A 57,671-nucleotide genomic window follows, 5' to 3' on the forward strand; every position below is an offset into this window, starting at 1 on the left:
CTGGAGCGCGGAGGTGGTGATCCGTTCGCTGCCCACGACGGCCGCGGTGCCGGGACGGGTCTCGCCCGAGCAGGCGGACAGCAGGGGCGCCGCCACGAGCAGGGCGGCGGAGACGGAGAGCGCTGTGCGACGGTGCAAAGGAGCCTCCAGGGCCGGGAGATTGTGCGTCGGTGCACAAAGGGCCGTGCGGTGATCGATGTTATGAGGTCACGGTGATCCGGACCACCGGTTCGACCAACGATTCGCGCGCGGACTGAACACGCACCGTTCATAAGCGAGTCGGCGGGCGCCCGCGTACCCGCCGCGCGGCCCGTCACCCATCCTGGGGACCCGGCCACCCGAGTGGTGACCGGATCGGCCGTTGGCCACCCTGGGGCCACCCCTCGGTCACCCGGCGCTGCCAGGGTCGGCCCACCATGTCGACTACGCACCGCTCGCCGCGCCGCTCACTGCACCCCTCACCGCATCCCTCACCGCGCCCCTCACCGCGCCGCCGGAGTCTGCTCGGCTCGGCGCTCGGCGCCCTCCTCACGGCGGTGGCCGTGTGTGCCGGGGACGCCGCCGCCCGCGTCTTCCCGTACGGATCGCGCCACCGCAGCATCAACGACCTCGGCAATCAGTTCGTCCCCTTCCACGCCCAGCTGTGGGACCTCCTGCACGGCCGTGCGGAGGGCGGGCTGCTGTTCAACTGGCGCTCCGGATACGGCATGAGCTTCCTGCCGGACCTCGGCACCTACCTGACCAGCCCCTTCGCCGTCCTCGTCGGGCTCTTCCCGCGCGCGGACATCGACCTCGCGGTGTACGTCGTCACCGTGCTCAAGATGTCGGCCGCGGCGGCGGCGATGGCCTGGCTGCTGCGCACGCAGCGCCGCGGCCCCTGGTGGGCGGCCGGGCTGCTCGGGGCCTCGTACGCGCTGTGCGGCTGGTCGGTGATCGAGGCCTCGTACAACCCGATGTGGCTGGACGGGCTGATCGCCTTCCCCCTGCTGTGCCTGACCGGTGAATGGGCCCTGCGCGGGCGGCGGGTCCTGCTCGCGCCGCTGGTCGTCGCCCTCTGCTGGACGGCGAACTTCTACACCGCCTACATGGCGACCCTGGGGGCGGCGCTGGTGCTGCTGGTACGGGTGGTGCTCACCCGGGAGGGCGCCCGGGCCCGGTCCGCGGTGATCGCGCGGGCGGCCGGCACGACCGTGCTCGGGATCGCGCTGGCGGCGCCCGTGCTCCTGCCCCTGTTCCTCAGCTCCGGGCGGGCGTACCCGGGGTGGGTCAGGGAGTTCCTGCCGGTGTCCTGGGCGGACCTGTTCGCGCGGCTGCTGCCGGGGACCTACTCCTTCTCCTCCCCGGCCGTCTTCGTGGGCACCGGGACCCTGCTGCTGGTGGCCGCGCTGCCCTTCCACCGGGCGGTCCCGCGGCGCACCCGGCTGTGGTGGGCGGGACTGACCGTGGCCGTGGCGCTCTCCCTCCAGTGGGCGCCCACGCACCTGGCCTGGCACCTCTTCGCGACCCCGAACGGAAGCCCGTACCGGCAGACCTTCGTGCTCGCCGGGATCGCCGTGATCGCCGCCTGGACCGGGCTGGCAGCGGGCCTGCCGCGGCCCCCGGCGCTGGCGGCGGGTGCGGGCGTACTGGCGGCCGCCGGGCTGTGGGCGCACGACAGCACCCTGGTGACCTCGTCGGGGTACGCGCTGTTCGGCGGCGGGCTGGTACTGGCGGGCGCGGCCTGGTGGGCGCTGCGCCACCGCCGGCTCGCATGGCCGGCGGCCGGGCTGCTGGCCCTGGTCCTGCTGGCACAGGCCGCCGCCACCACCGCCTACGGCCACAAGGGCAAGCTGGGCGGTCTGGACGACTACCCCTCCTGGGGCTCCGCGCACACCGCGCGTGCCGAGGCCCTGGCCGGCGCCGAGGGCTGGCCCGCCTACCGCACCGACCCGAGCCGGCCCGCCCTGTCGGGCAACGACCCGCTGCTGCTCGGCGGCGAGGGCGGCTCGTACTACAGCAGCCACACCCCGGAGGTGTTCACGCGCACGATGGTCGCCCTCGGCGCCGGCTGGACCTCGCGCGGACGCAACGTGCAGAGCATCGACAACCCGGTGACGGACGCCGTCTTCGCGGTGGGCGCCCGCCTCCAGCCCGACGGCACGGTCCGCCGCGCGCAGGTACCGCCGCTGGTGACGACCCGCCCGCCCGGCGCCGCCGTCTCCTACGCCGGCGACTCCCCCTTCGCCAACCAGGAAGCGCTGCTGGGCGCCCGGGTGTACGAGGACCCGCTCGCCCCCGGGGTGTGCCGCGCGGGCACCGAGGCCTACCTGTGGGCGCCGGAGTACAACGCCACGGCCCGCCTCGCGGACGGCCCCGCCTTCCGCCTGAACGGCAACGCCCCGCGCAACCGGGCCGCCCTCCAGCCGATGGGCGTCTCGCGCGGGGCCCCCTCGGCGCTGGTCTTCGACGCGGCCCCGCCCCCGCGGTGGACCCTGTCCTGCCTGGACCGGGCACGGCTGGACACGGCGGTGGCCGCCCTGCGGGCCACCGCGGCGACCTCGGTCCGGGTCGGCTCCTCGGGGATCCGGGCCGAGCTGCCCGAGGGGGCCACGGGCACGGCGGTCCTCTCGGTGCCCGCGATCTCCGGCTGGACCTGCAACGGCCGCCCGGCCGCCGCCCACTTGGGGCTGGTGGCGATCCCGCTCGCCCCCGGCACCACCCGGGTGAGCTGCGCGTTCCGGCCGCCGGGCCTGGCCCCGGGGGCTGCCGTGGCCGGGGCGGCGTGCCTGGTCCTGGTCCTCCTGCTGTTCGTGACGGGGCGGCGCCGGCCGGGTCTCAGCGGACCTGGCTGAGCCAGTGCAGGGTGCGGCGGATCTCGGCCGGGAAGGGGTGGGCGGGGCCGTGCAGCCGTTCCGCGTCGAACAGCAGCCGGGCCAGGGTGTCGTGGGCCGCCTGGCGGTCGCCGAGGGAGAGCAGCAGGTGGGCTATCCGGCGCCGGACCTCCAGTGGCAGGCCCGGATCCGGGTTGGCGTAGTGGTTCTCGAAGAGCGGCAGCAGCGAGCGGTACTCCGCGAGGGCCGCGGCCGGCTCGCCGAGTTGCTCCAGGCACTGGGCCGAGTCGTAGCGGAAGCGCAGGGACTGGGGGTCCCCGGCCGGGAACTCGTCGGCGAGGCGGCGCAGTTCCGGCAGGGCGCGGCGGTACTGGCCGTCGTCCATGAGCGTGGCGGCGTACTGCTTGCGCAGGGAGCGGACCACCGGGGAGTGCTCCCCGTGTTCGGCGGCCGCCGCCGGCAGGATCCCGCCGAGGATGTCCACGGCCTGGGTGAGCCGCCCCTCGTCCAGGAGCTTGCGGGCCTCGTCCACGGCTCCGGGTACGTCGGCCTTCGGCGGCGCGGGCGGGGTGCTGGGCCGCGGGGGCACGACCGCGGCCCGGTCCGGCCAGGGGGCCTGCGGGCGCAGGAAGGGCCGGGTCGGGTCGAGCGGGCCGGACGGGGTGCGGCTGCCGCGGGCGGGCAGCAGCGGGGCCAGGGCCTCGTAGACCTCCTGGGCGGAGGAGGGCCGGTCCTGCGGGTCCTTGGCGAGGAGGTGGAGCAGGAGCTTCTCCAGCTCCGGCGGGACCTCCGGGCGCAGTTGGCGGACCGGGACCGGGGCCTCGTACAGGTGGCGGTGCAGGACTCCGAGGGCGGTGGAACCGGCGAAGGGGACGTTGCCGCTGAGGAGCTCGTAGAGCAGCACGCCGAGGGCGTAGAGGTCGGTGTACGGGCCCACGGCGCCGCTTATGGCCTGCTCGGGCGCCATGTACGCGGGGCTGCCGATGGGCGAGCCGGTGCTGGTGAGACGGGTGGTGTCGGTGTCCATCACCGAGGCCACACCGAGGTCCAGGACGAGCACGGTGCCGTCCGGGCGGACCATCACATTGCGCGGCTTCAGGTCCCGGTGCACGATCGGCACCGCGTGCACGGCCGACAGGACCGAGCACAGCTGCGCGACGACGGCGACCGCCCACTGCCAGGGGTAGGGGTCGTGCGCGGCGAGGTGGTCGGCGAGGTCGGATCCCTCCACGTAGCCCATGACGAGGAAGAGTTCGTCGCCGTCGCTGCCGGCGTCGTGCACGGTGACCAGGCCGGGGTGGTCGACCTGTGCGGTGACCCGGCACTCGCGCACGAAGCGGCGGCGCAGCTCCTCGGCGACCGTGCCGGGGCCGGCGACCTTGTCGGGGCGCAGCAGTTTGACGGCGACCCGTCGGTCGAGGCGCTGGTCGTACGCGGTCCAGACCTGGCCCATGCCGCCCTGGCCGAGGATGCTCGCGAGCTGGTAGCGCTCGCCGATGAGCCGATCGGTCACTGGTGGGGGTCCTGGAACGGGGTCTGATGGGGATCGTGGCGCGGGCCGCCGGTCGGCGGGGTCTGCTTGCGCAGCAGCTCGCTGAGCTCGTCGAGCTCGGCACGGACCTGCCCGATGCGCGGGGGCGGGGTCGCCTGCGGGGGCACCTGCGGCGGTGCGGGGGTGGGTGTCGGGGTGGACGAGGGGGTGGAGGGCCGGGTGGTGGCCGTGGCGGCGGGCGGGTAGCCGTAGGCCGGTCCGGACGCCTGCGGATGCACGTACGGAGCGGACTGCGGGTACCACTGGGCGGTCGGCGCCGACCGGAGGGCCTCGTGGTGCTTGATGTCGGCGACGAGGAAGTACACACAGATCGCGAAGCCGGTGAAGATCGAGCCACCGGCACCCAGGTTGCCCTGCCAGCCGTTGACGTCGGGCGTGGGGTCGATCTGGATGAGCGTCATCCACACGACGGCGAGCACGCCGCTGACCACCATCAGCATCCAGTCACGGGACTTGCGGGTGACCAGGGCGAGCCGCAGCAACGACCCCCAGGCGAGGAAGCCGCAGCTGAGGATGGGCAGCAGCACGAACACCACGCGCAGTGCCGTCACACCCGAATCGGACTGGGGGCCGTGCTGCGGCGGAAGGCCGGGGCCGTGCATCGCTGCTCCTGACGGGCCGTGCGGAAGAAGTTTCGGGTCTGAGGGTATACAGCGTTCCCGGCCATGAGTGAGGGGATGGACGCAACCGTTGCACGCTCGCAGCACGGCACTCCTCGCCGGCCGGCTCCGCCGCCCGGATCCCCCGTACGCTCCTTCCGGCCTGCTCCCCGCCGAAGGCCGACGGCCAGGAGGCGCTCACGGTCACCGCGGGCTCCGGCGTCTTCCCATCGGCCGGCGCGTCCCCCCGACGGGCCCGGGAACCGCAGGGCCCGGGCCCGTCGGGAACGGCGTCGCTACGAACCGAGGATCGTGGTGAGGAACTCGCCGGTCCAGGCGAGGAGTTCCCGCCCGACCACCGGCTTGCCGCCGATCCTGCCCGCCTTCGGGCGCGGGACCAGGATCTGCGAGGTGGCGGGCTTGAGCACCGTCCCCGGGTAGAGCCGCTTGAGGCGCAGTTCCTGCGACTCGCGCAGTTCCACCGGCCCGAAGCGGATGTTGTTGCCCTGGAGGGTGATGTCCCCGACCCCGCAGGCCCGGGCGAGCATCCGCAGGCCGGCCACCAGCAGCAGGTTCTCCACCGGCTCCGGCAGCTTGCCGTAGCGGTCGGTGAGTTCCTCCCGGACGGCCTTGATGTCGGCCTCGGAGTTGGCCGAGGCGATGGACCGGTACGCCTGCAGGCGCAGTCGCTCGCCCGGCGCGTAGTCGTGCGGGACGTGCGCGTCGACCGGCAGCTCGATCTTGACCTCGAGCGGCGGCTCCTCCTCCACCCCGCCCTCGACCGCGGCCCGGTAGTCCGCCACGGCCTCGCCCACCATGCGGATGTAGAGGTCGAAGCCGACGCCCGCGATGTGGCCGGACTGCTCGCCGCCGAGCAGGTTGCCCGCGCCGCGGATCTCCAGGTCCTTCATCGCCACGTACATGCCGGCGCCCATCTCGGTGTGCTGGGCGATGGTGGCCAGGCGCTCGTGCGCGGTCTCGGTGAGCGGCTTCTCCGGCGGGTACAGGAAGTACGCGTACCCGCGCTCGCGGCCACGGCCGACCCGTCCGCGAAGCTGGTGCAGCTGGCTCAGGCCGAAGTTGTCGCCGCGCTCCACGATCAGGGTGTTGGCGTTGGAGATGTCGATGCCGGACTCGACGATCGTGGTCGAGACGAGCACGTCGAACTTCTTCTCCCAGAAGTCGACGACGACCTGCTCCAGGGCCTGCTCCGACATCTGGCCGTGGGCCGTCGCGATCCGCGCCTCGGGCACGATCTCGCGCAGCCTGGCGGCCGCCCGGTCGATGGACTCGACCCGGTTGTGGATGTAGAAGCACTGGCCTTCGCGCAGCAGCTCGCGGCGGACGGCCGCGCCGATCTGCTTCTCCTCGTACGGGCCGACGAAGGTGAGGACCGGGTGCCGCTCCTCCGGCGGGGTGGTGATCGTCGACATCTCGCGGATGCCGGTCACCGCCATCTCCAGGGTGCGCGGGATCGGGGTCGCGGACATCGTGAGCACGTCGACGTTGGCGCGGAGCTTCTTCAGCTGCTCCTTGTGCTCCACGCCGAACCGCTGTTCCTCGTCGACGATGACCAGGCCCAGGTCCTTGAACCGGGTCTCCTGCGAGAACAGCCGGTGCGTACCGATGACGATGTCGACCGAGCCCTCCTTGAGGCCCTCCAGCGTGGCCTTGGACTCGGTTTCGCTCTGGAAGCGCGACAGCGCCTTCACCTTGACGGGGAACTGGCTGTAGCGCTCGGAGAAGGTGCCGAAGTGCTGCTGCACGAGGAGGGTCGTCGGGACGAGGACGGCGACCTGCTTGCCGTCCTGGACCGCCTTGAAGGCGGCGCGCACCGCGATCTCGGTCTTGCCGTAGCCGACGTCGCCACAGATGAGCCGGTCCATCGGAACCGACTTCTCCATGTCCTCCTTGACCTCGGCGATGGTGGTGAGCTGGTCGGGCGTCTCCGCGTACGGGAAGGCGTCCTCCAGCTCGCGCTGCCAGGGGGTGTCCGGCCCGAAGGTGTGGCCGGGGGCCGCCATGCGCGCGCTGTAGAGCTTGATGAGGTCGGCGGCGATCTCCTTGACGGCCTTCTTCGCGCGCGCCTTGGTCTTGGTCCAGTCGGCGCCGCCGAGCCGGTGCAGGGTCGGGGCCTCGCCGCCCACGTACTTGGTGACCTGCTCCAGCTGGTCGGTGGGGATGTAGAGCCGGTCGCCGGGCTGTCCGCGCTTGGCCGGCGCGTACTCCACCAGCAGGTACTCGCGGGTGGCGCCCTGGACCGTGCGCTGGACCATCTCGACGTAGCGGCCCACGCCGTGCTGCTCGTGGACGATGTAGTCGCCGGCCTCCAGGGTCAGCGGGTCGATCGTCTTGCGGCGCCGGGTCGGCATCCGGCCGAGGTCCTTGGTGGCGGTGCGCTGGCCGGTCAGGTCGGTCTCGGTGAGGACGGCCAGGCGCAGCACCGGGTCGACGAAGCCGTTGTCGATCGAGCCGCAGGCCACGTGGACCAGGCTCGGCTCCAGGGCGCGCAGTTCCGGCTCCAGCCGGGCCGCGATGCCCTCGCCGCCGAGGACCTCGACCGTACGGGCGGCCGGGCCGTGTCCCTCGGTGAGGTAGACGATGTGCCAGCCGTCGGAGATCCAGCCCTTGGTGTCGGCCAGCGCCCGGGCGGTGTCGCCGCGGTAGGCCTCCGGGGCGTGCATGCCGAGCTTGAGGGTGTCGCCGCCCACGGTCTCGTCGGCGGCGAAGGGGGACACCGACCACCACATCATGTCCAGCTCGCGGGCCCGGTCGCGGACGTCGGCGATCCCTCGGAGCGAGGCCGCGCCCACGTCGATGGGGGCCTCGCCGCCGCCGGCGGTGGCCGCCCAGGAGGCCATCAGGAACTCCTGGCTGGTGGCCACGAGGTCGGCGGCGCGGGTCCGGACCCGCTCGGGGTCGCAGACCACGGCCATCGACCCGGCGGGCAGCACGTCGATCAGCAGTTCCATCTCGTCGACGAGGACCGGGGCGAGGGACTCCATGCCCTCGACGGCGATCCCCTCGGCGATCTTGTGCAGCAGCTCGCCGAGCTCGGGGTGGGCCTCGGCGAGGGCCGCGGCCCGCTCCCGTACCTCGTCGGTCAGCAGCAGCTCGCGGCAGGGCGGGGCCCACAGCCCGTGCTCGGCGACCTCCAGGGAGCGCTGGTCGGCGACCTTGAAATAACGGATCTCCTCGACCTCGTCGCCCCAGAACTCGATGCGCAGCGGGTGTTCCTCGGTGGGCGGGAACACGTCGAGGATGCCGCCGCGCACGGCGAACTCGCCGCGCTTCTCGACGAGCTCCACCCGCGCGTACGCCGCGGCGGCCAGCGCCTCGGTGATCTCCCCGAGATCGGCTGCGCCCCCCTGCCGCAGGCTGACCGGGACCAGTTCCCCGAGCCCCTTGACCTGCGGCTGGAGCACGGACCGGATGGGCGCGACGAGCACGCTCACCGGCCCCGCGGCCGGGTCGTCCTGGCTCGGGTGCACCAGCCGGCGCAGGACGGCGAGCCGACGGCCCATGGTGTCGCTGCGCGGGCTGAGCCGCTCGTGCGGGAGCGTCTCCCAGGACGGGTACTCCACCACCGTGTCCTGGCGGCCCGGCGGCATCATGGAGCGCAGCGCCGCCGCCAGGTCCTCGGCCTCGCGCCCGGTGGCGGTGACCGCCAGCACGGTCCGCCCGGTCTGGTGGGCCAGCGCGGCGATCGCGAAGGGCCGCGCGGCGGCGGGGCCGACCAGGTCCACGTGCATGCGCTTGCCGTCCCCGGCCGCGGTGACCGCCTCGGCGAGGGCGGCATCACGGGTGACGGCGTCGAGCAGTCCGTGCAGGCTCATGAAGAGGCTTTCCGTCCGGTGAAGGTCTGGGGTGTGAAGGTGCGGGGGCTGCGGTACGAGGGGTGGAGCGGGCAACGCGAAGGGCCCGACACGTCGCACGGGCCGGGGGTTCCCACCCTACGACGACGCCCGGCGGACCGCTTTACGATGTTCTTGTTCTGACTGCCCGAGCTCGCCGCGTCGCCTTCCGCCGGGGAGACGTCCACCGAGGAGCACGAGTCCGTGACGAGCGATGCGATAGCCCGCCCGGCGCCGGTGGCACCGGTACCGGCGAAGCACGGCCCGAGCTCGTGGGCGCCGCCCTGGCTGGTGGCCGCCGGGCTGTTCGTCGTCTACCTCGCCCTGTCCGTCGGACGCTTCCGGCGGATGGACTGGGCCTCCTGGGACCTGGGGATCTTCGAGCAGGCGATCCGCGCGTACGCGCACCTGCAGGCGCCCGTCGTCGATCTGAAGGGGCCGGGGGCCAACATCCTCGGGGACCACTTCAGCCCGATCATCGCGCTCGTCGCCCCCGTCTACCGCGTCTTCCCGGGGCCCATCACGCTGCTGGTGGTGCAGGCCGCGCTGTTCGCGGTGTCCGCCGTCCCCGTCACCCGGGCGGGCGTACGGCTCCTCGGGCGGCCCCGCGGGCTCGCCGTCGGCATCGCGTACGGGCTGTCCTGGGGCATCCAGCGGGCCGTGGAGTTCGACTTCCACGAGATCGCCTTCGCCGTGCCCCTGCTGGCCTTCTCGCTGGAGGCGGTGCTCGCCCGGCGCTGGCGGGCCGCCCTACTGTGGGGGCTGCCGCTGGTCCTCGTCAAGGAGGACCTCGGCTTCACGCTCGCCGCGCTGGCCGTGGTGGTGGCCTGGCGGGCCCGGACCACCGACCGGCGGACCGCCGTGACCGCGCTCGGCGTGGCCGCCGCGGCCTGCGCCTTCGCCGTCCTGGTGTTCACCGTCCTGGTACCGGCCTTCGCCACCGCGGGCTACGGCTACTGGGACAAGATCGACGGCGCCGGTCCGTTCGCCGGCATCGGCACCAAGCTCACCACCCTGGCGTGGGTACTGATCCCCACCTCCGGGCTGCTCGCCCTGCGCTCGCCGCTGCTCCTGGTGGCCGCGCCCACCCTCGGCTGGCGGTTCCTGTCCGGGGACGACCACTACTGGTCCACCGACTGGCACTACAGCGCCGTCCTGATGCCGGTGGTGGCCCTCGCCCTCGTCGACGCCGTCGACTCCGTCCGGCGCAGCGGACGGCCCCGGCTGCGCGCGTACGCCCTCCAGCTGCCGACCGCCGTCCTTGCGGCCGCCCTCGCCCTGAGCGCGACGGCCATGCCGACCGCCAAGCTCGCGGAGGCCCGTACGTACGAGAAGCCCGAGCGCGTCACCGCCATCGAGCGGCTCCTGGACCGGATCCCCGACGGGGCGACCGTGGAGGCCGACACCACCCCGCTGACCCGGCTGACGTCCCGCTGCCGGGTGCTGTGGATCGGCGGCAGCAAGGGCGTCGTGCCCGACTGGATCACCATCGACAACTCCTCCAAGTGGGCCGGCGAGGACCCGACCGGCTACGCCCGCCAGCTCCACCCCGGCGAGCAGTTCACCCTGGTGGGTGAGGCGGCCGGCATCGTCCTGATGCAGCGGGGATGAACCGCCCCCGGAAACGACGCCGGTCCGGAACCCGAAGGTCCGGACCGGCGTTCCCCCGAACGAACGTGAGCCGGTTACTCGCTCGCGATCGCGTTCAGAACGTTCATCCGCCCTGCCCGGAAGGCCGGGACCAGTGCGGCGAACAGCCCCACGAAGGCCGAGGCGGCGAACACCCCGAGGATCGTCGGCCACGGGATCTCCAGCACCTTCAGGCCCTGGAGCGCCAGCAGCTGCTGCGCGCCGATCCCCCAGCCCATGCCCAGGCCGAGGCCGAGGAGGGCGCCGAAGAGGGCGATGACGACCGACTCCAGGCGGATCATGCGGCGCAGCTGGCGGCGGGAGAGGCCGATGGCGCGCATCAGGCCGATCTCACGGGTCCGCTCGACCACCGACAGGGCCAGGGTGTTCACGACGCCCAGGACCGCGACGATGATCGCGAGGCCGAGGAGTCCGTAGACCATGTTCAGCAGCTGGCCGACCTGGTCCTTGAGCGCCTGCTTGTAGTCGGCCTGGTTGAGCACCTTGTACTGGGGGTACTCCGCGAGCGCCGCCTTGACCGCCTTGTACGCGGCGGCGTCGGACTGGCCGTCCTTCGCGGTGGCCAGCAGCATGAAGGGGCGCGGCATCCGGTCGGCCGGGACGTTGGCCTCGGCGACGGCGGTGCTGATGTACTTCATGGTCTTGTCGAGGTTGCCCTCGTCGCTGGTGATGGCCGCGACCTTCAGCTTGACGGTCTTGCCGCCGGTGAAGGCGACCGTCAGCTCGTCGCCGAGCTTGATCCCGTGCGCGGTGGCGTATTCGGAGCCGACCGACATGGAGTCCTTGCCGTACGCCGCCGCGTGCTCGCCGGCGACCATCTTGCGCCGGATGTCCTGGGCGTACGTCGGGTCGGTGGCGCCGAGGCCCACTTCCTTGTCGGTGGTGCCGTCGGGGGCGGTGACCTTGGCCTCCACCTCCCGGTAGGCGGTGACGTGGTCGAGGCCCGGGGTGGCGCGCAGCGCCTGCTCCGCCTGCGGCAGGACCGGCTGGCCCGTCGTGGAGTTGACGATGTAGTCCGCGCCGACCGACTTGTCGAGCTCTTCGGTGGCGGAGGCCACCATGGAGGAGCCGACCACCGAGAGGCAGGCGACCAGGGCGAGGCCGATCATCAGCGCGGCGGCGGTGGCGCCGGTACGGCGCGGGTTGCGCAGGGCGTTGCGCTCGGCGAGGCGGCCGACGGACCCGAAGGGCCGCAGGACCACGCCGGACAGGATCCGTACGACGCCCGCGGCGAGCAGCGGGCCGATCACGATGAAGCCGATGAGGGTGAGGACGACGCCCAGGGCCAGCCAGAGCGATCCGGGTCCGGCCTCCTCGGCGGCCGTGGCGAGGAAGAGCCCCGCGCCGCCGATGCCCGTGAGGACCAGGCCGAGGACGGCGCGGACGGCGCCGGCCTTCTTGTCGCCCGGGGTGCCGGACTCGCGCAGGGCGGCCATCGGGGAGACCTTGCCGGCCCGGCGGGCCGGGACGAAGGCGGAGACGACGGTCACGACGACGCCGAGGAAGATGCCGATGACCGGGGTGGTCCAGGCGATGGTCAGGTCGTCCGTGGACAGGTGCATGCCCATGGAGCCCATGAGCTCCATCAGGCCGATGGCGAGGCCCACGCCCGCGCCGACACCCAGGACCGAGCCGACGATCCCGAGGAGGAAGGCCTCCAGGACCACGGACTTCAGGACCTGCCCGCTGTCGGCGCCGATGGCGCGCATCAGGCCGATCTCGCGGGTGCGCTGGGCCACCAGCATCGAGAAGGTGTTGAAGATCAGGAAGATGCCGACGAGGAAGGCGATCCCGGCGAAGCCGAGCATCACGTACTTCATGACGTTGAGGAAGGAGCCGACGTCCTTGCGGTTGGCGTCCGCGGCTTCCTTGGCGGTCTGCAGCTTGTAGGTGTCCGCGCCGACGGCCGTGGCGATGTTCTGCTTGAGCTGCTCGTCGGTCACCCCGTCCTTGGCGGTGACGTTGACGTGCGTGAAGGAACCGGGGGAGCCGAGCAGCGCCTGCTGCGAGGTGGCCGTGTCGAAGTAGACGACGGCCGCACCCGGGTTGGTCACGGTGAAGGTGGCGATACCGCTGATCCTGGCGCGGATGTCGCCGGTGATGGCGATGGTGCGCAGCTCGTCCCCGAGCTTCAGGTGGTGCTTCTCGGCGGTGTCGGCGTCGACCATCACCTCGGTCGGGCCGCGCGGTGCGTTGCCCGAGGTGATCTTCATGGACTTGAGCTCGTTGTCGCTCCAGTTGCCCGCGATGGTCGGGGCGCCGGTGGTCGAGCCCATGTTCTCGTTCTTGGAGTTGACGACCGTGACGGACATCGACACGACGCCGCCTTCGGCGGTCTTGACGCCCTCGGCCTTGCGGACCTGTTCGAGGGCCGAGCCGGACAGCATCTCGGGCCTGCCGCGGTCCGGGGATTCCTCCCCGTCCTTGGCCTCCTTCGGGCCGACGGTCACGTCGGAGCTGGTGACGGCGAACAGCTTGTCGAAGGTGGTGTTCATGGTGTCGGTGAACACCAGGGTGCCGCAGACGAAGGCGACGGAGAGCAGGACCGCCACGGCGGAGAGCATCATCCGGCCCTTGTGGGCGACGAAGTTGCGCCGCGAGGTCTTCAGGACGGTGTTGCTCATGAGGTCCGCCCGCGCGCGTCGAAGTCCTTCATGCGGTCCAGGACCTGGTCGGCGGTGGGCCCGTACATCTCGTCGACGATCCGGCCGTCGGCCAGGAAGATGACGCGGTCCGCGTAGGAGGCCGCCACCGGGTCGTGCGTGACCATGACAATCGTCTGGCCGAGTTCGTCCACCGAACGGCGCAGGAAGCCGAGGACCTCGGCGCCCGCCCTGGAGTCCAGGTTTCCGGTCGGCTCGTCACCGAAGATGATCTGCGGGCGGGCGGCGAGGGCGCGGGCGACCGCCACGCGCTGCTGCTGGCCGCCGGAGAGCTCCGTCGGGCGGTGCTTGAGCCGGCCGGCGAGGCCCACGGTCTCCACCACCCGGTTCAGCCACTCCGCGTCCGGCTTGCGGCCCGCGATGTCCATGGGGAGCGTGATGTTCTCCAGGGCGTTGAGCGTGGGCAGCAGGTTGAAGGCCTGGAAGATGAAGCCGATCCGGTCGCGGCGCAGCTGCGTGAGCTTCTTGTCCTTCAGCCCGGTGATCTCGGTGTCGTCCAGGTGGATCTGTCCGCTGGTCACCGTGTCGAGACCGGCGAGGCAGTGCATCAGGGTGGACTTGCCGGAGCCGGAGGGGCCCATGATCGCGGTGAACTGGCCGCTCATGATGTCCACGTCGACGTCGTCGAGGGCGACGACGCGCGTCTCCCCGGAGCCGTAGGCCTTGACGACCTTGCGTGCCCGGGCCGCGACGGCTGCATGCCCTCCAGTACCCCCGTGCCTGGTTTCGGTCATAGCCGTTGTCACGGTCTTTCTCCTTCTTCGAATGCGTGCGTCTGTGTGCGTCCGCGTCTGCTTCTGCTTCTGCGTCGGCGTGTGCCTGCGTGCGTTGGGGCTGTGCGTCGCCGTCATGAAGTCTCCGCCGGGCGGAGGCACGGCGCGCTGGTGCCCATCGCCGTATCCGCCCGGGGGTTAACCCCACCCCCCGGCCCTTCGGTTCGTAGGTTCCAGTTAAGGAGACATCGGGCCACCACACCTCCTCCGCCGGGAGGAAGGGCCCCTGGCCCCATGTACGGAGAGACCCCTAGGGGATCTGCACCCTTCGGCGTACGGACCCTGAGGGATACCGCCCGGTGCGTGGCGGTGAGATGGTGTTCCCCGCAGGTAGGTGCAGGGGGAAGGAATCTCGGGTGGCATCGGCGGAGAGCACGGGCGCGAGCCCCGACGGCATACCCGCGAGGCGTCCGGGCCCCCCGCCCGGGTCCGGGGTTTCGGCCAAAGGCGCGACCGGCGGCGCAGGCACCCGCACCCCCGCGGACGAGCCGGCCGCGGACAGGTCCGCCGCGCGGCCGCCGGCCCCGGTGGTCGCCTCGCTGATGCTCGGCATGGCCCTCGTCGCCCTCGACAGCACCATCGTGGCCACCGCCGTCCCGCAGATCGTGGGCGACCTCGGCGGCTTCTCCGTCTTCGCCTGGCTCTTCTCCGGCTACCTGCTCGCGGTGACCGTCACCCTGCCCGTCTACGGCAAGCTCTCCGACACCTTCGGCCGCAAGCCCGTCCTGCTCTTCGGCATCGCCCTCTTCCTCGTCGGCTCACTGCTGTGCGCCTCCGCCTGGAACATGGCCGCCCTCATCGCCTTCCGCCTCGTCCAGGGCCTGGGCGGCGGCGCCCTCCAGGGCACGATCCAGACCCTGGCCGCCGACCTGTACCCGCTCAGGGACCGGCCGCGGATCCAGGCCCGGATGTCCAGCGTCTGGGCCATCTCGGCCGTGGCCGGCCCGGCGCTCGGCGGGCTGCTCGCCTCGTACGCGCACTGGCGCTGGATCTTCCTGATCAACCTGCCGCTGGCCGGCCTCGCCCTGTGGATGATCACCCGGCACCTGACGGAGCCCGTACGGTCGCCCGGGCGCCGCGGTCCGGTCGACTGGGCGGGCGCGCTGGGCGTCTTCGCCTGCGGCGGACTGCTGCTCTTCGCGCTCGTCCAGGGCGGGGTCGCCTGGCCCTGGCTGTCCGCCCCCTCGCTGGGGCTGCTGGGCGCGAGCGCGGTGCTGGCCGCGGTCGTGGTCCGGGTGGAGCGCCGGGCCGAGGAACCGATCCTGCCCGGCTGGGTGTGGCGCCGGCGCACCATCGCCGCCGTCAACCTGGCCCTGGGGGCGCTCGGCCTGCTGATGGTCGCCCCCATGGTGTTCATGCCGACCTACGCACAGTCCGTGCTCGGCCTCGGCCCCGTCGGCGCCGGCCTCGTCATGTCGGTGATGACCCTGAGCTGGCCCGTCAGCGCCGCCCTCAGCCAGCACGTCTACCGCCGCATCGGCTTCCGCAACACCGCGGCCGTCGGGATCGCACTGGCCGCGGTGATCCTGTACTCCTTCACACTGCTGCCCTACCCGGCCCGCCCCTGGCAACCCGCGCTGATCATGCTGCTGCTGGGCGCCGCCCTCGGCCTCTTCCAGCTCCCGCTGATCATCGGGGTCCAGTCCACCGTGGGCTGGGCCGAGCGCGGGACCACGACGGCCTCGGTGCTGTTCTGCCGGCAGGTCGGCCAGAGCGTGGGCGCCGCCCTGCTCGCCGCCGTCGCCAACGCCACCATCGCCTCCCGGCTGGCGGACGCCCCCGTACCCGGCCTCCCGGAGCACCTGGACGACGTGGCGAAGGCGCTGGAGCACCCGGGCCTGCTCCCCGGCGCCGCCGCCGACTACCTGCGCGAGGCGGTGGCGGCCGCCGTGGAGCACATCTTCCTGGGCGCGAGCGCGGTCGCCGTGGCCGCACTGCTGATCCTGCTGCTGGTGGCACCGCGCCGGTTCCCCGTCCTGCCGGAACCGGGCGAGGACTAGCTAGGGGGAGTCTTGCCGATCGGGCCGGATCAGGGAGCGGCGGCGGGCGCCGAGGATCGAAAGGCGGAGGAGGGAGACGACGCGGAACGTCGCCGACCGAGGAGAACGCGCCGAGGCGCGGCGCCCGGTGCCGCGAGCCCGGCCTGATCTGCGAGACACTCCCTGACCAAGGGGCCTTGCCGCGACGCGAACGTGACACGGAGAGTCGCCTTGTCATGGCCAGGCCATTAGGTGACCCTCGTGCCAGGACCGTTTCCGGGGGGACGACGACATGGCATCCGCACTCTGCGCACTCGTATTACTGGCCGCGCTGGCCGGCCCGATCTGCCTGCGGCTCCGCCGCAGCCCGGCCTTCATCACCGGCCGCGACGGCCGCCTCTCCACCTCGACGGCCCTCGCCCTGGCCTGGACGGTGGTCCTGCTCTGGCTGCTGCTGGCGATCCTCGGCTACGGGCTCACCGCGGGCGGCGGGGTCGCCTACTTCCGGGGCGGCCACGGCCCGCTGGCCCCCCTGACGACGGTGTACCTGCCGCTGCTCGGCGGCCCGTACCTGGCACTGATCGCGGCCAAGACGGTCGTCGGCCTGCGGGTGGAGCACGGCAGCCTGGCCAAGCCCGCCGCGAAGCCGACGCGGTCGGGCCGTCGGCCGCTGCGGGAGCTGATCGCCAACGACAGCGGGCGCACCGACCTGATGGACCTCCAGTACGTCGCGCTCAGCGCGGTCACCATGCTCTACGTGGTGCTGTTCTTCCTCGCCGACGTGGGCGGCGGACTCCCGCGCCTGCCCGACGAGATGTGGGCCCTGACGGGCGCCCCGGCAGGCGCGTACCTGGTCAACAAGATCGCCATGCGGGCCAACCCGGTGATCACGCACGTCTCGCTGACGGACGGCCGGCTGACGGTCGAGGGCGGCGGCTTCACCCCGGACCCGGCGGGCCCCCCGACCCTCCTCACCGTCGACGACACCCCCGTCCCGGCCCAGGCCGACCCCCTGACGGGCGCGCTGACCGCCACGCTCACGGACCCGGGGACACCCCCGTTCACGGTGGTCGTCACGGCCCGGGGCCTGCGCAGCGACCCGTACCGCTACGCGTCCCCGTCGAAACCGGCCGTCCCGACCCAGCAGCAGCCGACGGGCTGACCCGTGCCCGCGTCCCGAGTCGAACCGCCGTGGCGCACACCCGCCCGGCCCGATCGACAAGACGCTGCCTGAGCCCTGTCCGGGCGATCTCCGCGGGCCCGCGCTGATCGCCCGGACAGGGCCTAAAGGGCGTCGCCCTTGTGACGGGCGTAGTAGCGGGCCACCCGGGCCCTGTTGCCGCAGACCGAGGCCACGCACCAGCGGCGCCGGGGGTGCGCCGGCAGGAAGAGCAGGACGCAGTCGTGGGCCTCGCACTCACGCACCTGCGCCACCCGCGGGTCCGTCAGGAGTTCCGCGGCCGCCTCGGCCAGCTCCGCCGCGAGCCGCCGGGCCGGATCGGCCGGCCGGTGCGCGGCCGCGCTCAGCCCCGCCCCCTCGGTCCAGGCCAGCACGCGGTGCGAGGGCGCCGCGGACAGGGCCTCGTTCAGCACGCGCAGCGACCCCGCCGGGGGCCGCTCACCGCGCCGCCCGGCTTCGAGCGCCGCGCGCGCGGCCTCCCGTACGGCCCGTACGGAGGCCACCTCGGCCGCGCCCACCGCGCCGACCGGGGTCAGCCGCCCGGCCTGCGCGGCCAGCCAGGCCGCGAGCCCCGCCGGGCCGGCGACGAGGTCGCCCTCGGCGGTCTCGGTGTTGAGGAGGTCCAGCGCGAGGGGCTCACCGGTGAGCGGAAAGGTCACTGTCACCCGACTAATGCTACTCCAATCCCTTGACCCATTAGTGATCATCGGCAAGACTAATGGGAACGAGGCCCCAGGAGGCATGTGATGACCGCTCGCCGTACCCTTCCCACCGTCCGGCACCGCACCGTCGACGTGGACGGAGTCCGCGTCGCCTACCGCGAGAGCGGCCCCGCCGACGGACCCGTCCTGCTGCTCCTGCACGGCTTCCCCACCGCCTCGCACCAGTTCGCCCGCCTGATGGACGCCCTCGGCGACACCCCGTACCGCCTGATCGCCCCCGACTACCCCGGCTTCGGCCGCACCGAGGCCCCGGCCGGCTTCACGTACACCTTCGACCGGCTCGCCGACACCGTGGAGGGCTTCACCGACGCCCTCGGACTGGACCGCTTCGCCCTGTACGTCTTCGACTTCGGCGCCCCGGTCGGACTGCGGCTCGCCACGCGCCGCCCGGAGCGGGTGACCGGCCTGATCGTCCAGAACGGCAACGCCTACGAGGAGGGCCTCTCCGACGCGGCCCGCGAGTTCGCCGGGCTCCGGCGCGAGGTCCCCGGCCACGAGGACCGCGTCCGCGGCCTCTTCACCCTGGAGGGCACCCGCTTCCAGTACGAGACCGGCGTCGCCGACACCGACCTCCTCTCCCCCGACAGCTGGACCCTCGACGTGCACCACCTCGGCCTGCCCGGCCGCGCCGACGCGCAGGCCGACCTCGCCTTCGACTACGCCTCGAACTTCGCCCACTACCCCACCTGGCAGGCCTGGCTGCGCTCCGCCCGGATCCCGGTGCTCGTGGTGTGGGGCGCGGGTGACCCCTTCTTCACCCCGGCGGGCGCGAAGGCCTACCTCCGAGACGCCCCGCACGCCGACGTCCACATCTTCGAGGGCGCGGGCCACTTCGCCCTGGAGACCCACCTCCCGCAGATCGCCCCGCTGATCGAGGACTTCCTCGATGCGGTGGCGGGGGGCGGAACGGTCACCTTCACGGACTAGGGGTTCTCTTGTCGGTCGGGCCGGATCAGGGAGCGGTGCCCGGTGCGTGCGGTCGCAAGGCCGAGGAGGGAGCCGACGCGGAGCGTCGGCGCCCGGCGAGAACGCAGCGAGCGTGCGTGCCGGGTGACCCGAGCCCGGCCTGATCGGCAAGACACCCGCTAACCCTCGGCCGGAGCCCGGCCCGTCAGGGCCGCCAGGCTCGAGCGGACGTGGTTCATGTGCGCCCTCATCTCCCCCGCCGCCTCCGTGTGCTCGCGCAGGATCCGCCGCGTCTCGCGCTCGATCCGCTCCTCCGCCACCCGCGCGCCCGCGACCAGCTCCGCGGCCCGCGCCTCCGCGTCCTCCTGCCCGTGCCGCGCCGACTCCTCCGCCTCGGCGAAGTCCCTTCGGGCCTCCGTCAGGCGGGACTCGACGTACCGCTCCAGCTCCGCATGGCGCGCCTCCAGCTCGGCCTCGCGCACCGCCAGCTCCCGCTCCGCCGTCTCCCAGCGCTCCGCCTCGTCCTGCTCGCGCTCCGCCAGCTCCGCGTCCGCCCGCCGCCGCGTCTCCACCAGCGCGGCCGCCGCCTGGGCGCGCCACGCCGCCGCGTCCTCCCGCGCCTGCGCCCGCAGGTCGTCCGCCTCGCGCTGCGCCCGCAGCAGCCCCTGCCGGGCCCGGACCTCGGTCTGCTCGCGCACCGCCTCCGCGTCGCCCCGCGCCAGCTCGGCCGCCCGGTCGGCGCGCGCCTCGGCCGCACCCAGCGTCGCGGAGGCGTCCACCCGCGCGTCCGCCCGTACGGCGTCCGCCTCCTCCTCCACCAGCAGCAGGATCCGGCGGGCGCGCTCGCTCAGCTCGTCGTACGTCTGCGGAGCGAGCGCCGAGACCGTCTCCCGCAGCCGCGCCGCCTCCCCCTCCATCTGCTTGGCCAGGACCGTCAGCCGTGCCACCCGCTCCCAGGCCTCGTCCCGGCTCCCGGAGAGCCGGGTGAGGTACCGGTCGACCTCTTCCATGCGGTAGCCGCGACCGCGCACGGTCGCAATGGGTGCACTCATCCTGGATGCGCCTCTCTCGCGGGGATTCCCGTCAAGGATGCGTCATTTGATCCCAGAAGCCCGAATGGCCGGGCCGAGACCCTGTTCGAGGGTTCCGGCCCGGCCATTCAGTCGATCAACCGGTCAGCCGATCAGAGCAGTCCGTCCCACATCTGCTCCAGCAGGACCGACCACCAGTTCTCCGGCGAGGACAGCGCCGCGCTGTCCAGCCCCGCCAGGTTGGCCTGGAAGTCGACCGTCCAGCGGCCCGCCTGCTCCGGCGTCAGATGCTGGCGCAGCCGCCACATGTGACCCATCATCGCGAGGGACCGGGCGAACTGCGGCAGGCTCGAGTTCACGAACTGCGGCGGCACCGGCGCACCACCGGGACCGGCCTCCACCGGGACCGCCACGATGTGCGCCGTGCCGTACTGCACGCACAACGCCTTGCCGAAGTCGCTGCCGACGACCAGGTACGAGCCCGCGTCCGAGGCCGGCTGCACCTGTCGCTGCTGCGCCAGTTCGGCCAGCGTCGGCACCGGCTGGCCCGGCACCGCCTGCGCCCAGAAGAACGGCCCGAAATCGACGGGCAGGCCCGACCACATCAGCGTCTGCGCCACGATCTCCGGCACACCCTGACGGGACACGGCCCGCTGGTCGAAGCGGAACACGCCCTGCGGACCGAACGCCGCCGCCAGCTCCTGCCCGATCGCCTCCAGCGGGATCGCCGGCTGCAGCGGGACCTGCGGCAACGGCGCCCGTACCGGCGCGGGGCGCGCCGGGCCGTCCGCCACCTGGTGCAGCTCGCCCTGGTGGGTGAGCAGGTGCCGCATGCCCTGCTGACGGCCCGCGTGGTCCTTGCCGTACGGGGCCACGCTGGTGATCCGCACCTGCGGCCAGGTCTCCCGGATCATCCGGGCGCAGTAACCGCCGGGCAGCTCACAGGACTCCAGCTCGGTGTGCAGCTCCAGCACCTGCTGCGGCGGCACGTTCATGGCGCGCAGCTCGTAGAGGATCTGCCACTCCGGGTGCGGGGTACCGGGCGCCGAGCGGCGGATGAGCTGCTGCTCGGAGCCGTCGGGCGCGCGGTAGCGCAGCACGGCCTGGTAGCCGGGGCCGACGGTGGGCGCGCCGGTCGGGACCGGGGGCTGCTGCGCGCCGGGGCCGGGCGCGCCCGGCGGCGGGCCGGGGGGCGCGGGTGCCTGACCCATGGCGGGGCCGGCCAGCATCGTCGCGGCGTGGTCGATCCCGCCACCGGGAGTACCAGGGGCACCGGGCGCACCAGGAGCACCGGGGGCACCAGGAGCACCCGGCGGACCGGGCGGCTGCGGTACGCCGGGACCCGCGAGCATGGTCGCGGCGTGATGGGCCCCGCCACCGGGAGCACCGGGCGGGCCGGGAGGCCCCGGCGGCTGACCGGTCACGGCCGGACCGGCGAGCATCGTCGCGGCATGGTCCAGCCCACGGCCCAGCGACCCGGGAGCGCCCGGCGGACCGGGAGGCGCCGGCGGCTGACCCGCACCCGGAGCACCCGGAGCACCCGGAGCACCCGGAGCACCGGGCGGACCCGGAGGCGCCGGCGGCCGGCCGGTCACGGCCGGACCGGCCAGCATCGTCGCGGCATGGTCCAGCCCACGGCCCAGCGACCCGGGAGCCCCCGGCGGACCGGGAGGCGCCGGCGGCTGACCCGCACCCGGAGCACCCGGAGCACCCGGAGCACCCGGAGCACCGGGCGGGCCGGGCGGGCCGGGCGGCTGCGGAACACCGGGACCGGCCAGCATGGTGGCGGCATGGTGCGCTCCACCGCCGGGAGCCCCGGGAGCCCCGGGCGGACCCGGCGGCGGCGACGACTGACCCGCGCCCGGGCCGGAGCCGCCCGGCCGGGAGACCTGGGCCTTGCTGGTCGGCGCGTCCGCGATGTCACTCGCCGAGGACCCGCCTCCCGGCACGTCCAGCGCGGGCACGATCGCGGTCCTCGGCAGCTGGCTGCCGCCCGCCATCAGCGTGGTCTTCGCCTCCGGAGCCACCCCGGAGGACGGCGCGTCCTCCAGGTCCGACCCGGACAGCGGCGGCGCGAACACGGTCGCGGGCAGCGGTACGGACGCGTCGTCCGCACCGGAGTTCACGTCGGTGCCCGCCCAGGGCGTGGCACCGATCGGCACCGCGGCCGCGGCCGCGGCCGGGGCCGGTCCCGTCGCCGGAACCCCGTCGTTGGCCGTGGGCTCGTAGGGGATCTCGCCCCCGCGCCGCAGCGGCACTGCGTCCACGGCCGCCGGAGCGGCGGGAGGAGCCGATACGGGCGCGGGCGCGGCGTCGACGGGCGCCGCCGGAGCGGGAGCGGGAGCCGGCGTCGGCGCCGACCTCGGTGCGATCCCCGCCCGGTCCGCGGCCTCCTGCAGCCACTCCGGCGGACTGAGCATGAACGACGTCTGCTCCGAGTCGATCCGCGGCGGCGGAACCGACGCCTCCGAGACCGCTGCGGCCACGGCCCCGTACTCCTCCTCGTACCGGCGGATCACCTCACCCACCGGCAGTCCCGGCCACAGCGTCACCTCCCCGCTGTCCCGCGCGATGACCAGCCGCTGCCGCCCACCACCGGACACGGGACCGGCCGCGCGGTCCTCCGCCCACACCACGAACCCGAGCCCGAACTCCCGTACGCGCACCTCGCGGTGCTGGTACGCGGGCACGTCTCCGTTGATCCACTCCTCGGCGCGCTCCTGCGCCTGCGCAAAGGTCACCATCGCGCGCTCACCCCTCCACCGGTGCGGAACCCGCCACCGGAACCGAACGTGCGAATCCGCCGTCCACCATCAGACCGGCCACCGTCTCCAGCTCCGGCGGGTTACCGGCCAGCCGCTCCAGAAAGGCGTCGAAATCAGCACCGCACGGCAGCAGCAGCCGCTCCACCCGCTCCTGGACGGACCAGCCGTCCCGGTCGCGGGCGTCGTCGTACGGGGAGAACCACACCGAGCCGATGGCCTCGCCCTTCACCTTCAGCGCGATCAGCCCGCCCTGGGCGAAGGCCACGCACAGGTAGTCCTTCGTCAGGTGGTCGCGCAGACACTTGTTGACGTACACCAGGTCATTGATCGCCGCCTCCTCACGCACCGTGAAGAACGGCTGGTCCACCAGCAGACCCAGGTCCACGTCCAGGCCCGCGCCCACCGGCGCGCAGCCGCCCGCGGCCTTCAGGAAGGAGCGGTACGCCTCCGGCAGCCGGTAGCCGAGGTCCTCCTCGACACCCTGGACCTGCTCCTCGGCGACCGAGACCACCGACTTCGGCAGCCCCAGGTGCGCCGGACGCACTTCCTGCAACGGCCGCGTCCCGCGCTTCTCGTGGTCCACCGGAGCCGTCGTCAGGCCCGCGTGGTGCCGCAGCAGCGCCTTCACCTCGACCGGGACCAGCTCCATGCGCCGCGAACCCGACACGTGGTGCCAGGTCCAGCCGTGCGGGGTCGCCACCGGCCCGACCGTGTCCCACAGCTCGTGCCCGGCGGCCTTCATCGCGGCGTTCGCGGACACGTAGTCCGTCAGCCGCAGCTCGTCCACGCCGAAGCCCTCCGGCGGCTCGGCGATCTCCACCGCCGCGCGCGCGTACGCGGAGAAGTCCGGATGCCCATTGCCGTCCATCCGCACCCCGTGAGGATGCCGAGCGGCCCGGACCGGGTCCGGGAAATGCACGACCTGCCCCGAGTAAGCGGCGTTGGGTGGCGCGGCCTGCTGCCCGAGCCGACCTGTCGTCATGGCGGTAGCCCCCTGCTGGATCTGGCTGGTTCACCACAGCCTATGCGCTGGGGCAAGAGCCTCACCCGCACCCGACCGGCGCACCCGCCCGAGGGCCAGGAACATCCGAATTGATACGAATATTCGACCCCGCTTCCGCATGACAGGTGACGTTTGGCAGGCTGTCCCCGCAGCACGGGGGCGTGCGCGACAGCGGTCACCACCGCCGCCACGGGAGGGAAAAGCACGACCATGCACAACACCGCAACACGCACGGAGTCCGGCGACACCACGCCGGGTGCACCAGGCACACCGGGCACACCGGCCGCCACAGGCCCGGCCGGCGAAGCCGCCGGCCCCGCCGGCGACCCCCGCCTGCGCTGGAGCAGCTCCGACGGCCGCCCCGCCGTGCCCGTCCTGCGGTTCCGCCGGGACGGCATCCTCCCCACCGTCGCCGCCGCCCTCTCCGTACGCGGCGAAACCCTCACCGGCACCGCCGGCAAGGCCGACCAGCCCCCCGTGCTCCACCCGCTCGTCCAGGACTTCCTCGACACCCTCACCAGCGGCCAGCGCGAACGTTTCACCGGCCGATGTCCGGAGGCGATCCTGCTCTCCCGCCACCTGGCCGCCGTCGAGGGCGCCCGCTCCCGGCGCGCCTCCCGCAAGCCCCTCTCGCCGAGCGAGGCCCGCCGCTCCCTCAAGCACGCGAAGATCACCGCCCGCCGCATCCGCGAGGACGGCGACCCGCTCCACGGCAGCTACGCGCCGCCCTGCCGCTCCTGCGACGCACTCCTCGCCCACTTCGGCGTACGCTCCGTCGACCTCACCCCCTCCGAGTAGCCATGACCTCCGCCTCCGCCTCCTACGACCGCTCCTCGGCCACCCGTTTCCCGGTCGCCGTGGACTCCGCCCTGCGCACCGCCGGATGGGAACCCGGCCGCTGGGACATCAAGCAGGCCGAGTACTGGGCCGACGCGCTCCGAGACCACACCACGCCCGCCGGACACCGGCACACCGTCTTCCCCGCCGCCGTCGAGGCGTGGGCCGAGTTCGGCGGCCTGACCGTCACCGCGCCCGGTCCCGGCCGCCAGATCGCCCCGACGCCCGTGCGGATCGACCCGCTCACCGGACTCCACCTCGCGCGCACCTTCGCCGACCTGGGCCGGGCCCTGTCCACGCAGCTGTGCCCACTGGGCATCGAGGCCGACGGGGGCTCCCACCTGGCGCTCGACCGCGAGGGCCGCGTCTACGGCATCGACCACACCGGCGACTGGTTCCTCGGCCCCACCCTCGACGAGGCCCTCACCCTCCTCCTGACGGGTCTTCAACCCACCCGCCTGACCACCGGCTGACGCCCCGGCCGCCCCGGGCCACCGCCCGCCGGTCGCGACGGGGCCGGGTGTGTGCCGGGGCGCTCCCCGCAGGGCGCCGAACGCACCGCCGCTGCACGCTCCGGCCCCTCGTCACGTTCGGCGCCCGAGGAGACGCTCCGGCGCGCGCCCGGTCCCGGCGCGGCCGGCCACCGGCAACGGCGCGCGCACCGCCGGGGCCCGCGCTGGCGAACCGCCGAGGCCCGCGCCTAGCGGACCGGCAGGACCGCCGACACCCGGAAGCCCCCGGCGTCCGTGGGCCCGGACACGAACACCCCGCCGAGCCCGAGCACCCGCTCCCGCATCCCGACCAGCCCGTTCCCCCCACTGGGAAGTCCCGGCTCGGGGGCCCGGCCGTCGCAGGGGTCGTTCTCCACCTGCATCGCCACCTCCCCCTCCCGGTGCGCGAGCCGCACCACCACCCGCGCGCCCGGGGCGTGCTTGTGGCAGTTGGTGAGCGCCTCCTGCACCACGCGGTACGCCGTCTGCTCGACCTCCGCCGCGTACGCCGCGCACTCGCCGTGCACCAGCATCTCCACGGCCATCCCGGCCGCCCGCGACTGCCCGACCAGCGTCTCCAGCTCACGGAGCGAGGGCCCGTCCTCCATGACCCCCGCGAACGCGACCGCGGCCACGGGCACGGCGGGCACGGGAGCCGTGTCCGCCGCCGCTTTGGGCGCGGCCCGGAGCACACCGAGCATCTCCCGCAGCTCCGTCAGGGCCTGCCGCCCCATGTCCCCCACCAGAGCCGCGTTCTTCGCCGCCCGCGCCGGGTCCTTGACCGCCACCGCCTCCAGCGCGGCCGCGTGCACCACCATCAGCGAGACCCGGTGGGCGACCACGTCGTGCATCTCCCGCGCGATCCGGGTCCGCTCCTCCGTACGGGCCCACTCGGCCCGTTCCTCGGCCCGGTCCGCCAGCAGCGACAACTCCCGCTCCAGCGAGTCCGCCCGCTCCTGCAAGCTCTCCATCAGCCGCCGCCGGGCCCCGATGTAGAGCCCGAACAGCACCGGTGGCACGGTCAGCGCCACCGCGACGAACCCGGACAGCACGACCACGAGCGTCGTGTCGGCCTCCACGTCCCCGCGGGTGCGCAGGTACATCACGACGAACGTCGCGGCCAGCGACATCGAGGCCAGCGTGGCGATGATCCGCCGGGGCACCTCGGAGGAGGCGAGCGAGTACATCCCCACCACCGAGAGCAGGAACCCCATCGCGGCGGGCGCCACGGCGATCCCCACGAGCACCACGGCGATCGGCCACCGCCGCCGCAGCACGAGCGTGCTCCCCACCACCAGCCCGAACGCCACCCCGACCGCGGTCGGCACCCCCGCCTCACGGGCGAAGCTCACGCCCTCCCACGCACACTCCACGGCGGACACGCCGCCGAGCACCACGTCCCCCACCGCGTCCCGCCGCCGCGCCCACCACAACGGCGGCCCAGCGCGGCCTTCCACTTCCCCCGTACTGGTCATGCCGTCCAGCGTACGGGCGGCTTCCACGACGCCCCGGGCACATACCCGCCACCGAAACGGCGGGGACGGGTACCGTCGCGGTGAGGGCAGGTGGTACGGCATAGTAGGGACGGCCAGCTTGATCGGTACGCCGAAATGTCCGATTGGGCCGCCTTCACTATCCCCTGTGGTGTAATTGGCAGCACTGAGGCTTTTGGTGCCTTATGTCCGGGTTCGAGTCCTGGCGGGGGAGCTGCTCAAGTCCGGGTCCAGACCGTCACGGTCGGGACCCGCGTTCGTTTGCGGGCACCGGCACCCCGGTATCCTTCACGGGTCCACCCCCGAAGCCGAAGGGCACACCCGTGAGCGCCAACCGCCCGGCAGCCGTCGTCGTACTCGCAGCGGGTGAAGGCACCCGCATGAAGTCGGCGACTCCCAAGGTTCTGCACGAGATCTGCGGGCGCTCGCTCGTCGGTCACGTCGTCGCCGCCTCCCGTGAGCTGGACCCCGAACACCTCGTCGTCGTCGTCGGGCACGCCCGCGAACAGGTCACCGCGCACCTCGCCGGCATCGACGCCGACGTCCGCACCGCCGTCCAGTACGAGCAGAACGGCACCGGGCACGCCGTCCGCATGGCCCTCGAAGCGCTCGGCGGCGGCCTCACCGGCACCGTGATCGTCGTCTGCGGCGACACCCCGCTGCTGACCGGGGAGACCCTGAGCCGGCTCGCGCAGACGCACGACGCCGACGGCAACGCCGTCACCGTGCTGACCGCCGAGGTGCCGGACTCCACCGGCTACGGACGGATCGTCCGCGACGCCGGCGGCGCCGTGACGGCCATCGTCGAGCACAAGGACGCCTCCGACGCCCAGCGCGCGATCCGCGAGATCAACTCGGGCGTCTTCGCCTTCGACGGCGCCCTGCTCGCCGACGCGCTCGGCAAGGTCCGTACCGACAACAGCCAGGGCGAGGAGTACCTCACCGACGTCCTCGGCATCCTGCGCGAGGCCGGGCACCGCGTCGGCGCCGCCGTGGGCAGCGACCACCGGCAGATCCTCGGGATCAACAACCGCGTCCAGCTCGCCGAGGCCCGCGCCCTGCTGAACGCGCGTCTGCTGGAGCAGGCCATGCTCGCGGGCGTCACGGTCGTCGACCCCGCCGGCACCTTCGTCGACGTGACCGTCACCTTCGGCCAGGACGCGATCGTGCACCCCGGAACCCAGCTGCTGGGCTCCACGCACATCGGTGAGGGCGCCGAAGTCGGCCCCAACACCCGGCTGAAGGACACCCGGGTCGGCGCGGGCGCCCGGGTGGACAACACCGTCGCCGAGAGCGCCGTCGTGGGTCCGCAGGCGAGCGTGGGGCCGTTCGCGTACCTGCGCCCCGGCACGAACCTCGGCGCGAAGGCCAAGGCCGGTACGTACGTCGAGATGAAGAACGCGACGATCGGCGAGGGCACCAAGGTCCCCCACCTGTCCTACGTCGGCGACGCGACGATCGGCGAGTACACCAACATCGGCGCCGCGAGCGTCTTCGTGAACTACGACGGCGAGCACAAGCACCACACCACCGTCGGCTCACACTGCAAGACGGGCTCCGACAACATGTTTGTGGCGCCCGTCACCATCGGGGACGGCGCCTACACGGCCGCCGGATCCGTGATCACGAAGGACGTGCCGCCCGGCGCCCTGGCCGTGGCCCGTGGCCAGCAGCGGAATATCGAGGGCTGGGTGGCCCGCAAGCGTCCGGGCAGTGCCGCTGCCACGGCGGCGCAGTCGGCGGTCCAGGAGGACTCCGAGCGCCCCTGAGGTGAACTGACCGGAAACAGGTACGCCCGTGACGGCGTACCGTGATAGTGCACGCAATTCGGCTGGCTCACCGTGTGCGGGACGGACGCACATGGGGGCGAGCAGCTTCAACACGTCTGAGGAGACAGTGCTGTGACCGGGATCAAGACGACCGGCGAGAAGAAGCTGATGCTCTTCTCCGGCCGCGCCCACCCCGAGCTGGCCGAGGAGGTCGCACACCAGCTGGGAGTCGGCCTCGTGCCGACCAAGGCTTTCGACTTCGCGAACGGTGAGATCTACGTCCGCTTCCAGGAGTCGGCTCGCGGCGCGGACTGCTTCCTGATCCAGAGCCACACGGCTCCGATCAACAAGTGGATCATGGAGCAGCTGATCATGATCGACGCGCTGAAGCGCGCGTCGGCACGCTCCATCACCGTGATCGTCCCGTCCTACGGGTACGCCCGCCAGGACAAGAAGCACAAGGGCCGCGAGCCGATCTCGGCCCGCCTGGTCGCCGATCTGCTGAAGACCGCGGGTGCGGACCGCATCCTCACGGTCGACCTGCACACGGACCAGATCCAGGGCTTCTTCGACGGCCCGGTGGACCACCTCTCGGCCCTCAACGTCCTCGCGGACTACGTCGGCGCCAAGGTGGACCGTACGAAGCTCACGATCGTGTCCCCGGACGCCGGCCGCGTGCGCGTGGCCGACCGCTGGTGCGACCGTCTGGACGCGCCGCTGGCGATCGTGCACAAGCGCCGCGACAAGGACGTCGCCAACCAGGTGACCGTCCACGAGGTCGTCGGTGAGGTCAAGGGCCGCGTCTGCGTCCTGGTCGACGACATGATCGACACCGGTGGCACCATCTGCGCCGCGGCCGACGCGCTGTTCGCGCATGGCGCCGAGGACGTCATCGTCACGGCCACGCACGGCATCCTGTCCGGCCCGGCGGCCGACCGCCTGAAGAACTCGAAGGTCAGCGAGTTCGTCTTCACGAACACCCTGCCGGACCCGTCCGACCTGGAGCTCGACAAGATCACGGTGCTGTCGATCGCCCCGATGATCGCGCGCGCGGTGCGCGAGGTCTTCGAGGACGGTTCGGTCACCAGCCTCTTCGAGGAGCAGCAGTAACCACAGCGGTGACCGCTGCGCGGTAGATCCTTTTTGGTACGGCCTCCCCCGCCGGGTACACTCCATGAGTTGCTCGGCGAGGGAGGCCGTACCCGTTCACGGTACGGATGCTCCGTTATCGACGCGCTCTTCGTAGCAGGCCGTTCCGGCCGGGTGACTTCCGTTCAATTCCGTCACCCCACGAGGAGTGAGCATGTCCGAGGTCAAGCTTTCCGCCAAGATCCGTGACACCTTCGGCAAGGGCTCTGCCCGTCAGGCCCGTCGCGACGCCCTGACCCCCGCCGTCATCTACGGCCACGGCACCGACCCGAAGCACGTCAGCGTCGACGCCCACTCCCTCCAGCTGGCGCTGCGCACCCCGAACGTCCTGATCTCCCTGGACATCGCGGGCGGCGGCACCGAGCTGGTCATCCCGAAGGCCGTGCAGAAGCACCCGCTGAAGCGCTCGATCTCCCACGTCGACTTCCTGATCGTCAAGAAGGGCGAGAAGGTCACCGTCGACGTCGCGATCGTCACCGAGGGCGAGCTGGCCGTCGGCGGCAACATGCTGGAGACCCTCCAGAACACCATCTCCGTCGAGGCCGAGGCCACCCACATCCCGACCGAGGTCACCGTCTCGATCGCGGGCCTTGAGGCCGGCGCCACCATCCACGCGTCGGACCTGGTCCTCCCGGCCGGCACCACCCTGGCCGTCGACGGCGACATCGCCGTCCTGCAGGTCGTGGCCCCGCAGGCCGAGGAGCCGGCCGCCGCCGAGGCCGAGGGCACCGAGGCCTGAGCCTCGCCCCACCCCCTCAGCAGTTGCTGACCGACCGCCGTCCGGCTCCACTGGAGCGGGACGGCGGTCGTCTTCGCAGAGGAACCGAGGAGCTTTTGATGTCGGACGACGCGGCGCCCTGGCTGATCGTGGGCCTGGGGAACCCGGGACCGGAGTACGCGGGCAACCGCCACAACATCGGGTTCATGGTGGCCGATCTGCTGGCGGAGCGGATCCGCGGGAAGTTCAAGGCGCACAAGGCCCGGGCCCAGGTGGTCGAGGGCCGCATCGGCCCGCCGGGGCCGGCGAACCGCCGGGTGGTGCTGGCGAAGCCGATGACGTACATGAACCTGTCCGGCGGCCCCGTGACGGCCCTGCGCGACTTCTACAAGGTGCCGCTGGAGCGGATCGTCGCCGTCCACGACGAGCTGGACATCGACTACCCGACGCTGCGCCTGAAGCTGGGTGGCGGGGACAACGGGCACAACGGCCTGAAGTCGATGACCAAGTCGATGGGACCCGACTACCACCGGGTGCGGTGCGGCATCGGCCGGCCGCCGGGCCGGATGCAGGTCGCGGACTTCGTGCTGAAGGACTTCTCCTCCACGGAGCGCAAGGAGCTGGACTGGTTCGTGGACCGGGCCGCGGACGCCGTGGAGTGCCTGATCGCGGAGGGCCTGGAGCGCGCCCAGTCGGCGTACAACTCCTGACGGGTCCGCGGACACGCGGAAACGGGGAAGCCCCCGCACCGGGCCGGTGCGGGGGCTTCCTCGTGTCCGGTCAGCCGGTGTTGCGCAGGCCCGCGGCAACGCCGTTGACCGTGAGCAACAGGGCGCGGGCGAGCAGCGGGTCGGCTTCCTCGTCCCGGGCGGCGGCGGCGCGCTGGCGGGCCAGCAGGGAGACCTGGAGGTAGGAGATGGGGTCCAGGTAGGCGTCGCGTACGGCGAGGGTCTGCTGGAGCACCGGGTTCGAGCCGAGGAGCTCCTCGTCGCCGGTGATGCGCAGGACCTCGCGGACGGTGAGCTCGTGCTCGGCCTCGATGCGGGCGAAGACGTGCTTGAGGTGCTCCGGTACGAGGGTGTCGACGTAGTGCCGGGCGATCCGCAGGTCCGTCTTGGCCAGGGTCATCTCGACGTTGGACAGGAAGTTGCGGAAGAAGTGCCAGCGCCGGCCCATCTCGGCGAGGACGTCCTCCTGGCCGGCCTCGCGCAGGGCCTTGAGGCCGGAGCCGACTCCGTACCAGCCGGGGACGATCTGGCGGGACTGGGTCCAGCCGAAGACCCACGGGATGGCGCGCAGGCCGTCGAGGCCGGCGCCGGAGTCGGGGCGGCGCGAGGGCCGGGAGCCGAGGTGGAGGTCGGCGAGCTGGTCGACGGGGGTCGCGGCGAAGAAGTACGCGGGCAGGTCGGGGTCCTCGACGAGCGCACGGTAGGCGGCGTGCGCGGCGTCGGAGACGGTGTCCATGGCCGCGTCCCAGCTGGAGAGCGCCTCGTCGGACTGGCGGGGCGCGGTGTGCAGGGCGGAGGCCTGCAGGGTGGCCGCGACGGTCAGTTCGAGGTTCTCGCGGGCGAGCGAGGGGACCAGGTACTTGTCGGAGATGACCTCGCCCTGCTCGGTGACCTTGATCTCGCCTTCGAGGGTGCCCCAGGGCTGGGCCAGGATCGCGTCGTGCGAGGGGCCGCCGCCGCGGCCGACGGTGCCGCCGCGGCCGTGGAAGAGGCGCAGCCGCACGCCGTAGCGGTGGGCGACGTCGCGCAGCCGGCGCTGGGCGCGGTGGATCTCCCACTGGGAGGTGGTGATGCCGCCGAACTTGGAGGAGTCGGAGTAGCCGAGCATGACCTCCTGGACGTCGCCGCGCAGGGAGACGAGGCGCCGGTAGGAGGGGTCGGCGAGCATCTCGTCGAGGATGACGTCGGCGGCGCGCAGCTCGTCGGTGGTCTCCAGGAGCGGGACGATGCCGATCTTGGCCCAGCCGGTGTGGAGGTCGATGAGGCCGGCCTCGCGGGCGAGGACGGCGGCGGCGAAGACGTCGTCGGCGCCCTGGCACATCGAGATGATGTAGGACTCGATGACCTCGGGGCCGAACTTCTCGAAGGCGTCCTTGATGGCGGAGAAGACGCCGAGGGTCTTGGCGCCGGCGGCGTCGAGCGGGGCCGGGGTGGGGGCCAGCGGGCGGCGGGAGCGCAGTTCCTTGGCGAGGAGCTTGCCGCGGTACTCGCGCGGCATGTCGGCGTAGCGCCAGGACTCCTCGCCGAGCCGGTCGAAGAGCTGGCCGAGGGCGTGGTGGTGGGCGTCGGCGTGTTCGCGGACGTCCATGGTGGCGAGCTGGAGGCCGAAGGCGGCCAGCGTGCGGATGGTGCGGTCCATGCGGCCGTCGGCGAAGAGGGCGCCGCGGTGTTCGCGCAGGGAGGTCTGGACGAGGGTGAGGTCGGTGAGCAGCTCGGCGGTGCCGAGGTAGTCGCGGCCTTCCTCGTGCGGGATGCCCTTGGCCAGGCGCTCGCGGGTGTTGAGGAGCTTCTGCCGGATGCAGGTGGCCTTGAGGCGGTACGGCTCCTCGGCGTTCAGCCGCTTGTAGCGCGGGCTGATCTCGGGGAGGCGCTCCAGGTCGGCCTGGAGGGAGGCCAGCAGTTCCTCGGTGGCTCCGGTGTAGCGGATGGAGTTGGAGAGGAGTCCGCGCAGGTAGTCGATGAGTTCCAGGGCGTCGCTGATGCCGTGCTCGTGCTGGAGGATCAGCACGTCGCGGGTGACCTCGGGGGTGACGTTGGGGTTGCCGTCGCGGTCCCCGCCGATCCAGGTGCCGAAGGTCAGGGGGCGGGTGCCGGCGGGCAGCTCGACGCCGACGCGCTGGAGCTCGGCGGCGAGGTCCTCCAGGACGTCGCCGACGGCGCCGGCGTGCAGCTCGTCGAGGTAGTAGATGGCGTTGCGGGCCTCGTCGGCGGGCTCGGGGCGCACGACGCGCAGTTCGTCGGTCTGCCAGACGAGGTCGATGTTCTCGGCGAGGCGCAGGTCGTGGCGGCGGCGGTCGCCGGCGCCGGTGACGGGCTCCTCCAGCAGGGTGGCGATGCGGCGCAGCTTGTTCAGGACGCTGCGGCGGGCCGCCTCGGTGGGGTGCGCGGTGAAGACCGGGCGGACGTTGAGGTTCTTGACCGTCGCGCGCAGGTGTTCGGGGTCGGCGTCCTTCAGCATGTCGGCGGTGCGGGCGAGGAGCCCGCCCTCGGCGGCACGGTGGGCGCGCAGTTCCTTGCCGCGGTGCACCTGCTCGGTGACGTTGGCGAGGTGGAAGTAGGTGGAGAAGGCGCGTACGAGCTTGGCGGCGGTCTCCAGGTCGGTGTCGCCGAGCAGGGCGGCGGCGGCCTCGCCGTCGGTGCGGGTGAGGGCGCGGACGCGCTCGACGAGGTCGAGGAGGTCCTGGCCCTCCTGGCGTACGAGGGTCTCCCCGAGGAGGTCGCCGAGGCGGCGGATGTCCGCGCGCAGTTCCGCGTTGGCGGTGGCGGCCGGGGTGACGGGGGCCTGGCCCTGGGGGGCCTGGTCAGCACTGCTCACAGGTGCGGCTCCTTGCAGTGTTCGAGCGCTACTGGGCGGTGGGCTCCCGGCGACGTGCGGCGATGCCGTACCCGGACTCCGTCCGGGCGGATCTCCGCTCCTGATGCGCAGCTCGGGCTGCCCGTGCGGACCGCGCTGTCCGACGGGACCAGGATAGGTGTCCGATCCGTGTGCCTGGGCAAACGTCTCACCAGGCGGCGCGTGCACAGCTCCCGCGCGCCCCGTCTCCCGGCGCTGTTCCTGTTGCCTCCGGACCCGGCTTTGCCATACTTACGATGCCGTAGGTTACGGATCCGTAGGGTTCGTGACCCCGAGCCTGCCGTCTTCCCTCCCCCTCTCACCCCCCAGGGGCACCCATGACCACCAGTCCCGATCTGATCGAGGGTGCCTCGGCACCCTCCGGCACATCCGAGCCGTCCGCGACCCTCGGCGGCGAGAACAAGCGGTCCATCGAGCAGATCGCCCTGCTGCTGTTCATCACCGTTCCCTTCGTGGCGCTGCTGGCGGCGGTGCCGCTGGCCTGGGGCTGGGGGGTGAGCTGGCTGGACCTGGGCCTGATGGTCTTCATGTACTTCCTGGCCTGCCACGGGATCACCATCGGTTTCCACCGCTACTTCACGCACGGTTCCTTCAAGGCGAAACGGCCGCTGCGGATCGTGCTCGCCGTGATGGGGTCGATGGCGGTGGAGGGGCCGCTGGTGCGCTGGGTGGCGGACCACCGCAAGCACCACAAGTTCTCCGACCACGAGGGTGACCCGCACTCGCCGTGGCGGTTCGGCGAGACGCTGCCGGCCCTGATGAAGGGGCTGTGGTGGGCGCACATCGGCTGGCTCTTCGACGAGGAGCAGACCGATCAGCAGAAGTACGCCCCCGACCTGATCAAGGACCCGGCGATCCGCCGGATCTCGCGGGACTTCATCTTCTGGACGATGATCTCGCTGGCGATCCCGCCGCTGGTGGGCGGTCTGGTGACGATGTCCTGGTGGGGCGCGTTCACGGCGTTCTTCTGGGGCTCCCTGGTGCGGGTGGCGCTGCTGCACCACGTGACGTGGTCGATCAACTCGATCTGCCACGCGGTGGGCAAGCGGCCGTTCAAGTCCCGCGACCGCAGTGGCAACGTGTGGTGGCTGGCGGTGCTCTCCTGCGGGGAGTCCTGGCACAACCTGCACCACGCCGATCCGACCGCGGCGCGGCACGGTGTGCTGCGCGGCCAGATCGACTCCAGCGCGCGGCTGATCCGCTGGTTCGAGCAGCTGGGCTGGGCCACGGACGTGCGCTGGCCGTCGGCGGCCCGCATCGACGCCCGGCGCAGGGAAAACGAGTCGAACGCGGCATGATGGGGGGCGTGGCGATCGACGGCGGTAACTCCAGCAGCGACAAGCCCAGGCGCGGCCGCCGGGTACGGATGACGGGCGCGGAGCGGCGCCAGCAACTGCTGGACATCGGCCGGACCCTCTTCGCGGAGAAGGGCTTCGAAGGCACCTCGGTGGAGGAGATCGCGGCGAAGGCCGGGGTGTCCAAGCCGGTGGTGTACGAGCACTTCGGCGGCAAGGAGGGCCTGTACGCGGTCGTCGTGGACCGGGAGATGCGCCAGCTGCTGGACGGGGTGACGGGCGCGCTGACGGCCGGGCACCCGCGGGAGCTGCTGGAGCAGGCGGCGTTCGCGCTGCTGGACTACATCGAGTCGTACACGGACGGTTTCCGGATCCTCGTCCGGGACTCCCCGGTCGCCCAGTCGACGGGCACCTTCGCCTCGCTGATCAGCGACATCGCCACGCAGGTCGAGGACATCCTGGGTCTGGAGTTCAAGGCGCGGGGCTTTGACCCCAAGCTGGCCCCGCTGTACGCGCAGGCGCTGGTGGGGATGGTGGCGCTGACCGGGCAGTGGTGGCTGGACGTCCGCAAGCCCAAGAAGGCGGAGGTGGCCGCGCACCTGGTGAATCTGGCCTGGCACGGGCTGGACGGGCTGGAGTCGAAACCGCAGCTGGTGGGCCGGCGCAAGAACTGAGCGCCGCTCGCACGGCGGACCCGGCAGCGCCCCGTCACCGGATCTCCGGTGGCGGGGCGCCGTCGTGTGGTGCGATTTATGCGCAAGGTTCGAGAGCCGCCGGTTCCGGGCGGTGCCGTTCCAGGAATTCGAGCCGGTTGCCGACGGGGTCCTCCGAATAGAAGCGGCGGTGGCCCGGCAGGTCGTCGTCCCAGACGACCTTGGCGCCCCGCTCCCGCAGTCTGTTCGCGTACGCCTCGATGTCGGTCACCCGCAGCCCCGGGTGGGCCTTGCGGGCGGGCCGGAAGTCCTCCTCCACGCCGAGGTGCAACTGCACCGGCCCCGCCTCGAACCAGCAGCCCCCGCGTGCGGCGAGGACGGGCGGCTTGGGGATCTCGGTCATGCCGAGGACGTCCGTGTAGTACGCGCGGAGCCGGTCCTCCGAGTCCGGCGGCGCGGCGAGTTGCACATGGTCGACTGCGGTCAGCACGGTCATGCCTCCTTGCGGGCTACGGCGAAGATGCGGCGGAACGGGAAGACGGTGCCGCGCGGGCCGGTCGGGTAGACCGCGCGCAGCCGGTCGCGGTATTCGGTGAGGAAGGCGTCCACGGCGTCGCGGTCGTCGCCGAGGGCGGTCAGTACGGGCCGCAGGGCGGTGCCCTTGACCCAGTCGAGCACGGGGTCGGGCCCCTGGAGCAGTTGGTGGTAGGTGGTCTCCCAGACGTCGGCGGCGCAGCCGAGTGCGGTGAACCGGGCGAGGTATTCGGCGGGTTCGAGGAGATGGATGTAGCGGGCGCCGTGGCCGGCGAGCCGGGGCCGCCAGCGCGGGGTGTCGCACTGTTCGGCGAGCAGGGCGTGGCTGGGGGCGGTGAAGTTGCCGGGAATCTGGAAGGCGAAGGTGCCGCCGGGGCGCAGGCCGTTGATCCAGGCGCCGAAGGAGCCGGGGTGGCCGGGGACCCACTGGAGGGCGGCGTTGGAGACGATCAGGTCGTAGGGCTCCTCGGGGAGCCAGGTGGCGAGGTCGCCGTGGCGGAAGTCGAGGTCGCCGCCGCCGGGGGTGGGCCCGGCGTGCTCCTCGGTGGCCCGGTGGAGCATCTCCTTGGAGAGGTCGAAGCCGGTGATGCGGGCTTCGGGCCACCGGTCGGCGAGGAGGGTGGTGACGTTGCCGGGGCCGCAGCCGAGGTCGGCGATACGGGCGGGGCGCTGGGGGAGTTCGGGTATGCGGGTGAGGAGGTCCAGGAAGGGCCGTGTGCGGTGGCCCGAGTGACGGAGGTACTGCTGGGGATCCCAGGTGGGGGCGGAGGGCGCGGTGGACGTGGGGGTCCCGGCGCGCGCGGTATCGGAATACATGTTCGAGCCTCCCTGCTGGCGGGGCGATCGGAAGCGGAATCCGTTCCGGCCCCCTCCATGCCCCATGCTCACTCTATTTATATCTCGACGTCAAGATACTCGTAATCGAGATACTTGGTGTGAAGAGACTTCACGTCGACAGACCCCTTACACTGATCGGCATGGAGGACGAGGTCGACCGACTGGTGGCGGCATGGCGGCGGGAGCGCCCTGACCTCGACGTGGAACCGCTCGAGGTACTGAGCCGCGTCAGCAGGCTCGCGCGCCACCTCGACCGCGCCCGCAGGCTGGCCTTCTCCGAGCACGGCCTGGAGCCGTGGGAGTTCGACGTCCTGACATCATTGCGGCGCGCCGGCGCGCCCTACCAGCTCTCTCCCGGCCAGTTGCTGACCCAGACCCTGGTCACCTCCGGCACCATGACCAACCGCATCGACCGGCTCGCCAAGAAGGGCCTCGTCGAACGGCTCCCGGACCCCAGCGACCGCCGGGGGGTCCTGGTGCGGCTCACCCCCGAGGGCCGGGACCGTGCCGACCAGGCCCTCGCCGGGCTGCTGGCGCAGGAGCGGGCGATCCTGGCCCGGCTCTCACAGGGCCAGCGCGGTGATCTCGCCGGGCTGCTACGCCAGTTGACCGCTCCGTTCGACAACATCCCCGGCTAGGTCGGCCGGTCGTACGCCGGCCCGCCGGGCCAGGGCCACCGCGGCCAGCGTGGAGTGCACACCGAGCTTGCCCAGCACGTTCTGCATGTGCGTCCGGACCGTGTGCGGGGACAGGAACAGCCGCGCCGCCACGTCCTTGCGGCCCAGCCCCGCCACCATGCAGCGCAGCACCTCGTGCTCGCGCGGGGTCAGCGACTCCACCAGCCGCTCGCTGTCCGTACGGTGCTTGCGCGCTGCGGTCAGCTCCCGGAGCACCCCGGTGAGCAGCGCGGGCGGCAGGTGGGTCTCCTCGCGCAGGACCCCGCGGATGACGGCCAGCAGCCGTGAGAGCGAGCAGTCCTTCGCCACCCAGCCCGAGGCTCCCGCCTGCAGTGCGAGGGCGGCCCTGCGCGGGTCGTCGCGCTCGGCGAGCACGACGGTGCGGACCCCGGCGTGGGTCACCCGCACCCCCGCCACCAGCGCGATCCCGTCCGCGCCGGGCGGCGGTGGCCCGGAGCCCGGCTCCCGCTGGGCGGGCACGGCCCCCGGGACCGCGCCGAGATCGGCGTCGACCAGCAGGACGTCGAAGCGGCGGCCCTCGGCCGCCGCGCGTTCGAGGCAGCGCAGCGCGGCGGGGCCGCTGCCGGCCGCGGACACGTCCACGTCCGGCTCGGCCGCGAGCGCGGCTGCGAGCGATTCGGCGAAGATGCGGTGATCGTCGACGACGAGAACCCGGATACGAACCACAAAACCCCCAAGGGTAGGGGAACGGACGACGGCGGGTACGGCGCCCGGACCGGGTGATCCGCAGCTGCCCCGGCCGCCGCCGTGACATATCTGCATACCCCGGACCGGACGACGTACCCGACTTGTCTCGACCCCTGAATCAACACCGGCCCCCACCGGTGTCACGCATCAGCGTAGGGCCGGGGGCGTCCGGCGGTTGGCCGAATAGCAGAAGATTTCCCAGGGATTTTCCGGCGCGGGCGTCCCGAACCGGCTTTGTGGTGGCTTGAAATCGACTGCGCCGAAGGTCCTGATGGCGGCTTCGGTACCGGCGTGTGCCGCGGGCAGTTGCACGGGGTGCATTTCACCCGGCGTGTGCACGCCGGGCGCCCGCGCACAGCGCCCACCCGCAGCGCACGGCGAACACGCACGCGCCCCCCGCACCGATCGGGGTGCGGGGGGCGCGCAGGAGAGCGGAGGTCCGGACCGGTACGGAAGGTTCCGGCGGTTCCGGCGGCTCGGGAGGTTCCGGAGGTTCAGGAGGCGTGCGTGCGCGCGAAGTTCCAGGCGTCCGTGATGATCCCGGTGAGGTCCGAGCGGCTCGGGGTCCAGCCGAGGCGCTCGTGGGCCGTGCGTGCGGAGGCGACGAGCATCGCGGGGTCCCCGGCCCGGCGCGGGGCGACGACCTCGGGGATGTCCCGGCCGGTGACCTTGCGGACCGTCTCGACGACCTCGCGGACCGAGAACCCGCTGCCGTTGCCCAGGTTGCAGATCAGGTGCTCCCCGTCGGCGGCGACCCGCAGGGCGGCCAGGTGGGCCTCCGCCAGGTCGGCGACGTGGATGTAGTCGCGTACGCAGGTGCCGTCCGGGGTCGGGTAGTCCTCGCCGAACACCGAGATCGACTCCCGCTCGCCCAGCGCGACCTGGAGGACCAGCGGGATCAGGTGCGTCTCGGGGGTGTGCCGCTCGCCGAACTCCCCGTAGGCACCGGCCACGTTGAAGTAGCGCAGGGACACCGCGGCCAGGCCGTGCGCCACGCACTCCCCCGCGATCATGTGGTCGACGGCCAGCTTCGAGGCACCGTACGGGTTGGTCGGCGCGGTGACCGACGCCTCCGTCAGCAGACCCTCCGTCGGCTCCCCGTAGGTGGCGGCGGTGGAGGAGAACACCAGCTTGCGCACGCCCGCCCCGCGCATCGCGGCCAGCAGGGCCAGCGTCCCGCCGACGTTGTTCTCCCAGTACTTGCCCGGGTTCACCACGGACTCGCCGACCTGCGAGGAGGCCGCGAAGTGCAGCACCGCGTCGTAGGACGGGTCCAGGTGGCGGGCCGCGTCCTGGATCCGGCCCTCGACGAAGGTGGCACCGGCCGGGACCCCGACGCGAAAGCCCGTGCTCAGGTCGTCGAGGACGGTGACCTCGTGGCCGGCCTCCAGAAGGTGGGCCGCGACCACGCTGCCGACGTATCCGGCGCCACCGGTTACCAGGTACTTGCTCACTCGCCTACTGCCTCTCACGGGGGAGCACGCGCGGGTGCGTGCGCGTGCTTGGAGACTGGCTTACCCGATTCCGCGCCCGCGGGGAAATCGGCGGGGGCCGCCGTCGCCGCGTCAGCCGCGCGCGGCGGCGGACTGCGTCCCGGGCAGCGCCCGGTCCAGCAGGCCGGTGCGGGCGGCCAGCGCGGCCGCCTCCAGCCTCGACCCCACGCCCAACTTCATCAGCACCCGCTGCACGTGCGTACGCGCGGTGCTCGGGGCGATCTCCATGCCCGCGGCGATCAGCCGGGTGTCCTCGCCCTCGGCGACCCGGACGAGCACCTCCACCTCGCGCGGAGTGAGCAGCCGCAGCAGCCGGCTGCCCTCGTCGTCGGGCTGCGCGGCCGGGTTCAGGAGCTCCGCGAAGGCCCCCTGCAACAGCTGCGGGGCGATCGCCACCTCCCCCGCCCTGGCCTTGGCCAGGGCCCGCTCGACGCCCTCGATGCGCTCGTCCTGGCGCACGTACCCCGAGGCGCCGGCGGCGAAGGCGGCCGCGATCCCGCGCGGGCTGGGCACCGGGCCGAGGACGACCACGGCGATCTGCGGGCGCTCGCGCTTGATCCGGACCACGGGCTCGAAGACCCCGGGCTCGGCCGGGGTGGCGGTGCCGAACAGGCAGACCTCCGGGGCGCGGCCGATGACCAGCTCGGCGGCGCCCGCGGCCGGGGCTGCGGCCGCCAGTACCCGATGGCCACGCAGCTTCAGGGCAGAGGCGAGCGCCTCGGCCAACAGCCGGTGCTCGTCGACCACCACCACCCGTACGCCCATTGAGGAACCACCCCCCACCCTTCTGACCCGGCAAGCTACACGCTTGTTCGACGGTGCGAGGGGGATACCGCGCAGAAGCCCCCGATCGGTGCGGACCGTTCGGGGGCTTTCGGCGGTGCCGTACGCGTCAGCTCGCGGTGAAGGAGACGAAGAGGTACTCCGGGTCGGCCTTCTCCGAGTACGGCTTGCTGACCGTCGTACGGGAGATGAAGAGCTTCCCGTTGTGGTAGCGGTACTCGGAGTACTCGGGCGAGTAGCCGGTCTCGGCGCGCTGGCTCGCCTTGTCCTCCGGGTTCTCCATGAGGACGGTTTCCTTCATCGTCCTGCTGTCGATGCTGACGATCTGGCCGCCCTTGTCGTACGGCGGGTTCTTGTAGGCGATGATGTTCGACCCGTCCATGCGCAGCGGGAACATCGTGTACCGCTCGCCGGCGTCGGCGCGGTCGGTGGTCTGCTTGCCGGTCTCCAGGTCGAAGGAGAGCAGCTCGTTGGTGCGGCCGCCGGCGGCCTGGCCCTGGTGTTCGTAGGACGGCAGGTAGATCCTGCCGTTGCCGACGACCATGTTGACGCACTTCTCGACGTCCAGTCCGCACTTGCCGGCGAAGTCTCCGGAGGCGAGCGGGATACGGGCCTTCAGCTCGCCCTTGGGGTCGATGACGAAGAGGTCGCTGACGCCCGTGGCGTTCTTCGCGGTCTTGCCGACGTCGGCGGCCACGATCAGGGGCTTGGTGGAGACGATGGACGCGTCCTCGATGCCCTGGGAGAGCTTGTACGAGGCGGTCGGCGCACCGGTGGCCGGGTCGAGGAGCTGCCCGAACAGGGTGTAGTTGGGGCTCTGGCCGCACTTGCGGATGGCGGCGAGGGCCTCACCGCCGGCGTAACCGACGTCGCGGCAGCCTTCGCCGTCGACCTTGGGCGGCCACAGGGACTTGCCGTCGGCGAGGTTCCAGGCGGTGCCGCCCGCGGAGATGCCGGCCGCGGCCACGGTCTTGCCGCTGAGGGTGACCGTGGAGAGCGTGACGGGCTTGTCGCCGCCGGTGGCGCTCTTGGCGTTGCCGGACCAGAGGAGCTTGCCGCTCTCCAGGTCGATGACGCCGACCTCGGTGCACTGGGGGTACTTGTTCTCGGGCGTCGACTGGGTGGCCCTGAAGAGGACCGCCGTCTTGTTCTCGCTGACGTGCTTGGTCGCGGCGCAGAGCTCGCCCGGGAAGGGCAGCTCCCACTTCTTGCCGCCGTCGACGAGGTTGTAGCCGACGACCTTCGCGAGGTCGGACTTGACGTACGTGGTGTCGGTCAGCCAGGAGCCGGCGACGGTGGCGACGTCCGCCGGGACCGGGCTCGGCTGGTTGAAGAGCGGCTTCGACTTGGTGTTCGCGGGCGCCTTCTCGGTGCCGGGCACGTAGGCCTGGCCCTTGCCGTCGCCCGGGGAGGCGCTGGGGCCGCTCTCCGGCTTGCTGTCGGTGCCGCTGTCGCCGGAGGTGTACCAGAGGCCGCCGCCGACGATGAGGACGATGGCCAGGAGGGCCGCGCCGACGATCGTCAGCTGGGTGCGCTTGTCGTTGCCGCGGCCCGCGCCCGCGGGCCGGGGGGCGGGCGCGGGCGCGGACGGCGCGCCGAACGACTGCGGGCCGCCGGGCTGCTGCGGGTAGCCGTAGCCGGGCCCGGTCTGCGGGTACCCGTACGCGGGCTGCGCGGCCGGCGGCTGCGGCGGGGGCCCGGCCGGCGGCGCGGGCGGCGCGGGCGGTCCGGAGGGCGGCACCGGCGCGCCGAAGCCGCCCGGCGGCGGATCCTGCGGTGCTCCGAAGCCGCCGGACGGCGGCTGGCTGGGGGGCGGCGGGGTACTCATCGGATGCTCTTGCCTCTCGGTGGGCGGTTCGTGGGGGGACGCGTTCTCACTTGCCGAAGACCATCAGGAGCTTCTCGTCCTGGCCCTGGGCCCGCAGATGGGTGGAGGAGATGAAGAACCGTCCGTCCACGTAGTCGAGCTTCGGGGTGTAGAAGGTGCTCTCGATCGGGGCGGCGGGGCCCGAGGGGTGGCGCAGCAGCGCGGTGGGCGTGCCGCCGGCGGCCGGGATCGAGATGACCTCGCCGCCCTGGTCGGCCTCGGCCTTGCGGTAGGCGATCAGCTGCCCGTCCACGGCCTTGAGGGGCGTGAGGGTGCGCTTGTCCCCTGCCGGGGTGCGCCACTTGTCCTTGCCGGTGGCCAGGTCGAAGGCCACGATCTCGTTGGCCGCGCCGGCGGCCGCCGCGGTGGGCAGGTACAGGGTGTTCCCGTCGACGACGGCCGAGGGGCAGGTCGCCAGGGACCGGAAGAGGCCGGTGTCGCCGCAGCCGACGGCGAAGCTGCCCTCGCCGGCGAGGGTGGCGGTCTGCTTCCCGTCGGGCCCCAGGACCACGATGGAGCGCTGCTTCGTCTGCTCGTTGCCGATGTCGAGGACGGTCGGGTTCACCGAGTAGATGCTGGTGACCTTGAACTTCGCGGGGAGCCGGAAGGCCCAGCCCTTCGCGCCGGTGACGGGGTCGATGCCGTGCACCTCGGCGGAGGAGGCCTCGTCCGAGCAGGTGGCGAGGGCGATCACCTTGCCGTTGCCGGCCTCGTAGGAGTCCGGGTTGCAGCCGTCGCCCAGGGGGCTCGCGAAGAGCTTGTCACCGTTGCTGATCTTGAAGGCGCTGGCGGTGCCGCCGCGGCTGACGGTGACGGTGTCGCCGATCATGGACAGGGTGGGGTTGGTGAAGATGTCGAAGAGCCCCTCCTTGGGCACCTGCTTCGACCAGACCTCCTTGCCCGTCTTGAGGTCGACCACGCGCAGCTGGGTGCAGGCGGCGCCCTCCCCCTCACCATCGCGGTACATGACGGCCGTCCTGCCCTCGGGCGTGGCGTGCGGGGCGACGGAGCAGATCAGGGCAGGGAAGGCGAGTGTCCACTTCTCCTTGCCGTCGGTGACCCCGTAGCCGGTGAGGGACTTCCAGACGCTCTTGACGACGGTGTCGCCGACGACCCACTGGCCGGCGGAGTCGACGCCCATGCCGGGGCCGTCGATCTTGGTGGTCTTGAGCCAGAGGACCTTGTCCTCACCCTGCTTGCGGCCGGCGTTGAGGTCCGCCTGCCGGCCGCCCCCGTCTCCGTTGCCGTCGCCCTTGTCCACGGAAGGGGAGCCGGAGGGCTTGGCGTCCGTGGGCTCTTGGGCGACCGGCTCCGGGTCCTTGCCGTCGCCGGAGAAGGCGACGTAGCCGACACCTCCGAGGACGAGGACGGCGGCCACCGAGGCGGCGATGAGCAGGACCGCCTTCTGCTTCGGCTTCGCGCCGGGGGCGCCGCCGGGCGGGAGCGGCGGGTAGCCGGGGCCCGCCTGCTGCTGCACGGTGGGCGGCTGCGGCGGGTACGCGTGCTGCTGCGCGTACGGGTTCTCGCCCTGCGGCGGGAATCCGTAGCCCTGCTGGGGCGGGCCGGGGAGGTGCCCGTAACCGGAAGGTGTCGGTGGCTGGTTCGGCGGCTGGGGCGGCTCGGTCATCAGCGCACGCTTTCGGCATCGGGGGGGGCGGGGAGGATGACCTTTCTATCACTGACGGCGCACATACATCGGGCCGGTCCGCCCCCTGTTCCCAAGGGAGGACCGGCCCGTGATGCCGCCGTTATCCGGCCAGTTGGCCCGCGCGACGGGGCCGCCCGGGGCGGACGGCCCCGGCCCGGCTCAGGCCTCCTCGGCCAGCTCCAGCCAGCGCATCTCCAAATCGTCGCGGTCCGCGAGGAGTTCGCGGAGCTCCGCGTCGAGCTTGGCCACCTTGTCGTAGTCGGTGGAGTTCTCGGCGATCTGGGCGTGCAGGTTGCCCTCGCGGTCGGACAGCTTGTTCAGCTGCCGCTCGATCTTCTGGAGCTCCTTCTTCGCGGCGCGCGAGTCCCCCGAGGCGGTGGACTTCGCGGCGGTGGCGGCGGGGGCGGGCGGGGCGGCCGCCTCGATCATCCGCTGCCGGCGCTCCAGGTACTCGTCCAGACCGCGCGGCAGCATCCGCAGGCTCGCGTCGCCCAGCAGCGCCATCACCGTGTCGGTGGTGCGCTCGATGAAGAAGCGGTCGTGGGAGATCACGATCATCGAGCCGGGCCAGCCGTCGAGGAGGTCCTCCAGCTGGGTGAGGGTCTCGATGTCGAGGTCGTTGGTGGGCTCGTCGAGGAAGAGGACGTTGGGCTCGTCCATCAGCAGGCGCAGGATCTGCAGGCGGCGCCGCTCACCGCCGGAGAGGTCGCCGACCGGCGTCCACTGCTTCTCCTTGGTGAAGCCGAACTGCTCGCAGAGCTGGCCCGCCGTCATCTCGCGGCCCTTGCCGAGGTCGACGCGGTCGCGGACGCGCTGGACGGCCTCCAGGACGCGCAGGGACGGGTCGAGTTCGCCGACCTCCTGGGAGAGGTAGGCCAGCTTGACGGTCTTGCCGACGATGACCTTGCCGGCGGCGGGCTGGACCTCGCCCTGGGTGCGGGCGGCCTCGGCGAGGGCGCGCAGCAGGGAGGTCTTGCCGGCGCCGTTGACGCCGACGAGGCCGACGCGGTCGCCGGGGCCCAGGTGCCAGGTGAGGTGCTTGAGGAGCTCCTTCGGGCCGGCGTGCACGCTGACGTCCTCGAGGTCGAAGACCGTCTTGCCGAGGCGGGCGTTGGCGAACTTCATCAGCTCGGAGGTGTCGCGCGGCGGCGGCACGTCGGCGATCAGCTCGTTGGCGGCCTCGATGCGGTAGCGGGGCTTGGAGGTCCGGGCGGGGGCGCCGCGGCGCAGCCAGGCCAGCTCCTTGCGCATCAGGTTCTGCCGCTTGGACTCCTCCGTGGCGGCGATCCGGTCGCGCTCGGCGCGGGCGAAGACGTAGTCGCTGTAGCCGCCCTCGTACTCGTGCACGTCACCGCGCTGCACGTCCCACATGCGGGTGCACACCTGGTCGAGGAACCAGCGGTCGTGGGTGACGCAGACGAGTGCGGAGCGGCGCTCCTGGAGGTGCTTGGCCAGCCAGGAGATGCCCTCGACGTCGAGGTGGTTGGTGGGCTCGTCGAGGATCAGGAGGTCCTGGTCGGCGATGAGCAGCTGGGCGAGGGCGATGCGGCGGCGCTCGCCGCCGGAGAGCGGGCCGATGACGGTGTCGAGGCCCTGGCCGAAGCCGGGCAGGTCGAGGCCGCCGAAGAGTCCGGTCAGGACGTCACGGATCTTGGCGTTGCCGGCCCACTCGTGGTCGGCCATGTCCCGGATGATCTCGTGGCGGATGGTCGCCCGGGGGTCGAGGGAGTCGTGCTGGGTGAGGACGCCCATGCGCAGGCCGCCGGACTGGGTGACCCGGCCGGTGTCGGGCTCCTCCAGCTTGGCGAGCATCCGGATGAGGGTGGTCTTGCCGTCGCCGTTGCGGCCGACCACGCCGATCCGGTCCCCCTCGGACACGCCGAGGGAGATGCCGTCCAGCAGGGTACGTGTGCCGTACACCTTGCTGACTGCCTCGACATTGACCAGATTGACGGCCATCAGACGCGCTCCAGGGAAGGGGTGTGGATCAGCCCCTCAGCCTAACCCTCCGGGCCGGGGCTGACCGTTCCACGAGATACCAGCCGCCCAGCGCCATCGCGATCGCGGCCGGCGCGGTGACGGGCAGGGCGATCAGGGTGGCGCTGTGACCGTCGAGCAGACCGCCGAGCCCGGTCATGGACAGGCCCAGGATGCCGAGCAGGCACAGGGTGATGCCGAGGGCGGCGACGGGGCCGCCGCTGCGCCGGGCGGCGGCGGGCGTACTGGGCCGGGGCGCCTCGAAGCGGCGGAAGAGTGCGACGAGGAGGCCCGTCAGCGCGGCCGCGGCCAGGATCCGTACCGGGACCTGCGCCCACCAGGCGGCCGTGGCGGGGGCCGGCAGGGCCAGGCCGAGGGCGAGCTGCACCCCGTACACACCGAGCATGGCGGTGAGGTGCCACAGGAAGGCGGTCATGGCGAGGCCGTTGGCCGCGACGACCCCGCGCCAGACGCGCGGGCGGCGCAGCCAGGCGGTGGCGGGCCCGGCCGCCAGCTGGACCGCGCCGACGAGCCACAGGCCGTGGCAGAGCAGGGCCAGGGTGGGCGGGGCCATGTTCGACACCTTCTCGCCGGGCATCCCGACCATGGACAGCGGGTACGGGCCGTACGCCACCAGCAGGGCGGCCGAGGCCAGTCCCGCGGCGGCGAGGACGGCGGGCCGGCGGATCCGGCCGTCGGCCCGCAGGAAGCCGAGCTGGTGGACGGCCAGCCAGACGAGCGCGAAGTTCAGGAACTCCACGTAGGGGACGCCGAGCGCGAAGCGCAGTACGTCGACCAGCGCGGCCGCCCCGGCCAGCGCGGCGAAGGCGGCCCAGCCGTGGCGCTCGTGCAGCTTCAGCAGCGGCGGGGTGAAGGCGACCATGGCGAGGTAGATCCCGATGAACCACAGCGGCTGGGTGACCAGCCGCAGCGCGGCCCCGGTCAGCGGTCCGCCGCCCCGGCCGGCGAGCTGCACGGCGAGCGCGGCGGCGGCCCACACGAGGACGAAGACCAGGGTGGGGCGCAACAGGCGCTGGAGCCGGGCGCGGAGGAAGGCGGCGTAGACGGGTCCGTCGGTGCGGCGGGCCAGGGAGCGGTAGGACAGCGCGTGCGAGAACCCGCCGACGAAGAAGAAGACGGGCATGATCTGCAGCCCCCAGGTGAGCACCTGGAGGGCGGGCACGAGGGCGAGCAGATTCCCTATGCCGTCGCCGCTGACGGCCGCCATCAGCCAGTGTCCGGCGATGACGGTGCCGAGGGAGGCGACGCGCAGCAGGTCGACGTACCGGTCGCGGTCGGCGGGGGTGGCATCGGCGATGTCGCGTGCGCTGGCTGTCATGGGGCCACGGTCGCCCCTGCCGGGCGTCTCCCGACAGGGTGCGGATACTCAACCCGGGCCTGAGTACTGCCCCGGTGCTCCGCCCGGACCCGCGCCTCGCTTCCGGCCCCGCCGGCGTTCGGGGCGGGGTCTGGGGCGGAGCCCCGGCAGCGGACCCGCAGGGTCAGGACGGCAGGACGGTGGCACCCGGCGCCGGGCTGGACGCCACGCGAGTGGCACGGCAGGTGCCGGAGGCTTCGAGCGCGGCCGCGACCTTGGCGGCGGCCTCCTCGTCCGCGACCAGGAACGCCGTCGTCGGGCCCGAGCCGGAGACCAGCGCGGCGAGCGCACCACCGTCCACGCCCGCGGCCAGGGTGTCCGCCAGGGACGGCCGCAGCGACAGCGCCGCGGGCTGAAGGTCATTGGCCAGGGCCGCCGCCAGCGCGTCCGCGTCGCCCGACGCGAGGGCCGCCAGGAGCGCCGGCGAGGCCTCGGGCTCCGGGATCTGCCTGCCCTCGGCCTCGGCGAGCCGGTCGAACTCGCGGAACACCGCCGGGGTGGACAGGCCGCCGTCGGCCACCGCGAACACCCAGTGGAACGCCCCGGCTTCCACCGGGGTCAGCAGCTCACCGCGGCCGGTACCGAGCGCGGCCCCGCCGACGAGGCTGAAGGGGACGTCGCTGCCGAGCTCCGCGCAGATGTCGAGGAGCTCGGCCCGCGGGGTGTTCAGGCCCCACAGGGTGTCGCAGGCCAGCAGGGCCGCCGCCCCGTCCGCGCTGCCGCCCGCCATGCCGCCCGCCACCGGGATGTTCTTCGCGATGTGGAGGTGGACGGCGGGCTCGATCCCGGCCCGGGCCGCGAGGATCTCGGCGGCGCGCGCCGCGAGGTTGGTGCGGTCCAGGGGGACCTGGCCGGCGTCGGGGCCGGTGCAGGTGATGGTCAGGCCGTCGGCCGCGGTGGCCGTGACCTCGTCGTGCAGGGAGACCGCGAGGAAGACGTTGGCCAGGTCGTGGAAGCCGTCGGGGCGGGCCGCGCCCACCGCCAGCCGGACGTTGACCTTCGCGGGGACCCGTACGGTCACGGCCGCGCGGGGCGCGCTCACAGTGCGGGCCTCTCCGCCGCCGGCTTGTGCTCGGCGATCGCCGCGAACTCCTCGACCGTCAGGGACTCCCCGCGGGCCTGCGGCGAGACACCGGCGGCGACCAGCGCGGCCTCCGCGCCCGCCGCCGATCCGGCCCAGCCGGCCAGCGCGGCGCGCAGCGTCTTGCGGCGCTGGGCGAAGGCAGCGTCCACGACCGCGAAGACCTCCGCCTTGGTGGCGGTGGTCTTGATCGGCTCGGTGCGGCGCACGAGCGAGACGAGACCGGAGTCGACGTTCGGGGCGGGCCAGAAGACCTTGCGGCCGATGGCACCGGCGCGCTTGACGTGCGCGTACCAGTTGGCCTTGACCGAGGGCACCCCGTAGACCTTGTTGCCCGGCTCGGCGGCCAGCCGGTCGGCGACCTCCGCCTGCACCATCACCAGCGTCCGCTCGATGGTCGGGAAGCGGTCGAGCATGGTCAGCAGGACGGGCACGGCCACGTTGTACGGCAGGTTCGCGACGAGCGCGGTCGGCGGCGGGCCGGGCAGTTCGGTCACGAGCATCGCGTCGGAGTGCACCAGCGCGAAGCGGTCCTTCTTCGCGGGCATCCGGGCCTCGATGGTGGCGGGCAGCGCGGCGGCCAGGATGTCGTCGATCTCGACGGCGACGACCCGGTCGGCGGCCTCCAGCAGCGCGAGCGTCAGCGAGCCGAGCCCCGGGCCGACCTCGACGACCACGTCGTCGGGGCGGACCCCGGCGGTGCGCACGATCCGGCGCACCGTGTTGGCGTCGATGACGAAGTTCTGCCCCTTCTGCTTCGTCGGGCGTACGCCGAGGGCGGCGGCCAGCTCCCTGATGTCGGCCGGCCCGAGGAGGGCGTCGGGGGTGCCGGGGGAGGTGTTCTCGGGGTTCTCGGGCTGCTGCTCTGCGGTGCTCACCGGTAAAGCGTCTCAGATCGGCCGAGTGATCCCGAGCCGGACCGGGTGTCGCGCCCGGGCGGGGCGGCGCCTTCCGCCCCACCGCTCACTGCGACGTGAGCCTGCGGCCGCAGTGCGGCCACGGACTGGCCCCCCGCTGCACGTAGAGCTTCTTCGCCCGGAACGTCTGTTCCGCGCCCGATGCGTCCTGCGGGCGGCCGCTCCCGCCGAGGCCCTGCCAGGTGCGGACGTCGAACTGGTACAGCCCGCCGTAGGTTCCCGAGGCGTCGGTGGCGGAGGGGCGTCCGCCGGACTCGCACTGGGCGAGGGCCGCCCAGTTGAGGCCGTCGGCGCCGGCGACGGAGCTCGGCAGCGCCCTGGTGCCGACCTTGACGAGCTGGGTGACGGGTTCGCGGACGACCTCGTCGGCGATGGGACGCGGCTTCTGCCGGACCCCGTTGACGGTGCGCAGGCTGTACGTGACCCTGCGCGCCCCGGGACGGCCGACGCGCTCGACGACCTCGGTGCCGGCGAAGAGCCCCGGGTCCTTGACCCTCTCGGTCTCGTACGGGATGCGCTCCTCGCGGACCTCGCGGGTGCCGGTGATGCGGAGCACGGTGACGGTCTGGCCGTCGCGCGGGAAGTCGGTGGGCGCCGCGGAGGTGGTGTCCTGGCCCCGGAGGGTGATGCCGGCCTGGTCGAGGGCCTCCTGGACGGTGGCGGCGTTGGTGCGGATGGTGCGTTCGCGGCCGTCGGCCATGAAGGTGACGCTGCGTTCGGTGCGGACGCTGAGGGCCAGCCCGGCGCGCGGGACGGGTGCGGTACGGGGGCTGGAGAGGTAGGCGCCCTCGGCGCGGATGCCGAACTGGCGCAGCGCGCCCTCGACGGTGCGGGCCGTGGTCCACACCTGGCGGTGCTGCCCGTCGAGGGTCAGGCGCAGGGGGCGGCCGTAGCGGACGACGACCTCCTCGCCGTCGCCGAGGGCTTCGCCGGGGGCGGGGGCGACGAGGTCGTGGGGGCCGACGCCGAGACCCTCGGAGGCGAGCAGCTCGCCGATGTCGTCGGCGAAGGTGTGGAGGGTGCGCGGAACGCCGTCCACGGTGAGCCGTACGGACTTGTCGGCGGCCACGAAGGACGTGGTGCCGCCGGCGAGGAAGGCGACGACGAGGGCCTGCGGCACGATCCGCCGCCAGTTCGTGCCGGGGACCTGGGCGGGGGCGCGCCGGCGGCCGGTCCCGGCGCCCGGGGTGACGGGGAGGGCGGGCGCGAGGGGTGCGGGGGGTGCGGGGGGTGCGGGGGGTGCGGGGGCCGGGATGACGGCTGTGGCGACCGGGCTCGCGGCCCGGCGGCGGCCCGGGCCGGGGGCCACGGGCGCCGCGGCCAGGGTGTCGGCCTCGGACAGCTCGGCCAGCTCGGCGAGCTCGCCCGGTGACATGCCGCCCCGGCGGCGGCGACCGCCGCGCGGGGCCGGGACCGCGGGGTCCGGGTCCCACGCGGCGGGCGGCCCGGGCTCGCCCGTACCGGCCGGCCAGGCCAAGGGCTGGGCCTCGTACGCCTCGGGGAGGGGACCGCCACGGCGGTGACTGCCCTGCGTATCGCTCACGACGCTCGCTCCACTGGTGATCCGGCACCCTCTGGTGCGGGCACGGCACCCTAGCGGAGGAGTCGTCACGCTCCAAAGCGGTACGACTACCCAGCGTGTCGGAGCGGCGGGGAATCAGTAGCCGAAGGCGCGGGCCGTGTTGGCCGCCAGCGCGGTGGCCATCGCGTCCTCGTCGATGCCGCGGACCGCGGCCATCGCCCGGACCGTCAGCGGAATGAGGTACGGCGCGTTGGGCCGTCCGCGGTACGGCGCCGGGGTCAGGTAGGGCGCGTCGGTCTCGACGAGCACCAGCTCCAGCGGGGCCACGGCCAGTGCCTCGCGCAGCGGGGCCGCGTTCTTGAAGGTGACGGTCCCGGCGAAGGACAGGTAGTACCCGGCGGCCGCGCACTCGCGGGCCATGTCGGCGTCCCCGGAGTAGCAGTGGAAGACGGTCCGGTCCGGGGCGCCCTCCTCGCGCAGGACGCGCAGCACGTCCGCGTGGGCCTCCCGGTCGTGAATGACGAGCGCCTTGCCCTGCCGCTTGGCGATCTCGATGTGCGCGCGGAAGGAACGCTCCTGCGCGGCCATCCCCTCCGGTCCGGTGCGGAAGTAGTCCAGCCCGGTCTCGCCGACCGCCTTCACGTGGTCGAGCGCGGCCAGCGCCTCGATCTCCGCCAGTGCCTCGTCCAGCGCGCTCTCGCCGCCGCCGGCCCGGGCACCCTGCCGCGACCAGCCGTCGGGATCGCCGTGCACGATCCGCGGGGCCTCGTTCGGGTGCAGGGCCACAGCCGCGTGAACGTTCTCGTACGCGGCCGCGGTCTCGGCGGCCCACCGGGAGCCCTTCACGTCGCAGCCGACCTGGACGACGGTGGTCACGCCCACCGAGGCGGCCTTGGCGAGGCCCTCCTCGACGGTGCCCGCCTGCATGTCCAGGTGGGTGTGCGAGTCCGCCACCGCCACCCGGAGGGGCTCGGGCAGCGGGGGCGGTGCGTCCTTCGGCTGCGTCTTCTCCACGCGAGTGCTCATACGGCCGATCTTATGACCGGCGGAAGAGCCCCCTCAGACGGGCGAGCGGGCCGCGGCGCTCCCCGGCCGGGTCGACGGCCACGGGCCCGGGGGCGTCGTGGCGCCGGGCCGGCTTGTGCGGCTTCGGCTGCCGGGGGAGGTTCACACCGGCCGGCACCGGGCCGGCGATCCCCGGGGCGATCTGGTGGTGGTAGAGGTGGTCGATCATGCCCAGCACCGAGGAGACCTGCCCGGCCCGCATGATCCGTACGACGTGTCCGCCGCAGTTCAGGCAGGTCGGGTTGGACAGGGGGGAGGGCACCCGCTCGCCGTTGACCGTGTACATGATGAACGGCTCGCCCTTGGCGTCGACGTGGTGCTCGATCGCGTACGCCTGCTCCCAGCCGTACCCGCACTTCATGCACGCGAAGGAGTAGGCCTCGTGGACGGTGTGCACGTCGGAGGCGGTCACCGCGACGGGGACTGCGGCGGGGACGGGTACCGGGGTGTCTGCGATCTCACTCATGCCAGCTCCTCTTGTTCCACTGGTGCCATTGCCAGTGGACGCCTCTTCAGGCGGGAGCGCATCAGGCCCTGTCTACTGTTGGACGGTCCTTGGGCGACTCATTCCGAAACTGCCCGGTGCGCGGTCTGAGCTTTGCCTTTCAGGTTAGCTCTTTACCTGTCTACGGCACCTTTTGTGCCGCGTTCTTTGCCGCGACGACCGCGTCGAACACGCCGCGCTTGGGTACGCCGGCTTCGGCCGCGACCGCCGCGATGGCCTCCTTGCGCCGCTCCCCGGCCTCCTCGCGCACCCGTACCCGGCGCACCAGCTCCTCGTCGTCCACATCGCCGGGTGCGGCCGCCGGTGCTCCCTCGACCACGACGGTGATCTCCCCGCGCACCCCTTCGGCGGCCCAGGCCGCGAGCTCGCCGAGCCCGCCGCGCTTGACCTCCTCGTAGGTCTTGGTCAGCTCACGGCACACCGCGGCCCGCCGGTCGGCCCCGAAGACCTCGGCCATCGCGGCCAGGGTGTCGTCGAGGCGGTGCGGGGCCTCGAAGTAGACGAGCGTGCGCCGCTCCCCCTCGACCTCGCGCAGCCGGCCGAGGCGCTCCCCCGCCTTGCGCGGCAGGAAGCCCTCGAAGCAGAACCGGTCCACCGGCAGCCCGGACATGGCGAGCGCGGTGAGCACCGCGGACGGCCCGGGCACGGCGGTGACCTTGATGTCCCTCTCCACGGCGGCGGCGACCAGCCGGTAGCCGGGGTCGGAGACCGAGGGCATGCCCGCGTCCGTCACCAGCAGGACGCGCGCCCCGCCGGCCAGGGCCTCGACCAGCTCCGGGGTACGCGCGGACTCGTTGCCCTCGAAGTACGACAGGACACGCCCGGTGGTGTGCACGCCGAGCCCCTGGGTCAGCCGGCGCAGCCGCCGGGTGTCCTCGGCGGCGATCACATCGGCCCGCTCCAGCTCGGCCGCGAGGCGCGGCGGGGCGTCCGCGAGATCGCCGATGGGGGTACCGGCGAGCACGAGCGTGCCCATCGGGCCTTCGGCCGCGACGGCAGTGGAGGGGGGCTGGGTACCGCGGGGCTGGTCAGTCGTCACCCGCCCATCCTCTCAGCCCCGGGCCCCGACGCCCCCCGCCACTGGTGGCGCCCACAGATCTCTTCCCTACGATGTGCCGGTGACCAGTACCGCGACGCCGCCGCCCAGCCCCGCGGGGGCCCCGCCCGCCTCATGGGCGGAACGCGAAGATGAGCCGCCCACCTGGCTGCGCCGGCTGCGCGGCTTCGGCTACGTGCCGCCGGCCGCCGCGTCCGCGCGCGCGGACGTCCGCACCCGCCTGGTGCCCCCGTACGCCAAGCCGTCCAAGCAGCTGTGGATGACCTTCGGGTTGCCGCCCGAGGTGTGGGGGACCTGGCAGCGGGTCGTCTCGTGGGTGGGGCCGCTGCTGGTGGCGGTGGTCGCCGGGGTGCTGCGGTTCGTGCACCTGGGCAGCCCGAAGGCGGTGATATTCGACGAGACGTACTACGCCAAGGACGCCTGGGCCACGATCCGGCAGGGCTACGAGGCGAGCTGGCCCAAGGACATCGACAAGTCGATCCTCGCCAACCCGGCCGGGGTCGCCCTCCCGGCGGATCCGGGCTACGTCGTGCACCCGCCCGTCGGCAAATGGGTGATCGGGCTGGGCGAGTGGATGTTCGGGTTCACGCCCTTCGGCTGGCGGTTCATGACCGCCGTGCTCGGCACCCTGTCGGTGCTGATGCTGTGCCGGATCGGGCGCCGCCTCTTCCGCTCCACCTTCCTCGGCTGCCTGGCGGGCGCGCTGCTCGCGGTGGACGGCCTGCACCTGGTGATGAGCCGCACGGCGCTGCTGGACCTGGTGCTGATGTTCTTCGTGCTCGCCGCCTTCGGGGCCCTGCTCATCGACCGTGACCGGGCCCGGGCCCGGCTCGCGGACGCGCTGCCGGTGGACGAGGAGGGCCGGACCCGGCCCGACGCGAAGATCGCCGAGAGCCTGCGGCTGGGCTGGCGGCCGTACCGGATCCTGGCCGGCGTCTGCCTGGGTCTGGCCGCGGGCACGAAGTGGAACGGCTTCGTCGTCCTCGCCTTCTTCGGCCTCCTCACCGTCCTGTGGGACGCCGCCGCGCGCCGCACCGCGGGTGCGGGTGCCCCGTACTCCTCGATGCTGCGCCGCGACGCGCTGCCCGCCTTCGTGTCCACCGTGCCGGTCGCGATCGTCACGTACCTGGCCTCGTGGTCGGGCTGGATCTTCAGCCCGGACAACGGCAAGGGCGGCTACCTGCGCGACTGGGCGGCCAAGTACGACCAGGGCAGCTCGCTGGGGTTCCTGCCGGAGTGGCTGCGCAGCCTGTGGCACTACGAGACCGAGGTGTACAGCTTCCACGTCGGCCTGACCTCGGGGCACACCTACGAGTCCAACCCGTGGAGCTGGCTGGTCCTGGGCCGGCCGGTCTCCTACTTCTACGAGTCCCCCGAACCGGGCACCGACGGCTGCCCGGCGACCGAGGCGGGCAAGTGCGCCCGCGAGGTCCTGGCCCTCGGGACCCCGCTGCTGTGGTGGGCGGGCTGCTTCGCGCTGCTGTACGTGCTGTGGCGGTGGTTCTTCCGCCGTGACTGGCGGGCGGGCGCGATCGCGTGCGCCCTGGCGGCGGGTCTGCTGCCCTGGTTCAACTACCAGGAGCGGACGATCTTCTACTTCTACGCGGTCGTCTTCGTCCCGTACCTGTGCCTGGCGGTGGCGATGATGATCGGCGCCCTGCTGGGCCCGGCCGGGTCGAGCGAGCGACGGCGGGCGCTGGGCGCGATCGGTGCGGGGGTGCTGGTCCTGCTGATCGCGTGGAACTTCATCTACTTCTGGCCCGTCTACACGGGCCAGACCCTGCCCATGGACTCCTGGCGGGGCCGCATGTGGCTGGACACCTGGGTCTAGCAGCCAAAACGACGGGCCCGGCACCTGATGGCGCCGGGCCCGTCGTGGTTGTTGCTGGTGGTCGCCGGCCGTCCTGGGCCGCCCCTCGACGGCCCACAGACGGCCCCGCTCCGGCGTATGCAGCGTTGTCGACCGAAGCAAGCAGGTGGGGACCGGCCGAGAGGACCTGGACGAATCCCACCGGCAGTCGGGCCGTCGGGTTTGACGGCTACTGGCGGTCAGCCCGCCGCTTGACCGCGGGCGGCAGGGCCGGTCCGCGGTTGAAGTGCTGTACCGCCATCAAGAAGGGGGCGACGAAGAGGGACGCTTCGGTGGGGGTCTGCCCCCCGAAGAGCACGAGTGTGACGCCGGCGCTCAGCACGCTGACGAACATCGTGGCCCACACGAGCAGGGCTACGCGCCCCTCCATGCTTTCGGACATACTGAACTTGCTCCTGTCTGCAAGGGCTGTGAGCAGGGGCCACCCGCATCGTTACCAGGCGCCGCGGGTGGCCTGCTCGCTACTTCGACACCAATTTGCGGTGTCCGCGGTTCACGCCGCGTCCGTGGCTACGTAGCCGTCCCCTTCCGGCCATACGACGGTGACCTGTACGTGAGCGCACAGGGCGAGTAGGTCTGGCTCTGGGCGTGAGGGCACCAACAGAGCAAGCTTGGGTTGCGGCAGGAAGCGCGCGTAGTCGAGGAGCTGCCCGATAGCCATGCGTACGGCAACGCGCGCTACGGAGCCCTTGGCCTCGTAAAGGCAGTTCGTCGTAGCGTCGTACAGATCGGTGAACAGCCACTTCGCGACCTCGCTCGGAGCGATCCGCTGACGCGTGATCTCGTGCCCCTGCAGTCGGAGATGCTCGGCAAATTCACGAACGAGCTTGGCCTCGACCCTCTCGGCCTCGTGCGGTTCGCGCGCAGGATCAACGAGCGTGCGCTCGGTGTACTGGGCTTCCACGTCGATCGCCTCGATCATCGGGGCTGACGAAGGAGTGTGCGGAAGCTGCGACCTCGGGGGCGGCTCCGTGGCAATCGGCGCGAACCGGAACATGATCACGCTACGGACGGGGCCGCCATTCGTTTCGGGAGCCTCCGTGAGGTACCACGGCCGATCCGTGGCCAGCGTGAACTCGCCCACGTAGCGGCAGTGCCCGGACGAGACACCCTGGAACAGGCGAAGGGCTCTCCCTTCACGCTCGTGGGTCAAGATCGCCAGGTTGCCCTGCGTCATCTTCTGGTCGCCGCGCTGGCCCTCGCCGGCGTAGTGATAGCAGCCATCCTCACCCCAGCCGTCGAAGTACCCGTGCTTGCGTCCCTCCCCGGGGTTGCTGAACGCGAACACGTTCGGGGTCACGCGCGACGGCCCGATTCCGCCCTGCCGCCTGCCTCCGTACTTCGCGTGGAGATCCGCCCGCTTGACGACCTCGCCCACGGCGATGTCCCAGTCCCCTTCGATCGGTGCCCCCACTCTCTCCAGCTCCACGCGTTTAGGTCGAATCTGATGCCAAAAAGTATACCCTAGCGGGGCCGCGCCTCGATGCGCTTCCCCTCAACGGCCGAGGGCGGCAGGCGAGTTCCCGCTTGGGGCAGCATCCTCCGACTGCCCCAGCCCGCTGTGGGCGCGATGGGGCAAGTCCGGGACAACGTCGCCACGACGGCGGGGAAACCTGAAACGATCCAGGAACGGAGTCGACGTAATCGCGAGAGGAGCCGGACGGAGTGGACAGTCCATCCGTGTCGGAAGTGCCTGCAGGTGAGGCGCAAATGGAGCTACGGCAGGCCCTCCGCTGGCTCTCCCGGCGTTGCGGCGAACCCTCACTCCGCGAGATCGCCGAGCAGAGCCATCTGTCGCTCACGACCGTGCAGCGAGTCATGAGCGCTCCGCACGTACACAGGCGGCAGCGCCTACAGGAGGTCGTTTCGGCGCTGGCGGCCTTCGACGCTGCCGTGCGGATCGAGGAGGAGATCCCCTTCTTCAACCGCTTGTGGGCACTAGCGCGCGCTGAGGCCACAGGCGAGGACTGCGGCCCCGAGCCCCTCTACGCACAGCAGACCACGGTGAGGACGGGCCCGGCTCCTGAACCGCGGCAGAGCCATCCGACGCTGATGCCGGGCCAAGTCTCCATAGATCTGGGCGAAGGTCGCCTATTCGTCTGGATGAAGAGTCAGAGCTGACCTCAGGAACGCCGCGCGGGGACGGCACTTCGGCACCCCCGCCGGCGTCGCTGGCCCCGCGAACGCACACTTCGCCGCAGGAGCCCGGATCCTTCCCACCCACGCTGCGGTTGGACGCCCTACGACGCTGGGACGGTCCACTCGGTGGACGTCAGGG

General features: G+C 72.7%; 46 protein-coding genes and 1 tRNA gene (2 of these 47 only partly in view). 17 read left to right on the plus strand and 30 right to left on the minus strand.

Annotation, left to right across the window (positions count from 1 at the left end; genetic code table 11):
* On the minus strand, positions 1-138 hold the beginning of the coding sequence (locus ACGFZK_RS23820) for a SurA N-terminal domain-containing protein (protein WP_393850872.1). The gene continues 486 nt to the left of window position 1, outside the view; only the first 138 of its 624 coding nucleotides appear in the window; the start codon lies at positions 136-138; its stop codon lies beyond the left edge, outside the window.
* A 278-nt stretch (positions 139-416) separates the two neighbouring features.
* Here ACGFZK_RS23820 and ACGFZK_RS23825 point away from each other — a divergent pair, with 278 nt between their 5' ends.
* Positions 417-2,831 (plus strand): YfhO family protein, encoded by a 2,415-nt coding sequence (locus ACGFZK_RS23825; protein WP_393850873.1) that lies wholly within the window; start codon positions 417-419, stop codon positions 2,829-2,831.
* On the opposite strand, the gene ACGFZK_RS23830 is transcribed toward ACGFZK_RS23825, so the two are convergent.
* From ACGFZK_RS23830 to mfd, 3 genes are all read right to left on the minus strand, one after another.
* Positions 2,815-4,323 (minus strand): protein kinase, encoded by a 1,509-nt coding sequence (locus ACGFZK_RS23830; protein ID WP_393850874.1) that lies wholly within the window; start codon positions 4,321-4,323, stop codon positions 2,815-2,817. The genes ACGFZK_RS23825 and ACGFZK_RS23830 overlap by 17 nt on opposite strands.
* Positions 4,320-4,913 (minus strand): hypothetical protein, encoded by a 594-nt coding sequence (locus ACGFZK_RS23835; protein ID WP_393850875.1) that lies wholly within the window; start codon positions 4,911-4,913, stop codon positions 4,320-4,322. The genes ACGFZK_RS23830 and ACGFZK_RS23835 overlap by 4 nt, the downstream gene beginning before the upstream one ends.
* Positions 4,914-5,257: 344 nt before the next feature.
* Positions 5,258-8,797 carry a transcription-repair coupling factor gene (gene mfd, locus ACGFZK_RS23840; protein ID WP_393850876.1) on the minus strand — a complete coding sequence of 1,180 codons (3,540 nt, stop codon included), beginning with the start codon at positions 8,795-8,797 and terminating at the stop codon, positions 5,258-5,260.
* 222 nt (positions 8,798-9,019) lie between these two features.
* Between mfd and ACGFZK_RS23845 the strand changes: the two genes are divergently transcribed.
* Positions 9,020-10,426: a DUF2079 domain-containing protein gene (locus ACGFZK_RS23845; RefSeq protein WP_393850877.1), complete on the plus strand. Its 1,407-nt coding sequence runs from the start codon at positions 9,020-9,022 to the stop codon at positions 10,424-10,426.
* A 74-nt stretch (positions 10,427-10,500) separates the two neighbouring features.
* Here ACGFZK_RS23845 and ACGFZK_RS23850 read toward each other — a convergent pair whose 3' ends face one another.
* Entirely contained in the window at positions 10,501-13,089 is a 2,589-nt protein-coding gene (locus ACGFZK_RS23850) for an ABC transporter permease (RefSeq protein ID WP_393850878.1), read from the minus strand.
* Positions 13,086-13,862, minus strand: a complete 777-nt coding sequence (locus ACGFZK_RS23855; protein ID WP_245385273.1) for an ABC transporter ATP-binding protein — start codon at positions 13,860-13,862, stop codon at positions 13,086-13,088. The genes ACGFZK_RS23850 and ACGFZK_RS23855 overlap by 4 nt, the downstream gene beginning before the upstream one ends.
* A gap of 395 nt (positions 13,863-14,257) precedes the next feature.
* On the opposite strand from ACGFZK_RS23855, the gene ACGFZK_RS23860 reads away from it, so the two are divergent.
* Positions 14,258-15,901: an MFS transporter gene (locus ACGFZK_RS23860; RefSeq protein WP_393850879.1), complete on the plus strand. Its 1,644-nt coding sequence runs from the start codon at positions 14,258-14,260 to the stop codon at positions 15,899-15,901.
* Positions 15,902-16,172: 271 nt separating this feature from the next.
* Entirely contained in the window at positions 16,173-17,042 is an 870-nt protein-coding gene (locus tag ACGFZK_RS23865) for a hypothetical protein (protein ID WP_393850880.1), read from the plus strand.
* 122 nt (positions 17,043-17,164) lie between these two features.
* Here the strand turns inward: ACGFZK_RS23865 and ACGFZK_RS23870 are convergent, their stop codons facing one another.
* The gene (locus ACGFZK_RS23870; RefSeq protein ID WP_393850881.1) at positions 17,165-17,725 is read right to left on the minus strand and encodes a CGNR zinc finger domain-containing protein; all 561 of its coding nucleotides are present in this window, start codon (positions 17,723-17,725) and stop codon (positions 17,165-17,167) included.
* Positions 17,726-17,806: 81 nt separating this feature from the next.
* Between ACGFZK_RS23870 and ACGFZK_RS23875 the strand changes: the two genes are divergently transcribed.
* Positions 17,807-18,709 (plus strand): alpha/beta fold hydrolase, encoded by a 903-nt coding sequence (locus tag ACGFZK_RS23875; protein WP_393850882.1) that lies wholly within the window; start codon positions 17,807-17,809, stop codon positions 18,707-18,709.
* A 158-nt stretch (positions 18,710-18,867) separates the two neighbouring features.
* On the opposite strand, the gene ACGFZK_RS23880 is transcribed toward ACGFZK_RS23875, so the two are convergent.
* From ACGFZK_RS23880 to ACGFZK_RS23890, 3 genes are all read right to left on the minus strand, one after another.
* Complete coding sequence (locus ACGFZK_RS23880; RefSeq protein ID WP_393850883.1) at positions 18,868-19,740, minus strand: cellulose-binding protein; 873 nt, start codon at positions 19,738-19,740, stop codon at positions 18,868-18,870.
* Positions 19,741-19,871: 131 nt separating this feature from the next.
* A complete protein-coding gene (locus tag ACGFZK_RS23885) occupies positions 19,872-22,463 on the minus strand; it encodes an SUKH-4 family immunity protein (protein WP_393850884.1) in 2,592 nt (863 codons plus the stop codon).
* 7 nt (positions 22,464-22,470) lie between these two features.
* Positions 22,471-23,466 carry an SMI1/KNR4 family protein gene (locus ACGFZK_RS23890; RefSeq protein WP_393850885.1) on the minus strand — a complete coding sequence of 332 codons (996 nt, stop codon included), beginning with the start codon at positions 23,464-23,466 and terminating at the stop codon, positions 22,471-22,473.
* Positions 23,467-23,697: 231 nt separating this feature from the next.
* Between ACGFZK_RS23890 and ACGFZK_RS23895 the strand changes: the two genes are divergently transcribed.
* Together ACGFZK_RS23895 and ACGFZK_RS23900 are read left to right on the plus strand one after the other, a co-directional pair.
* The gene (locus ACGFZK_RS23895; protein WP_393850886.1) at positions 23,698-24,285 is read left to right on the plus strand and encodes a YwqJ-related putative deaminase; all 588 of its coding nucleotides are present in this window, start codon (positions 23,698-23,700) and stop codon (positions 24,283-24,285) included.
* A gap of 2 nt (positions 24,286-24,287) precedes the next feature.
* Positions 24,288-24,797 (plus strand): SUKH-3 domain-containing protein, encoded by a 510-nt coding sequence (locus ACGFZK_RS23900; protein WP_393850887.1) that lies wholly within the window; start codon positions 24,288-24,290, stop codon positions 24,795-24,797.
* A 227-nt stretch (positions 24,798-25,024) separates the two neighbouring features.
* Here the strand turns inward: ACGFZK_RS23900 and ACGFZK_RS23905 are convergent, their stop codons facing one another.
* The gene (locus ACGFZK_RS23905; RefSeq protein ID WP_393850888.1) at positions 25,025-26,290 is read right to left on the minus strand and encodes a histidine kinase; all 1,266 of its coding nucleotides are present in this window, start codon (positions 26,288-26,290) and stop codon (positions 25,025-25,027) included.
* A 160-nt stretch (positions 26,291-26,450) separates the two neighbouring features.
* Here ACGFZK_RS23905 and ACGFZK_RS23910 point away from each other — a divergent pair.
* From ACGFZK_RS23910 to pth, 5 genes are all read left to right on the plus strand, one after another.
* Positions 26,451-26,522 (plus strand) — tRNA-Gln (locus tag ACGFZK_RS23910).
* Between the two features lie 109 nt (positions 26,523-26,631).
* Positions 26,632-28,077, plus strand: coding sequence for a bifunctional UDP-N-acetylglucosamine diphosphorylase/glucosamine-1-phosphate N-acetyltransferase GlmU (glmU, locus tag ACGFZK_RS23915; RefSeq protein ID WP_393850889.1), 1,446 nt, complete (start codon positions 26,632-26,634; stop codon positions 28,075-28,077).
* Between the two features lie 132 nt (positions 28,078-28,209).
* On the plus strand, positions 28,210-29,187 hold the full coding sequence (locus ACGFZK_RS23920; RefSeq protein WP_030716976.1) for a ribose-phosphate diphosphokinase: 978 nt from the start codon (positions 28,210-28,212) through the stop codon (positions 29,185-29,187).
* A gap of 193 nt (positions 29,188-29,380) precedes the next feature.
* Positions 29,381-29,965, plus strand: coding sequence for a 50S ribosomal protein L25/general stress protein Ctc (locus ACGFZK_RS23925; protein WP_393850890.1), 585 nt, complete (start codon positions 29,381-29,383; stop codon positions 29,963-29,965).
* Positions 29,966-30,063: 98 nt separating this feature from the next.
* A complete protein-coding gene (pth, locus tag ACGFZK_RS23930) occupies positions 30,064-30,654 on the plus strand; it encodes an aminoacyl-tRNA hydrolase (RefSeq protein ID WP_393850891.1) in 591 nt (196 codons plus the stop codon).
* A gap of 70 nt (positions 30,655-30,724) precedes the next feature.
* Here pth and ppc read toward each other — a convergent pair whose 3' ends face one another.
* On the minus strand, positions 30,725-33,487 hold the full coding sequence (gene ppc / locus ACGFZK_RS23935) for a phosphoenolpyruvate carboxylase (RefSeq protein ID WP_393850892.1): 2,763 nt from the start codon (positions 33,485-33,487) through the stop codon (positions 30,725-30,727).
* A 356-nt stretch (positions 33,488-33,843) separates the two neighbouring features.
* Here ppc and ACGFZK_RS23940 point away from each other — a divergent pair, with 356 nt between their 5' ends.
* A complete protein-coding gene (locus tag ACGFZK_RS23940; protein ID WP_393850893.1) occupies positions 33,844-34,824 on the plus strand; it encodes an acyl-CoA desaturase in 981 nt (326 codons plus the stop codon).
* Positions 34,821-35,495 carry a helix-turn-helix domain-containing protein gene (locus tag ACGFZK_RS23945; RefSeq protein ID WP_030716992.1) on the plus strand — a complete coding sequence of 225 codons (675 nt, stop codon included), beginning with the start codon at positions 34,821-34,823 and terminating at the stop codon, positions 35,493-35,495. The genes ACGFZK_RS23940 and ACGFZK_RS23945 overlap by 4 nt, the downstream gene beginning before the upstream one ends.
* Positions 35,496-35,571: 76 nt before the next feature.
* On the opposite strand, the gene ACGFZK_RS23950 is transcribed toward ACGFZK_RS23945, so the two are convergent.
* Both ACGFZK_RS23950 and ACGFZK_RS23955 read right to left on the minus strand, forming a co-directional pair.
* Positions 35,572-35,964: a VOC family protein gene (locus tag ACGFZK_RS23950; RefSeq protein ID WP_393850948.1), complete on the minus strand. Its 393-nt coding sequence runs from the start codon at positions 35,962-35,964 to the stop codon at positions 35,572-35,574.
* A gap of 2 nt (positions 35,965-35,966) precedes the next feature.
* Positions 35,967-36,824, minus strand: coding sequence for a trans-aconitate 2-methyltransferase (locus ACGFZK_RS23955; RefSeq protein WP_393850894.1), 858 nt, complete (start codon positions 36,822-36,824; stop codon positions 35,967-35,969).
* 161 nt (positions 36,825-36,985) lie between these two features.
* Here ACGFZK_RS23955 and ACGFZK_RS23960 point away from each other — a divergent pair, with 161 nt between their 5' ends.
* Positions 36,986-37,483 carry a MarR family winged helix-turn-helix transcriptional regulator gene (locus ACGFZK_RS23960; RefSeq protein WP_393850895.1) on the plus strand — a complete coding sequence of 166 codons (498 nt, stop codon included), beginning with the start codon at positions 36,986-36,988 and terminating at the stop codon, positions 37,481-37,483.
* Here the strand turns inward: ACGFZK_RS23960 and ACGFZK_RS23965 are convergent.
* The 13 genes from ACGFZK_RS23965 to rsmI form a co-directional block, all read right to left on the minus strand.
* The gene (locus ACGFZK_RS23965; RefSeq protein ID WP_393850896.1) at positions 37,442-38,209 is read right to left on the minus strand and encodes a LuxR C-terminal-related transcriptional regulator; all 768 of its coding nucleotides are present in this window, start codon (positions 38,207-38,209) and stop codon (positions 37,442-37,444) included. The two genes, ACGFZK_RS23960 and ACGFZK_RS23965, sit on opposite strands and share 42 nt — an antisense overlap.
* 515 nt (positions 38,210-38,724) lie before the next feature.
* Entirely contained in the window at positions 38,725-39,684 is a 960-nt protein-coding gene (gene galE / locus ACGFZK_RS23970) for a UDP-glucose 4-epimerase GalE (protein WP_393850897.1), read from the minus strand.
* 111 nt (positions 39,685-39,795) lie between these two features.
* Positions 39,796-40,488 carry a response regulator transcription factor gene (locus tag ACGFZK_RS23975; protein ID WP_393850898.1) on the minus strand — a complete coding sequence of 231 codons (693 nt, stop codon included), beginning with the start codon at positions 40,486-40,488 and terminating at the stop codon, positions 39,796-39,798.
* Positions 40,489-40,615: 127 nt separating this feature from the next.
* A complete protein-coding gene (locus ACGFZK_RS23980; RefSeq protein ID WP_393850899.1) occupies positions 40,616-42,334 on the minus strand; it encodes a PQQ-binding-like beta-propeller repeat protein in 1,719 nt (572 codons plus the stop codon).
* 46 nt (positions 42,335-42,380) lie between these two features.
* A complete protein-coding gene (locus ACGFZK_RS23985) occupies positions 42,381-44,000 on the minus strand; it encodes a PQQ-binding-like beta-propeller repeat protein (RefSeq protein ID WP_393850900.1) in 1,620 nt (539 codons plus the stop codon).
* A gap of 180 nt (positions 44,001-44,180) precedes the next feature.
* The gene (locus ACGFZK_RS23990) at positions 44,181-45,980 is read right to left on the minus strand and encodes an ABC-F family ATP-binding cassette domain-containing protein (RefSeq protein ID WP_393850901.1); all 1,800 of its coding nucleotides are present in this window, start codon (positions 45,978-45,980) and stop codon (positions 44,181-44,183) included.
* A 28-nt stretch (positions 45,981-46,008) separates the two neighbouring features.
* Positions 46,009-47,337 carry an acyltransferase gene (locus tag ACGFZK_RS23995; protein WP_393850902.1) on the minus strand — a complete coding sequence of 443 codons (1,329 nt, stop codon included), beginning with the start codon at positions 47,335-47,337 and terminating at the stop codon, positions 46,009-46,011.
* A gap of 163 nt (positions 47,338-47,500) precedes the next feature.
* Positions 47,501-48,418, minus strand: coding sequence for a 4-(cytidine 5'-diphospho)-2-C-methyl-D-erythritol kinase (locus ACGFZK_RS24000; RefSeq protein WP_393850903.1), 918 nt, complete (start codon positions 48,416-48,418; stop codon positions 47,501-47,503).
* Entirely contained in the window at positions 48,415-49,335 is a 921-nt protein-coding gene (rsmA, locus tag ACGFZK_RS24005; RefSeq protein ID WP_393850904.1) for a 16S rRNA (adenine(1518)-N(6)/adenine(1519)-N(6))-dimethyltransferase RsmA, read from the minus strand. The genes ACGFZK_RS24000 and rsmA overlap by 4 nt, the downstream gene beginning before the upstream one ends.
* Positions 49,336-49,420: 85 nt before the next feature.
* Positions 49,421-50,749, minus strand: coding sequence for a ubiquitin-like domain-containing protein (locus tag ACGFZK_RS24010; RefSeq protein ID WP_393850949.1), 1,329 nt, complete (start codon positions 50,747-50,749; stop codon positions 49,421-49,423).
* 282 nt (positions 50,750-51,031) lie between these two features.
* Positions 51,032-51,922 (minus strand): TatD family hydrolase, encoded by an 891-nt coding sequence (locus ACGFZK_RS24015; protein ID WP_393850905.1) that lies wholly within the window; start codon positions 51,920-51,922, stop codon positions 51,032-51,034.
* 10 nt (positions 51,923-51,932) lie between these two features.
* Positions 51,933-52,427, minus strand: coding sequence for a hypothetical protein (locus ACGFZK_RS24020; protein WP_393850906.1), 495 nt, complete (start codon positions 52,425-52,427; stop codon positions 51,933-51,935).
* Positions 52,428-52,587: 160 nt separating this feature from the next.
* Positions 52,588-53,442, minus strand: a complete 855-nt coding sequence (gene rsmI, locus ACGFZK_RS24025; RefSeq protein ID WP_393850950.1) for a 16S rRNA (cytidine(1402)-2'-O)-methyltransferase — start codon at positions 53,440-53,442, stop codon at positions 52,588-52,590.
* 142 nt (positions 53,443-53,584) lie between these two features.
* Between rsmI and ACGFZK_RS24030 the strand changes: the two genes are divergently transcribed.
* Positions 53,585-55,354, plus strand: a complete 1,770-nt coding sequence (locus ACGFZK_RS24030) for a dolichyl-phosphate-mannose--protein mannosyltransferase (RefSeq protein ID WP_393850907.1) — start codon at positions 53,585-53,587, stop codon at positions 55,352-55,354.
* Positions 55,355-55,562: 208 nt separating this feature from the next.
* Here the strand turns inward: ACGFZK_RS24030 and ACGFZK_RS24035 are convergent, their stop codons facing one another.
* On the minus strand, positions 55,563-55,775 hold the full coding sequence (locus ACGFZK_RS24035; RefSeq protein ID WP_190029990.1) for a hypothetical protein: 213 nt from the start codon (positions 55,773-55,775) through the stop codon (positions 55,563-55,565).
* A 111-nt stretch (positions 55,776-55,886) separates the two neighbouring features.
* Positions 55,887-56,807, minus strand: coding sequence for a restriction endonuclease (locus ACGFZK_RS24040; protein WP_393850908.1), 921 nt, complete (start codon positions 56,805-56,807; stop codon positions 55,887-55,889).
* 266 nt (positions 56,808-57,073) lie between these two features.
* On the opposite strand from ACGFZK_RS24040, the gene ACGFZK_RS24045 reads away from it, so the two are divergent.
* Positions 57,074-57,514: a hypothetical protein gene (locus ACGFZK_RS24045; protein WP_393850909.1), complete on the plus strand. Its 441-nt coding sequence runs from the start codon at positions 57,074-57,076 to the stop codon at positions 57,512-57,514.
* Positions 57,515-57,633: 119 nt separating this feature from the next.
* Here ACGFZK_RS24045 and ACGFZK_RS24050 read toward each other — a convergent pair whose 3' ends face one another.
* Positions 57,634-57,671, minus strand: partial view of a DUF4352 domain-containing protein gene (locus tag ACGFZK_RS24050; protein ID WP_393850910.1) — the 3' end only. It continues 343 nt past the right edge of the window; only the last 38 of its 381 coding nucleotides appear in the window; the start codon falls outside the window, past its right edge; it ends in the stop codon at positions 57,634-57,636.

Source organism: Streptomyces sp. NPDC048257, from assembly GCF_043201855.1.
GTDB lineage: Bacteria > Actinomycetota > Actinomycetes > Streptomycetales > Streptomycetaceae > Streptomyces.

What these genes read in the sequence shown, in the direction of transcription:
- pth (WP_393850891.1), top strand. Translation starts at nt 30,064, where the DNA reads ATGTCGGACGACGCGGCGCCCTGGCTGATCGTGGGCCTGGGGAACCCG.
- ACGFZK_RS24020 (WP_393850906.1), bottom strand. Translation starts at nt 52,427, where the DNA reads ATGAGTGAGATCGCAGACACCCCGGTACCCGTCCCCGCCGCAGTCCCC.
- ACGFZK_RS23890 (WP_393850885.1), bottom strand. Translation starts at nt 23,466, where the DNA reads ATGACGACAGGTCGGCTCGGGCAGCAGGCCGCGCCACCCAACGCCGCT.
- ACGFZK_RS24015 (WP_393850905.1), bottom strand. Translation starts at nt 51,922, where the DNA reads ATGAGCACTCGCGTGGAGAAGACGCAGCCGAAGGACGCACCGCCCCCG.
- ACGFZK_RS23980 (WP_393850899.1), bottom strand. Translation starts at nt 42,334, where the DNA reads ATGAGTACCCCGCCGCCCCCCAGCCAGCCGCCGTCCGGCGGCTTCGGA.
- ACGFZK_RS23865 (WP_393850880.1), top strand. Translation starts at nt 16,173, where the DNA reads ATGGCATCCGCACTCTGCGCACTCGTATTACTGGCCGCGCTGGCCGGC.
- ACGFZK_RS23945 (WP_030716992.1), top strand. Translation starts at nt 34,821, where the DNA reads ATGATGGGGGGCGTGGCGATCGACGGCGGTAACTCCAGCAGCGACAAG.
- ACGFZK_RS23960 (WP_393850895.1), top strand. Translation starts at nt 36,986, where the DNA reads ATGGAGGACGAGGTCGACCGACTGGTGGCGGCATGGCGGCGGGAGCGC.
- ACGFZK_RS23985 (WP_393850900.1), bottom strand. Translation starts at nt 44,000, where the DNA reads ATGACCGAGCCGCCCCAGCCGCCGAACCAGCCACCGACACCTTCCGGT.
- ACGFZK_RS24010 (WP_393850949.1), bottom strand. Translation starts at nt 50,749, where the DNA reads ATGTCACCGGGCGAGCTCGCCGAGCTGGCCGAGCTGTCCGAGGCCGAC.
- rsmI (WP_393850950.1), bottom strand. Translation starts at nt 53,442, where the DNA reads ATGGGCACGCTCGTGCTCGCCGGTACCCCCATCGGCGATCTCGCGGAC.
- ACGFZK_RS23850 (WP_393850878.1), bottom strand. Translation starts at nt 13,089, where the DNA reads ATGAGCAACACCGTCCTGAAGACCTCGCGGCGCAACTTCGTCGCCCAC.
- ACGFZK_RS23995 (WP_393850902.1), bottom strand. Translation starts at nt 47,337, where the DNA reads ATGACAGCCAGCGCACGCGACATCGCCGATGCCACCCCCGCCGACCGC.
- ACGFZK_RS23925 (WP_393850890.1), top strand. Translation starts at nt 29,381, where the DNA reads ATGTCCGAGGTCAAGCTTTCCGCCAAGATCCGTGACACCTTCGGCAAG.
- ACGFZK_RS23825 (WP_393850873.1), top strand. Translation starts at nt 417, where the DNA reads ATGTCGACTACGCACCGCTCGCCGCGCCGCTCACTGCACCCCTCACCG.
- ACGFZK_RS23940 (WP_393850893.1), top strand. Translation starts at nt 33,844, where the DNA reads ATGACCACCAGTCCCGATCTGATCGAGGGTGCCTCGGCACCCTCCGGC.
- ACGFZK_RS23955 (WP_393850894.1), bottom strand. Translation starts at nt 36,824, where the DNA reads ATGTATTCCGATACCGCGCGCGCCGGGACCCCCACGTCCACCGCGCCC.
- ACGFZK_RS23855 (WP_245385273.1), bottom strand. Translation starts at nt 13,862, where the DNA reads ATGACCGAAACCAGGCACGGGGGTACTGGAGGGCATGCAGCCGTCGCG.
- ACGFZK_RS23900 (WP_393850887.1), top strand. Translation starts at nt 24,288, where the DNA reads ATGACCTCCGCCTCCGCCTCCTACGACCGCTCCTCGGCCACCCGTTTC.
- ACGFZK_RS23880 (WP_393850883.1), bottom strand. Translation starts at nt 19,740, where the DNA reads ATGAGTGCACCCATTGCGACCGTGCGCGGTCGCGGCTACCGCATGGAA.
- mfd (WP_393850876.1), bottom strand. Translation starts at nt 8,797, where the DNA reads ATGAGCCTGCACGGACTGCTCGACGCCGTCACCCGTGATGCCGCCCTC.
- ACGFZK_RS23975 (WP_393850898.1), bottom strand. Translation starts at nt 40,488, where the DNA reads ATGGGCGTACGGGTGGTGGTGGTCGACGAGCACCGGCTGTTGGCCGAG.
- ACGFZK_RS24035 (WP_190029990.1), bottom strand. Translation starts at nt 55,775, where the DNA reads ATGTCCGAAAGCATGGAGGGGCGCGTAGCCCTGCTCGTGTGGGCCACG.
- ACGFZK_RS23895 (WP_393850886.1), top strand. Translation starts at nt 23,698, where the DNA reads ATGCACAACACCGCAACACGCACGGAGTCCGGCGACACCACGCCGGGT.
- ACGFZK_RS23875 (WP_393850882.1), top strand. Translation starts at nt 17,807, where the DNA reads ATGACCGCTCGCCGTACCCTTCCCACCGTCCGGCACCGCACCGTCGAC.
- ACGFZK_RS23885 (WP_393850884.1), bottom strand. Translation starts at nt 22,463, where the DNA reads ATGGTGACCTTTGCGCAGGCGCAGGAGCGCGCCGAGGAGTGGATCAAC.
- ACGFZK_RS23905 (WP_393850888.1), bottom strand. Translation starts at nt 26,290, where the DNA reads ATGACCAGTACGGGGGAAGTGGAAGGCCGCGCTGGGCCGCCGTTGTGG.
- ACGFZK_RS23990 (WP_393850901.1), bottom strand. Translation starts at nt 45,980, where the DNA reads ATGGCCGTCAATCTGGTCAATGTCGAGGCAGTCAGCAAGGTGTACGGC.